A 56,194-nucleotide genomic window follows, 5' to 3' on the forward strand; every position below is an offset into this window, starting at 1 on the left:
CGGTGCCCGAGGTAGAGGGCGACCACGACGACCGCCAGCACACCGGACGCCCCGAATTCCTCGGCGACCTGATAGGCGACGAACGGGATGAGCAGCGACAGGGTGTTCTCCAGCAGCGGCGCGTCCCGCAGCCGGCAGCGCAGCCAGTGCAGCGGGATCATCAGCACCACGCCGACCCCGATCCCGCCCAGCGCCGCGACCGCGAACTCGCGGATGCCGTCGGTCCAGGTCGCGCCCACGCCGACGGCGGCCGCCACGGCCACCTTGTACGCGGTGATCGCGGTGGCGTCGTTGACCAGCGACTCGCCCTGGAGGATCGTCGTGATCCGGTTCGGCAGGCCGAGTCTGCGGGCGATGGCGGTGGCGGCCACGGCGTCGGGCGGCGCGACCACCGCGCCCAGGACGAGCGCCGCCGTCAGCGGCAGGTCGGGGATGATCAGGTACGCGACGTACCCGACGACGACCGTCGCGAAGAGCACGTAGCCGACCGACAGCAGCGCCACCGGCCGCAGGTTGGCCCGCAGGTCGAGATAGGAGCTTTCCAGCGCCGCGGTGTGCAGCAGCGGGGGCAGCAGCAGCGGCAGCACGATGTGCGGGTCGAGTGTGTAGTCCGGTACGCCGGGGATGTACGCCGCCGCCAGCCCGGTGGCGACGAGCAGCAGCGGCCCCGGTACGGGTGTGCGCCGGGCCGCCCCGGCGACCGCGGCGCTCCCCGCGACCAGCAGCAGAAGTGGCATCACGTCCATCGTCTTCGCCCGTCCTGTCCCGTCCTGCCGGGCCCGGCCCGCGCCGTCCCGACTACTGCGGCGGCCGCCCGTGCCACGCCCGCTCCTGCGATCTAACCTGGCAATCATGAGCGAGTGCCCGCATGTTCCCGAACTGCCGCGCCCCGAGCCCGCCGCGCTGAGCGACACCTGCCCCGAGTGCCGGGCCGTCGGCAGCCACCCCGTACAGCTGCGCCTGTGCCTGGTGTGCGGGCATGTCGGCTGCTGCGACTCGTCGCCGTACCGGCACGCGACGGGCCATTTCGAGGCGACCGGCCACGCGGTGATGCGCTCGTACGAGCCGGGCGAGAGCTGGCGGTGGTGCTTCGTCGACGAGAGCATCGTCTGAAGAACCGGCGCTCCCGCCGGCCGGCCGACAGTGGCCGTTCGTCCCCTTCGCACCTTCCGGGTGGCCGGGCGGCCGGGATTTCCGGGCCCCGGGGCCGGATGTCAGTGCCGCCCGCTAGCCTTCAGGCATGATCCGCACCGCGACGGTCGACGACGTACCCGTCCTCCACACGATGATCCGCGAGCTGGCCGCGTACGAGCGCGCCGAGGAGTCCGCGAAGGCCACCGAGGCGCAGCTGCGCGAGGGCCTCTTCGGCGAGCATCCGGCGGCGTTCGCGCTCATAGCCGAGGACGCGGACGGCCCCGTCGGCTTCGCCCTGTGGTTCCGCAACTTCTCCACGTGGACGGGCACGCACGGTGTCTATCTGGAGGATCTCTTCGTCCGCCCGGAGGCCCGCGGCGGCGGCCACGGCAAGGCGCTCCTGGGAGCCCTCGCGGAGATCTGCGTGCGGCGCGGCTACGAGCGTTTCGAGTGGTCAGTCCTGGATTGGAACGAACCGTCCATCGGTTTTTACCGGTCGATCGGCGCGGAACCCATGGACGAATGGACCGTCTTCCGGCTCACTGGAGATGCACTGCACAACCTTGCGGGCGTCTCGAACGTCAACGCTGCGTAATCGACTTCGATTTGGCAGTGCAGACCCCTAGCCACTGTCCGTACCCGTAGGCTTACAATGAGTGACAGTCGTAGGACTGCGGGACGCTGCGAGACCAACCGTCGTGCCGGAAGCCGGCGCTGCCACTTCCGGGCGACACCGCCCCGCGGATCGCGATAGCGTCGCAGGCGAACCATGTGCCGCGCCGGATCGTTCTCCTCTTGTCACGAGAGGGGCCGCGACCGGCGCGAATATCAGCTCAACCAGCTTGTGTCACCTTGGAGGTGAGGGTGTCCCAGATCGCAGGCGAGCCCGGGACCCAGGACTTCGTGGAAGTCCGGCTGCCCGCTGCGGGTGCCTACCTGTCGGTGCTGCGTACGGCCACGGCCGGACTCGCAGCCCGCTTGGACTTCACCCTCGACGAGATCGAGGATCTGCGCATCGCCGTGGACGAGGCGTGCGCGATTCTTCTGCAACAGGCCGTGCCGGGCAGTGTACTGAGCTGCGTCTTCCGCCTGATCGACGACGCGCTGCAGGTGACCGTGTCGGCCCCGACGACCGACGGCCGCGCCCCCGAGCGCGACACCTTCGCCTGGACGGTGCTCTCCGCGCTGGCCGGCAAGGTCGACTCCGTTGTCGCGGAGGACCGTACGGTCACGATCAGCCTGTACAAGGAGCGCGGCGCCGGTCCCGGACCGTCATGACCGAACAGGGGGCCCCGTGAAGGATCTTGAAAGCGGCACGCGGATGGCGCCCGGTGTGGCCATCCCCGAGCAGCATCATGCCCGGCCGCAACCGGTGGGCGCGGATGACCACGGCGGCCGGTTGGACGCGGCGGAGCAGGCAGAGCGGGCGGACCACATGGACCAGAGCGAGAACCAGCGGAACGAGCGCGATCCGCACACCCCGCACCACCCTCACGACCCCCATGACCGCAGCGGCGCGCGGGCGATGTTCTACGAGCTCCGCAAGCTGCCCGACGGCTCGGCGGAGCGCGCCGAGCTGCGCAACACGCTCGTGCGGATGCACCTGCCGCTCGTCGAGCACCTGGCCCGGCGCTTCCGCAACCGCGGCGAGCCGCTGGACGACCTGACCCAGGTCGCCACCATCGGTCTGATCAAGTCGGTGGACCGCTTCGACCCGGACCGGGGCGTGGAGTTCTCCACGTACGCCACGCCCACGGTCGTCGGCGAGATCAAGCGGCACTTCCGCGACAAGGGCTGGGCGGTCCGGGTGCCGCGCCGCCTCCAGGAGCTGCGGCTGTCGCTGACCACCGCGACCGCCGAACTCTCGCAGCGCCACGGCCGCTCCCCCACGGTCCACGAGCTGGCCGAGCACCTCGCGATCTCCGAGGAAGAGGTCCTGGAGGGCCTGGAGTCGGCGAACGCGTACAGCACGCTGTCCCTGGACGTCCCGGACACGGACGACGAGTCACCGGCCGTCGCCGACACCCTGGGCGCCGAGGACGAGGCGCTGGAGGGCGTGGAGTACCGCGAATCGCTCAAGCCGCTGCTGGAGGACCTGCCGCCGCGGGAGAAGAAGATCCTGCTGCTGCGCTTCTTCGGCAACATGACCCAGTCGCAGATCGCCCAGGAGGTCGGCATCTCCCAGATGCACGTCTCCCGCCTGCTGGCCCGCACCCTGGCCCAGCTCCGCGACAAGCTCCTGGTGGAGGAGTAGGCCCGAAGCGCCTCCACCGCCGGCCACCGCCCCGGCCTCGCCACCCGAGCCCGGGGCGCCGCACTGCCCCGGTCCCCGAACCGCCGCACGCGCTCCCGCAACGCGCCGGCCAGCCGGCCGCCCCCCTCGCGCCGGACCGCCGTACACACACCCGCCACGCACCGGCCGCACGCGCTCCCGCCGCCTGCCGACCGCTGCTCGTACATCCGCCACGCGCCAAGCTGCCGTACGTACACCCGCCGCGCACGTACACCCGCCGCGCGTCAATCTGCCGCTCGCACACCCGCCGCGCGCCGACCGGGCCGCTCGCACACCCGCTGCGCGCCGGATCGCGGCACGCGAGCCCGTCGCGGAATGCGGAATTCCGCACCGGACGCTCCTCCGCCGTAGCGCCGTACGCAAGCCCTCCGGCGAACGGGCCGTACGTCATGCCTGCGCCGGACCGCCCACACCGCTCCGGACTCCCCGCCGCCTCCGGCAGGGCCCCGTCCGTTTTCCCGCGCCACCGACGGCGTACGCGGCATCCGCCGGGCGCCGGCCCCACGACCGGCCGTCCCGGGCCGGTCGTACCGCTCCGCGGGACGACCGGCCGGCCCTCAGTCCCTGGGCCCGATCCCCAGCGCCTCGGTGGCCGTCGGATTCACCAGCAGGGCGAGCACCGCGATGGCGACCACCGCCAGGCCGATACCGGCCGCGATCAGCGCGCCGCCGCCGTTGACCAGCGTCCAGGCCACCGGGAACGCCACGATCTGGGTGATCAGTGAGGGCCCGCGGCTCCAGCGGCGCCGCAGCCACAGCCCCCGCGCCGCGACCAGCGGCAGCACCGCCAGCGCGAGCACGGTCAGGCCGCCCATCTCCGCCTGCCGGGGGCTGTCGGGCGAGCCGGCCAGCCCCTCGACGAGCATGTAGACGCCGAGCGCGGCCAGTGCGGCGCCTTCGACGGCGGTGAGCACCGCGGCGGCGGAGAGCCGCGCCGGACGCGGCCCGACGGGTCCGGCGGCGGCCTTGCCGGCCTGTCCGGAGCCCGCCTCCTTGCCCGTCCTGCCCGACCTGGTGCTGCTGCCCTTCGCGGACGTGGCGCCCTTCGCGGTCTCGCCGCGCGCGCCGGTCTTCGCGCCCTTGGCCCGTACGTTCTCCTCGTCCGGCTTGCCGCCGCGCGTCGCCGCTGCCGTCCGGGAGGGCTTGGCCGCGGGCCGCTTCTGCTTACTGCTCACCCCAGCAGGGTAGCCCCGGGGCCCACCCGCCACGGCGGCCAGGGAGTGGGTCGGGTACCGGCAGGTAGGTACCCTGCTCCACATGCGCGCACTTCTCGTGGTCAATCCCGCAGCTACCACCACCAGTGCGCGTACGCGTGAAGTCCTCACCCACGCGCTGGCCAGCGATCTGAAGCTGGAGGTCGCCGAGACCCGCTACCGGGGACACGCCCGCGACCTGGCCCGGCAGGCCGCCGAGGGCGGCCAGATCGAGCTGGTCGTCGCGCTCGGCGGCGACGGCACGGTGAACGAGGTCGTCAACGGCCTGCTGACGCACGGCCCCGACCCCGACTCCCACCCGCGCCTCGCCGTCGTCCCCGGCGGCTCCACCAACGTCTTCGCCCGCGCGCTCGGCCTGCCCAACGACGTGGTCGAGGCAACCGGTGCTCTTCTGGACGCGCTGCGTGACGGCAGCGAGCGCACGGTCGGCCTGGGCCTGGCCGCGGGCACCCCGGGTACGGAGGACGAGGGGGTGCCGGCCCGCTGGTTCACGTTCTGCGCGGGCTTCGGCTTCGACGCGGGGGTGGTCGGCCGCGTCGAACAGCAGCGGGAGCGCGGCAAGCGTTCGACGCACTCCCTCTACATGCGGCAGGTGCTGCGGCAGTACGTGGGCGAGTCGAACCGCCGGCACGGGACGATCACCCTGGAGCGCCCGGGCGAGGACCCCGTGGAGCAGCTGGTCATGTCGATAATCTGCAACACCGCTCCCTGGACCTACCTGGGCAATCGTCCGGTCTACCCGGCCCCGTCGGCGTCCTTCGACACGGCGCTGGACGTCTTCGCCCTGTCCAAACTGTCCGCATCTGCGGTGACCCGCTACGCGACCCAGCTCCTGGCGTCAACGCCGGAACGCGGCCCCCGCGGCAAGCACGTGGTCTCGCTGCATGACTTGACGGACTTCACCTTGCATTCCCAGGCGCCGCTGCCCTTTCAGATGGACGGAGACCACCTGGGGCTGCGTACGAGCGTGACGTTCACAGGCGTTCGCCGTGCACTGCGTGTGATTGTGTGAGCAGTAGGGCCTAAAGTCCTTTCAGTCGAACGTTTAGGCTGACTTCCACCCCCTAGAAGTACGGCTGTGACCTAGGCGACACCAAGGAATCAAAAAAAAGTTTCCGGAAGGGGTTGTATCCGTCGCCGAGGTTTGCGAGTCTCTTCATGGCGATCGGGACGGCCGTTTCTACCGGCCCCCTTGAGAGCCCGAATCCTCCTCCTCATTCTTCAGGACCGCACCAGTTCACAGCTGGGGTTCGGCCCTTCCCTTGTGGAGGGATTCGTGAAAGCGTTCACATTCACAAGCAACGATCCCGTCACACGAGGAGATGGAGCAGCCATGGACTGGCGTCACCGCGCCGTTTGCCGCGAGGAAGACCCCGAGCTCTTCTTCCCCATCGGCAACACCGGTCCTGCGCTGCTGCAGATCGAGGAAGCCAAGGCCGTCTGCCGCCGCTGCCCCGTCATGGAGCAGTGCCTGCAGTGGGCGCTGGAGTCCGGCCAGGACTCCGGCGTCTGGGGTGGTCTCAGCGAAGACGAGCGCCGCGCCATGAAGCGCCGTGCAGCTCGCAACCGGGCGCGCAACGCCAGCGCCTGACCGCCAGACGCCCCCGTGGCCCCCGAGCCGCAGCGCGCAGTACCCCCGCACGCTCCCCCAGCACCCTGAGTGCCTGGGAGCCCCCCACGCAACGTGAGCTTTGAGCCCCGGACCAGATGGGTCCGGGGCTTACTGCTGTCCGGGGCCCGCCCGCCCCGCACTCCGGATGCGTCAACTCCCCCTGCATAAAGGTCCGTACCAGCACTCCGTGCACGGCCCCGGCAACTCACCCCGCCCGACCGTTGTCCATTCGCCGCCCTCGCCGTCACTCTTCCGTTACGTCGATCTGCTGTACGGCCATTCGGCGAACCAGGCACTCCGCGCCGACTTCACCCGGGTTTCCCGCCAGGTTCGCGCCGGGCGTCAAGCCGGGTTTCCCATCGGATTCCCGAATTCCGCGCGCCTGCCGCTCACTTGATGACCGACCGCTTCATCAGTGCTTCTCCGCTCGTACGGGAATGTCGAGAATCACCTGAGTACCCCGGTCGGGTCCGGGCACCATGTCGAACTTTCCGCCCAACTCGCCCTCCACGAGCGTACGTACGATCTGCAGCCCGAGATTCCCGGCCCGGTGCGGATCGAACCCTTCCGGCAGACCCCGGCCGTTGTCCTGGACCGTGACCAGCAGGCGGGGCTCCGTACGGCTGCCGCCGCGTACCGCGCCGACCTCGACGGCGCCCTGATCCCCTGGCACGAAGGCGTGTTCGAGGGCGTTCTGCAGGACCTCCGTGAGGACCATGGACAGCGGGGTGGCGACTTCGGCGTCGAGTATCCCGAAGCGGCCGGTACGGCGGGTGGTCACCGCGCCCGGCGCGATCTCCGCGACCATCGCCAGCACCCGGTCGGCGATCTCGTCGAACTCCACCCGCTCGTCCAGGTTCTGGGACAGCGTCTCGTGCACGATCGCGATCGAACCGACCCTGCGTACGGCCTCGTTGAGCGCCTCGCGCCCCTGTTCGGAGTCCATCCGGCGGGACTGGAGGCGCAGCAGGGCGGCCACGGTCTGCAAGTTGTTCTTCACCCGGTGGTGGATCTCCCGGATGGTGGCGTCCTTGGTGATCAGTTCACGTTCGCGGCGCCGGAGTTCGGTGACGTCGCGCAGCAGGACCAGCGAACCGATGTGCGTTCCCTTGGGCTTGAGCGGGATGGCGCGCAGCTGGATCACCCCGTCCTCGCCCTCGACCTCGAACTCCCGCGGCGCCCAGCCGCTGGCCAGCTTGACCAGCGCCTCGTCGACGGGGCCGCGTGCGGGCGCCAGTTCGGCGGTGGCCTGGCCGAGGTGGTGGCCCACGAGGTCGGCGGCGAGGCCGAGGCGGTGGTAGGCGGACAGCGCGTTCGGGCTGGCGTACTGGACGACGCCGTCCGCGTCGAGCCTGATCAGCCCGTCGCCGGCGCGCGGCGAGGCGTCCATGTCGACCTGCTGACCGGGGAAGGGAAAGGATCCTGCGGCGATCATCTGGGCGAGGTCCGAGGCGCTCTGGAGATAGGTGAGCTCCAGCCGGCTCGGCGTCCGTACGGTCAGCAGGTTCGTGTTACGGGCGATCACGCCCAGCACCCGCCCCTCCCGGCGCACCGGGATCGACTCGACGCGGACCGGCACCTCCTCGCGCCACTCGGGGTCGCCCTCCCGTACGATCCGTCCCTCGTCCAGGGCGGAGTCGAGCATGGGGCGGCGGCCGCGCGGAACGAGGTGGCCGACCATGTCGTCCTGGTAGGAGGTCGGTCCGGTGTTGGGCCGCATCTGGGCGACGGACACGTACCGCGTGCCGTCGAGGGTGGGGACCCACAGCACCAGATCGGCGAAGGACAGGTCGGAGAGCAACTGCCACTCCGAGACCAGCAGGTGCAGCCACTCCAGGTCGGAGTCGCTGAGGGCGGTGTGCTGGCGTACGAGATCGTTCATGGAGGGCACGCCTGGGAGCCTACCGGCGTACGGTGGAGGTGTTGTCCTGCAAGGGCATGGACAGATCTGAATGGTCTAGTCCACAATGAGTTGGTACCGCACCCCATGGGGGAAGGCCCCCGGCCCCGCGGTACCGGCGCCAAGACTTCCAGAACCTCCGCAAACCTCCGCTCTCCCCGCACAGGAGAGTGGAAAGAGGCCCGAGCGCTCTCTGCCCTGACTGCGCGACGGCCTCCAATCGACCGGCCTCTGGGCGGGCGCGCGTTCCTACCGCACGTGGGGCGCCTCCTGCCGCCGGGCCGGCCGATGAAGCTCCGGGCTGCGGTGCCGGACAGGTTGAGGGTCCTGTCCCGGCGCCGCGGCCCGCGGGTGTTTTCGGGGCCGGCCGCCACTCGCCGCCCCTCCCCTTACTCCCCCCGCTCACCTCCTTCGCCCGCCGCCCCGTCGTCGCTGCGGCCGGAGGGCCAGGCGGCCATCGCCAGTTCGGCGACCCGCTCCAGGGTCGTACGGTCCGCGCCGTCCCTCGCCTGCTGGGACATGCCCTGGAGGACCGTGACGCCATAGGTCGCGAGCGCGTGCGCGTCGGTGTCGGCGGGCAGCTCTCCGGCCGCGATGTCGGCCCGTATCCGCTCTTCGATCAGCTCCACGTTGCGGGCGCGGCGCTCCCGGAGGCCGCGCATGACGTCCTCGGACTGCACCGTGCAGTTGGTGGCCGCCGTGATGACCATGCAGCCGCGCGGATAGCCCGGCAGGGTGTGGAAGGCCGCCGCCTCGCGCAGGGTCCGCGCCACGGCCCGGCGCGCGGTCGGCTCCTCGGCGAGGGCGCGGCCGGAGAAGGCGCCGAAGTCCCGGACGTACGCCTCGACCGCCTCCTCGAAGAGCGTCCGCTTGTCACCGAACGCCGCGTACAGGCTCGGCGCCTTGATGCCCATGACCTCGGTGAGGTCGGCGATGGAGACCGCTTCGTAGCCGTGCTCCCAGAAGGCCCGCATCGCCTGCTCCAGGGCCGTCTCGCGGTCGAAGGACCGGGGCCGCCCGCGTTGTGCACGCTGTTTCGTCGCCATTCCGCAATTCTATAGCGCCCGCTACGGAAAGCCTGCTACGGTTTTTCTGTAGCAACCGATACAGAAAGGGGGGCGCGGTCATGGGCGTGCTCACGGGCAGGACGGCGCTGGTCACGGGCGGAAGCAGGGGCATCGGGCGGGCGATCGCCGAGCGGCTGGGGCGGGACGGCGCGCTGGTCGCGGTGCATTACGGACGCGACGAGGCCGCCGCGAAGGAGACGGTGGCGGCGATCGAGGACGCGGGCGGCCAGGCGTTCGCCGTGCAGGCCGAGCTGGGAGTGCCGGGTGACGCGGCGGCATTGTGGTCCGCGTTCGACGCGCAGGCGGACGGCCTGGACATCCTCGTCAACAACGCCGGGACGGACGGCCTGCGCGAACCGCTGGCGGGGGTGACCGAGGAGGCGTTCGACCGCGTCTTCGCGATCAACACCAAGGCTCCCTTCTTCATCACCCAGTTGGGCCTGGAGCGCCTGCGCGACGGCGGCCGCGTCATCAACGTGTCGACGGTCCTCACCCGCGGCGTCGCCGCCCCGGAGCTGATCTCCTACTCGATGACCAAGGGCGCGATCGACGTCTTCACCTCGACACTCGCCAAGGACCTGGGACCACGCGGCATCACGGTCAACGCGGTCGCCCCCGGCGTGGTCGACACCGATATGAACGCGGGCTGGCTGCGCGGCAATCCCGAAGCGTGGCAGGCGTCGTCGGAGATATCCCCGCTGGGCCGGGTCGGCGAGCCCCGCGACATCAGCGACATCGTCGCCTTCCTCGCCTCGGACGACAGCCGCTGGGTCACGGGCCAGTGGATCGAGGCGGCTGGGGGTGCGTTGCTCTGATCGGTGGGGGGGCGGGGCCGGAGGTGCGGGTGCGGGTGCGGGCCTGCGCGTGGGCAGTGACTCCGGTGCGGATCGGAGGGGAGAAGCGGCGCAGGGTCGGCGGGGTCCGGGAGATCAGCGGGGTCCCGGTGGGGCGACCAGCGGGGTCCGGGTGGGAGCGAAGGTGCCGGCGGGATCAACGGGTGTAGTAGGGGCAGAGGTGCCGGCGGGATCAACGGGGGCAGCAGGGGCAGAGATGCCGGCGGGATGAAAGGGGCCTGCAGGGGCAGTGGGGTCGGCAGGGGCAGTGGGGTCAGTGGGTTTCGGTGACCTTGGCCAGGGAGCGAGGGGCGTCGGGGTCCTGGCCGCGGGCGAGGGTGACCTCGTAGGCGAGCATCTGGAGAGGGAGGATCTCCAGGATCGGCTGGAGCTCCTCGGCCACGCCGTCGGTCGGCAGCGCGAAGCCGGCCGCGGCTCGGTCGACCTCGGCGCGGCTGCCGATGACCACCAGGTCGGCGCCCCGGTCGGACAGCCGTTCCAGTACGGGCCGTAGCGCCTCGCCGCCCTTGCCGTCGGTGACGATCGCGATGACCGGGGAGATGTTGTCGACCATGGCGAGCGGACCGTGCAGGAGGTCCGCGCCGGAGTAGGAGAGAGCCGGGATGTAGCTGGTCTCCATCAGTTTCAGGGCGGCTTCCTTGGCCGTCGGATAGCCGTAACCACGGGAGGTGAGCACCATGCGCTCCGCGAAGCGGTAGCGGGCGGCGAGGGCCCTGACCTCGTCCTGGCGGGCGAGCACGGACTCGGCGAGGTCCGGCAGCGCCTTCGCGTCCAGGTCACCCGCGGCTCGCGGGCCGGAGAGGCCCCAGCTGTCGCGGAGGGCCTCGACGAAGAGGTGCAGCGCGAGCAGTTCGGCGGTGTAGGTCTTCGTGGCGGGCAGGGCGCGTTCCGGGCCGGCCAGCACGTCGATGTGGAACTCGCTGACACCGGCGAGCGCCGAGCCGGCGTTGTTGGTCACCGCGAGGGTGATCGCGCCACCCTCGCGGGCGGCCTTGGTGGACGCGACGAGATCGGGTGATCCGCCGGACTGGCTGACCGTGACGACCAGGCAGTCCGTGAGGTCGGGCCGCGCGCCGTAGGCGGTGGTCGTGGACATGGAGGTGAGGCCGCAGGGCTTGCCGAGCCGTACTTCGAACAGGTACTTGGCGTACAGCGCCGCGTTGTCCGACGTACCGCGCGCGGTGAACAGGACGAACCGTGGCCGGCGGGCGGCGACCTGCTCGGCGACCGTACGGATGCGGGGCGCCCCCTCGCCGAGGAGGCGGCGCAGGACGTCGGGTTGCTCGGCCATCTCGGCGGCCATGAAGCGGCCGGGCCGCTCGTCGGACGTGTCGCTCACCGTGCGGTTCACCGTGCCGGACATTCTGAACGCCTCCCGACGACTGACCGTGCCCGTGTTCCGATCTCGCGGCGCCCGACGGGACGCCTCCCTGCGGTGGTCACGCGATCCTCACGCGACCGCCGGGTGACGGGTCGCGTACCGCTCACGTACCCATCGCACCCTGTTCGAGTGCTCATCACGCACCCCGTTCGCGCGGCCATCAGGCGCGCCGTTCGCGTACCCATCGCGCGCCCCGCCGAGCCACGGGCACGCGGCGGTCGCCCGGCACGCCCACACCACCAGCGACGCCACCACCCACGGCACCCACGGCACCCACGGCACCCACGGCACCCACGCCCGAACGACCACGACCGAACGGCCACGACCGAAGACCACCCCGACGCTCCGCGACCTCCGAGCCTCGGCCCCGGGCATCGGCCCCCGGCCGTCCCCTCCGGCCCCACCCAGTCGACCACGCGTCCCCCGGCCCCCGCCACCGCGCACTCCCGGCCACCCTGTCCCCCGACCTTCACGCGCCCGCCTCCGGCATCGACCCTCCCGCCACCCGTCCTCGACACCACCCGTCCTCGACATCACCCACTCTCGACACCGCCCGCTCTCGACACCCCCGGCCCCACCTCGCGACCGCCTCGCCCGGCCCCCGGCCCCACCTCTCGACCACCCCCGCCGACCCCCCCGTACGCCGACCCGCCCACCCCCGCGTTCGCTCTCTGTTCAGTTGGGGAGCGTCTGATGTCACCGGGGCGGTGGGGTGGGCTCTGGTAGATTGGTCTATACCACACGAGTCCATTCTCCAGATCGGCAGGCAAAGCGTGGAAGTTGTCATCGTCCCGGACGCCAAGGCAGGCGGCGAGCTGATCGCGGAGGCCATCGCCGAGCTGGTGCGTCGCAAGCCCGAGGCGCTGTTGGGTGTGGCCACTGGATCGACTCCGCTGCCCGTCTACGAAGCGCTGGCGGGCACGGTCCGCGACGGCGGCGTGGATGTCTCGCGTGCCCGTATCTGCCAGCTCGACGAGTACGTCGGGCTGCCCGCCGGGCACCCCGAGTCGTACCGCTCCGTGGTGCTCCGCGAGGTCGTCGAGCCGCTGGGGCTCGGTGCGGACGCCTTCATGGGGCCCGACGGCACCGCCGAGGACGTGCAGGGGGCCTGCGAGGCGTACGACCGTGCGCTGAGCGAGGCCGGCGGCGTGGACCTCCAGCTGCTGGGCATCGGCACCGACGGGCACATCGGTTTCAACGAACCGTGCTCCTCGCTCGCGTCCCGTACCCGGATCAAGACGCTGACGCAGCAGACTCGCGAGGACAACGCCCGGTTCTTCGACAGCCTGGAGGAGGTGCCGCACCACGTCATCACCCAGGGCATCGGCACCATCCTGGAGGCCCGTCACCTGGTACTGCTCGCCACCGGCGAGGGCAAGGCGGAGGCCGTCGCGCAGACCGTCGAGGGTCCGGTCTCGGCGCTGGTGCCGGCCTCCGCCCTCCAGCTGCACCCGCACGCCACGGTCGTGGTCGACGAGGCCGCCGCGTCCAAGCTCAAGCTGGCCGACTACTTCCGCGCCACGTACGCGGCCAAGCCGGAGTGGCAGGGACTGTGAGGTAGCAGGGACTGTGAGGTAGCAGGGGCTGTGAGGTAGCAGGGACTGTGCGGTGGCGGGGACTGTGACAGGCAGGCCCCGCCCGTAACCCGTAAGAGGCACAGTCCGTACACACGACCCGGCCGGGGCGCCACCGTGAAGGCGCCCCGGCCGGGTCGAGTCGTTCGCCGGTCGTGTTCCCCCGCCGGGCCGCGGCTCCCCTTCCGCGGCCCGGCAGGGGGTCACCCACCCGCGATGACCTCCGCGGCGGCGCGGCCGCAGACGCGTGCCGCGCCGTGGGTGGCGATGTGCAGGGCCCCGCGCGGGGCGGCCTGCGGGAGGCCCATCTCGACGACCACCGTGTCCGGGCGGGCGTCGAGCAGTGCGTCCAGGGCAGCCGTCATCCAGGCGTGCCGGTGGGCGTCGCGCACGACGGCGACGATCCGCCGCTCCCCCGCCGCCCGCAGCACCTCCGCGACCTGCGCGGCCTGCGCGGACCTCCCGGCCCCACCGGTGCCCTCGGCCTCTCCCGTGCCCCCGGGCCGGTCGGCGTCCCCGGCCTCCCCGGTGCTCCCGTACGTACCGGTCTCGGTGCCGGGCAGCAGGCGGGCCAGTTCGGCGGCGACGCCCCAGGGGGTCTCGTCGCCGACGGCGATGTTGGCGACGGGGGTGAAGGCCGCGACGTAGGCGGGCGTGGTGAGCGGTTCGTACGGGCCGTTGCGGGTGACGCGCAGCGCGCGGCGGGCCGCGACGAGACCGGCCTCGGGTGCGGGCGCGACCCCTCGCTCCCCAGGGAGGGTCCCCTGTGCCGCGCCCGCACTCCGGGTCCACCGCGCCAGTGCGCGTACCCGTGCCGCCGCGTCGGCGAGCCGCTTCTCCGACAGCTCTCCGTCGCGTACTGCCTGCACCAGCGCGTCGCGCAGCCGCAGCACGGTGGCTTCGTCGGCCAGTCCCCCGCCGACGCAGATGGCGTCGGCGCCGGCGGCGATGGCCAGGACGCTGCCGTGTTCGATGCCGTACGTCCCGGCGATGGCCCGCATCTCCATGCCGTCGGTGACGATCAGCCCGTCGAAGCCGAGGCCGCCTTCGGAGACGGGGGCGCGCAGCAGGCCGGTGAGCACGTTGCGGCTCAGGGTGGCGGGCAGCGTGCCGTCCAGGGCCGGGAGCAGGATGTGCGCACTCATCACGGCCTTGGTGCCGGCCGCGATCGCGGCGCGGAAGGGCACCAGCTCGCGTTCCTGGAGGGTGCGCAGTTCGGCGGCGATGCGCGGCAGGTCGTGGTGGGAGTCGACGGCGGTGTCGCCGTGGCCCGGGAAGTGCTTGGCGCAGGCGGCGACGCCGGCGGACTGGAGTCCTTCGACGTACGCGGCGGTGTGCCGGGCGACCAGGAGGGGGTCGGCGCCGAAGGACCGGACGCCGATGACCGGGTTGGACGGGTTGGAGTTGACGTCGGCGGACGGCGCCCAGTTGAGGTTGACGCCGCACTCGGCCAGGCGGCGGCCGAGTTCGCGGGCCACGTCGTGGGTGAGCCGCGGGTCGTCGACCGCGCCGAGGGCGAGGTTGCCGGGGAAGGAGGAGCCGCCGCGTACTTCGAGGCGGGTGACGTCGCCGCCCTCCTCGTCGATGGCGACCAGGACGTCCTCGCGCTCGGCCCGCAGCTCGGCGGTGAGCGCGGCGAGCTGGTCGGGCGAGGCGATGTTGCGGCCGAACAGGCCCACGGACGCGAGTCCCTCGCCGAGCCGGCGCAGCAGCCAGTCGGGCGCCGAGGTGCCGGTGAAGCCGGGCTGGAGGACGGTGAGCGCGTCGCGGGTGAGGGTGTCTGCCGGGTGCACGAGTGTCGTCATGGCGCGCGTCATCCCTTCACTGCGCCGGCGGTCAGACCGCTGACCGCCTTGCGTTGCAGGAACAGGAACAGGACGAGGATCGGGAGCGCGAAGATCGAGGCGGCGGCCATCGTGGCGCCCCAGTCGTCGCCGAACTGGCTCTGGAACTGCGAGAGCCACAGCGGCAGTGTGCCCTTGTCCGGCTCCTTGTTGAGCACCAGCACCATCGGGAATTCGTTCCACGCGGTGATGAAGCCGAACAGCGAGGTGGCCATCAGGCCGGGCGCCAGCAGCGGGAAGATGACCTTGACGAAGGCCTGCCGGCGGGTGCAGCCGTCGACCATCGCGGATTCTTCCAGCTCCTTGGGCACGGCGGCGACGTAGCCGCGCAGCGTCAGGAGGGTGAAGGGCAGCACCATGAGCATGTAGAAGAAGGTCAGCGGCACCAGGCTGTTGAGCATGTCGGCGTCGCGCACGATCATGTAGACCGAGATGACCAGGACCTCCCAGGGCGCCATCTGGGCGACCATGAAGGTCAGGATGATGCCTTTGCGGCCCTTGAAGCGCATCCGGGCGATGGCGAAGGACCCGCACAGGGCGATCAGCAGCGAGAGGCCGACCGCCAGCACGGTGACGGTGACCGAGTTGCCGACCAGCGTCCAGAAGTTCGGCGCGTTCACGGCGGTCGAGAAGTGTTCGAACGTGCCGTGCAGCGGGAACCACACCGGGTCCTCGGTGATGATGTCCTTGTTCGGCTTGAAGGCCGTGGTGAACATCCAGTACACGGGGAAGACGAAACCGATGGCGAGCACGATCGCCGTCGCGTTGGGCCAGATGCGGCCGAGCAGTGCGCGGTTCACAGCTCGTCCTCCTCTTGCTTCAGGGTCAGACGCAGGTAGTACGCGGTCATGGCGAGCAGTACGACGATCGTCAGCAGCGAGATGGCCGCACCCATGCCGAAGTGGAGGTTGCCGACGCCCTCGGTGAAGGCGTAGATCGGCAGGGTCTCGGTGAGCCGGTCCGGGCCGCCCTCGTTGATGGCGAAGATCTGCGGGAACGCCTTGAAGACCCAGATGATCTCCAGGAACGTGGTCGCCAGGAAGAACGGCTTGAGGAACGGGAAGGTGACGTTGGTGAAGACCTTCCAGGTGCCGGCGCCGTCCATCCGGGCCGCCTCGTACAGCTCCTTGGGGATGGTCGTGGTCGCGGCGTAGAGGTTCAGGGCCACGAACGGCAGCGACTGCCAGACGATCAGCACGGTGATCACGAAGAAGGTGGACAGCTGGCTGCCGACCCAGTCGTAGTGGGCCATCGAGTGCCAGCCCAGCTTGTCCAGCACCCAGTTGACGATGCCGTAGCGGGCGTCGAACAGCCACTGGAAGACGGTGGTGGCGGCGATGACGGGCATCGCCCAGGTCAGCACCAGCGCGACGGACAGCACGAAGCGCATCTTCTTGCCGAGCCGGGCCAGCAGCAGGCCGATCAGCACGCCGAGCACCATGATCAGCGTGACGTTGACGGCGGTGAAGACGATCGTGCGGACGGTGACCCGCCAGAACTGCTCGCCGCCCAGGATGTCCGCGTAGTTGCCGAATCCGCGCCACTCGGTGAGGTGCTGGATCAGCTGCTTCATGTTCAGGTTCTGGAACGAGATGATCAGGTTCCGCACCATGGGCCAGCCCAGGAAGACCGCCGTGGCGGCCAGGGCCGGGATCAGCAGCAGGTAGGGGGCGCTTCTGGCGGCCCGGCCGGAGCCGCGGCCGCGCCGGGGCGGCGGGGCGCCGCCCTTGCCGATCCGCGGCGCGGAGTCCCGTACCGCGTCCTCGATCTGCACTGACATGTCCCGCTTCTCCCCATCACCTGGTCGTGCTCACGCTGGTCGGTTCCGTACGGGGGCCGGGACGGCCGGCTCCCGTACGGAACCCGTACGGTGGCGGTCCCCGCGGCTGGCGCCGCCGCGGGGACCGCGTTCAGTGCTGCCGCTCGCTCACTGCTTCTGCGACAGGCGCTTGTTGATCTCGTTCTCGACGTCCTTGGCGGCGTCCGCGGGGGCCTTGCCGTTCAGCACCGCGGTCATGTAGCTCTTGATCGGGTTCGGGGTGTTCTCGACCTGGGCCCACTCGGGGATCAGCGGCGTGGTGCCGCTGGACTTGGCGGCGCCGGGCGCGGCGGCCTCGGCGGCCGGGTTGCCCTTGGCCGCGGACGCGAGGTCCGGGGACTTCGGGCTCCAGCCGACCTCCTTGACCATCTGTCCGTCGTTCTTCTTGGACAGCGCGACCTTCAGGAACTCCTTGGCCAGCTCCTGGTTCTGGCCGCCGCCGGCCACGGCGAAGTTGGAGCCGCCGAGGAAGACGCCCTCGGGCTTGTCGGCGGTCTCACCCGGGATGGGGAAGAAGCCGATGTCGTCCTTGATGGCCGGGTTGGCCTTGACGGCGGTGGGGGCCTCGTAGCCCATGGCGATGATGGCGCCGGTCTTGCCCTTGGAGAAGATCTCGGCCTGCTGCGGGGTGGCCTCGTCCTTGTTCTTGGGGGCGGTGCTGAAGGCCTGGTACTGCTTGTAGATGTCCATGGCCTTGGAGACCTTGGGGTCGCCGAGGTTGGAGACCCACTTGCTGCCCTGCTTCTTCACCAGGTCGGCGCCGGTGCCGAGGGTCAGTCCGTCGAAGAAGTACCAGTTCTGGCCGGGGAGGTAGAGCGGCTCGGCCTCGGTCTTCTGCTTGATGGTGTCGAACGCCTTGAAGAGCTCGGTGCGGGTCTTGGGCAGTTCCTTGATGCCCGCCGCGGCCCAGATCTTCTTGTTGTACATCACCACGCGGTTGCCCGCGTACCAGGGGAGGGCGTACTGCTTGCCGTCGGCCATGGCCGCCTTGTTGAAGGAGTCGTTCCAGTCGGAGCCGATCTCCTTCTTCAGGTCGCCCAGGTCCGCGAGCGCGCCGGCCTTGGCGTACGCGGCGGTCTGGGTGTTGCCGATCTCGACGACGTCGGGCGGGCTGTCCTCGGACAGGGCGGTGGTCAGCTTCTGCTGGATGCCGTTCCACTGCTGCACACGGAACTCGACGGTGGCGCCGGTCTTCTTCTTGAAGTCCTCGGAGACCTGCTTGGTCCACTGCGTCGGGTTGGAGCCGTCCATCACCCAGACGATCAGCTTCTTGCCCTTGAAGCCGTCGGCTCCCGCCTTCCCGCTGTCGCTGGACCCACAGGCAGCGACACTCACCAACATTCCCGCGACTGCCGTCGCCGCTATGAGCCCACGCTTCATTGCGCTCTCCCCTAAAGGCCGGGTGTGGTCTTTAATGGTTTAGACCAGTGCCCGCAGCTTGGCCTAGACCTTTTGGGGTGTCAAGGGTGTATAAGAGTCGCTGTCGGGTCCGTTACCGGACCGACATCTGGGGCCTGTAGCCGCAGTAGCGGCGTCCGTCCGCAGGGCAGACGCTACGTTGGCGTCAGGCCCCGCGAGCGGGCACGGACCAGCAAAGGAGCATCGGGACCCCACCCGTGCCACGATGAGCCGCTACGTACGGAGGAGCCGGTGACGGCAGCGCGACAGGAGTCGGAGAGGCGGGTCATGGAGACCGACGGGGGCAGCGCGGACAACGGCGGCGGCGCACGCACCGCCCGCGTACCCAAGTACTACCGCCTCAAGCGCCACTTGCTGGAGATCACCGAGACCCTTCCGCCGGGCACGCCCGTCCCGCCGGAGCGGACCCTCGCGGCGGAGTTCGACACATCCCGTACGACAGTACGCCAGGCCCTCCAGGAACTGGTCGTCGAAGGACGGCTGGAACGCATCCAGGGCAAGGGCACGTTCGTCGCCAAACCCAAGGTCTCCCAGGCCCTGCAACTGACGTCCTACACCGAGGACATGCGGGCCCAGGGCCTGGAGCCCGCCTCGCAGCTGCTGGACATCGGCTATGTCACGGCCGACGACCGGCTGGCCGGGCTGCTGGACATAGCGGCCGGCGGCCGGGTGCTGCGCATCGAACGGCTGCGGCTGGCCAGCGGGGAGCCGATGGCCATCGAGACCACGCACCTTTCGGCCAAGAGGTTCCCCGCCCTGCGCCGCAACCTCGTCAAATACACCTCGCTCTACACGGCACTGTCCGAGGTGTACGACGTCCGCCCGGCCGAGGCCGAGGAGACCATCGAGACATCGCTGGCCACACCGCGTGAGGCCGGACTGCTCGGTACGGACGTGGGCCTGCCGATGCTGATGCTCTCCCGGCACTCCCTCGACGCCGAGGGCGCGCCGGTGGAGTGGGTGCGCTCGGTCTACCGCGGCGACCGCTACAAGTTCGTGGCCCGGCTGCAGCGACCGGCGGACTGAGCGACCCGGGGGCGGGGCGGGCCCGGCAGGCCCGTTCCGCCGCCGGCCCCGCCCCGCCGCGCGTCCGCGGTATGGCGCGATCGCCCCCGCTGCCTCTACGGTCCTTGCGTCGTCGCGTCGACGGGAGGACGTACCGGTGCGCCCAGCAGGCCAGCCACGAACCGCCCCCAGCCCCCGCAAGATCGCCGTGTGGACGGCCGTGGCGCTGGTCGGCGCCGCCGGCTGGACGCTGCTCGCGCTCTCCCGCGGCGAGCAGGTCTCGGCGGCCTGGATGGTCGCCGCCGCCCTCGGCTCGTACGCCATCGGCTACCGCTTCTACGCGCGCTTCATCGCCACCCGCGTACTGCGCTTCGACAAGACCCGGGCCACCCCGGCCGAGCGGCTCAACGACGGCGTCGACTTCCACCCCACCGACCGCCGGGTGCTGCTCGGCCACCACTTCGCGGCCATCGCGGGCGCCGGACCGCTCGTCGGACCGGTGCTCGCCGCCCAGATGGGCTATCTGCCCGGCACCATCTGGATCATCGTCGGGGTCGTCTTCGCGGGCGCCGTGCAGGACATGGTCGTGCTGTTCTTCTCCACCCGGCGCGACGGCCGGTCGCTGGGGCAGATGGCGCGCGAGGAGATCGGCGTGTTCGGCGGGGCCGCGGCGCTGCTCGCCGCCTTCGCCATCATGATCATTCTGCTGGGCGTGCTGGCGCTGATCATCGTCAACGCGCTGGCGCAGTCCCCCTGGGGCACCTTCTCCATCGGCATGACCATCCCCATCGCCCTGCTGATGGGCTTCTACCTGCGGGTGCTGCGCCCCGGCCGGGTCACCGAGGTCTCCCTGATCGGCGTCGCGCTGCTGCTGCTCGCGCTGGTCGCGGGCCGCTGGGTGGCCGACTCGTCCTGGGCCGACACGTTCACGCTGGAGCCGAAGACGCTGGTCGTCTGGCTGGTGGCGTACGGGTTCATCGCCTCCGTACTGCCGGTCTGGACGCTGCTGGCGCCCCGTGACTACCTCTCCACCTTCATGAAGATCGGCACGATCGGGCTGCTCGCGGTCGGTGTGCTGATCACGCTGCCCAACCTGAAGATGGACGCGGTCACGGACTTCGCCGGGCGCGGCGACGGCCCGGTCTTCGCCGGCTCGCTCTTCCCGTTCGTCTTCATCACCATCGCCTGCGGCGCCCTCTCCGGCTTCCACGCCCTGATCTCCTCCGGCACCACGCCCAAGATGGTGCAGAAGGAGACGCAGATCCGCATGATCGGCTACGGCTCGATGCTCATGGAGTCGTTCGTCGCGGTGATGGCGCTGGTCGCGGCGTCGATCATCGACCCGGGGCTGTACTTCGCGATGAACGCGCCGGCCGGCGTCATCGGCGACACCGTCCAGTCGGCCTCGCAGGCCGTCGCGCACCTCGGATACAGCATCTCCCCCGACCAGTTGGCGGCCGCGGCCAAGGCCGTCGAGGAGCACACGCTGCTGTCCCGTACGGGCGGCGCGCCCACCCTCGCCGTCGGGGTCGCGGACATCTTCTCGCAGGTCTTCGGCGGCGCCGGGATGAAGGCGTTCTGGTACCACTTCGCCATCATGTTCGAGGCGTTGTTCATCCTCACCGCGCTCGACGCCGGCACCCGGGTCGGCCGCTTCATGCTCCAGGACATGCTGGGAAACGTCTACAAGCCGTTCCGCAGGGTGAGTTGGAAGCCCGGCCTGCTGCTGTGCAGTGCGGCCGTGGTCGCGCTGTGGGGCTACTTCCTGTGGGTCGGCGTGCACGAGCCGCTCGGCGGCATCAACCAGCTCTTCCCGGTCTTCGGCATCGCCAACCAGCTGCTGGCGGCGGTGGCGCTGACCGTCTGCACGACGCTGCTGGTCAAGTCCGGGCGCGTCAAGTGGGCCTGGATCACGGGCGTACCGCTCGCCTGGGACGCCACCGTCACCCTCACCGCGAGCTGGCAGAAGGTCTTCTCCGGTGACCCCAAGGTCGGTTTCTTCACTCAGCGTTCGGTCTACCAGGACGCCATCGAAGCCGGGAAGGTGCTGCCGCCCGCCAAGAACATGGGCGACATGCACACGGTGGTCACCAACTCCACGGTGGACGGCGTGCTGTCGGCGGTCCTCGCGCTGCTGATCGTGGTGGTGATCGCGGACGCGGCCCGGGTGTGCGTACGCCATCTGCGCGACCCCGCCGCGACCCGGCTCAGCGAGGCCCCGTACGTGAAGTCGGCGATCGTCGCGCCCGCCGGGCTGGTGGCCTCCGAGGAGGAGAAGGCGGAGCTGGCCACGGCGCAGCGGAGCGGGCCGTGAGCGGGGTGCGGCGGGCGCTGGGCCGTATCCGCTGGTACGTACGGGAATTGACCGGCGAGAGCGCGTACGAGCACTACGTCGCACATGTCCGGCAGCACGCGCCCGACGCGCCGGTGCCCGGCCGCCGCGAGTTCGAGCGGCGGCGGGCCGCGGCGCGCGAGGACGATCCCCGCTCGGGCTTCCGCTGCTGCTGAGAGAGCCCGCGTTCACGAGTGGGGCAACGCACACCGTTGCCGTACCGATATGCGGACAGGTAGTGACGCGTGCAACTTCCCTGGCTTAGATTTCCTGCCCATTACACCCGTGATCACCAAGGGACCGCCAGGGAACGGAGCCACGGCCATGCCAGAGCCGTCCGAATCAGCCGGAACACCAGCGGGCAGAGCCGCCCCGGTCGTCACGCCCACCCGCGTGATCGCCGGGCTGTGCCTGGTCGCGCCCTTCGTGGCGATGCTGTGGGTGAGCTCGTACGCCAAGGTGGAGCCGACGCTCATCGGCATCCCGTTCTTCTACTGGTACCAGATGCTGTGGGTGCTGATCTCGACGGCGCTCACCATGATCGCGTACAAGCTGGTCCAGCGTGAGCAGCGGCTGCGCAAGGGGGGTGTGTCGCGGTGAAGGACGGCGTGAACGGCGTCGCGCTCGCCGTCTTCATCTTCTTCTTCGTGGCCGTGACGGTCATGGGTTTCCTGGCGGCGCGCTGGCGCAAGGCCGAACAGTCCGACAACCTCGACGAGTGGGGCCTGGGCGGGCGCAGCTTCGGCACCTGGGTGACCTGGTTCCTGCTCGGCGGCGACCTGTACACCGCGTACACCTTCGTCGCCGTGCCCGCGGCGATCTACGCGGCGGGCGCCGCCGGGTTCTTCGCGGTGCCGTACACGATCCTCGTCTACCCGCTGATCTTCACCTTCCTGCCGCGCCTGTGGTCGGTCTCGCACAAGCACGGATACGTGACCACCTCCGACTTCGTGCGCGGCCGGTTCGGGTCCAAGGGCCTGTCGCTGGCCGTGGCGCTCACCGGCATCCTCGCCACGATGCCCTACATCGCGCTGCAACTCGTCGGCATCCAGGCCGTGCTGGACGTGATGGGCGTCGGCGGCGGCGAGAACACCCACTGGTTCGTCAAGGACCTGCCGCTGCTGATCGCCTTCGGCGTGCTGGCGGCGTACACCTACTCCTCCGGGCTGCGGGCGCCCGCGCTGATCGCGTTCGTCAAGGACGGCCTGATCTACCTGGTCATCGCCGTCGCGATCATCTACATCCCGATCAAGCTGGGCGGGTTCGACCACATCTTCGCGGTCGCCAAGGACACCTTCGCGCAGCCGAACCCCGCCACCGGCAAACCGCGCGGCGAGCTGGCCAGCGGGCCGAACGCACAGTGGGCGTACGCGACACTCGCCCTCGGCTCGGCGCTCGCGCTGTTCATGTACCCGCACTCGATCACCGCGACGCTGTCCTCCCGCAGCCGTAACGTGATCCGCCGCAACACCACCATCCTGCCGCTGTACTCCCTGATGCTGGGGCTGCTCGCGCTGCTCGGCTTCATGGCGGTGGCGGCCGGGATCAAGGTGCAGAACGGGCAGCTGGCGATCCCGCAGCTGTTCGAGGACATGTTCCCGGACTGGTTCACGGGCGTGGCCTTCGCCGCGATCGGCATCGGCGCGCTGGTGCCGGCGGCCATCATGTCCATCGCCGCCGCGAACCTGTTCACCCGCAACATCTACAAGGACTTCCTCAGGCCCGGCGCCACGCCCGCACAGGAGCACAAGGTCGCCAAGCTGGTGTCGCTGCTGGTGAAGGTCGGCGCGCTGGTCTTCGTCCTGACGATGGACAAGACCGTCGCCATCAACTTCCAGCTGCTGGGGGGCATCTGGATTCTGCAGACGATGCCGGCCCTGGTCGGCGGCCTGTTCACCCGCTGGTTCCACCGGTGGGCGCTGCTGGCCGGCTGGGCGGTCGGCATGGTCTACGGCACGCTCGCGGCGTACGGGGTGGCCAGCCCCACGCAGAAGCACTTCGGCGGCTCCAGCGCACAGATCCCCGGCATCGGCGAGATCGGCTACCTCGGCCTGACCGCGTTCGTCCTGAACGTCCTGGTCACGGTGGTCCTCACCGTGGTGCTGCGCGCGACGAAGGCCCCGGACGGCGTCGACGAGACCTCGCCGGAGGACTACACGGCCGACGCGGGCGACAAGGGCGTCCAGGTCGACCTGCCGCCGGCGACGGCGGGGGTGCCGGCGGGGCACTGAAACGTCGGGCGGAGTGTGTGAGAGGGCTGCCGTACCTCTGGGGTAGGGCAGCCCTCTCACACGCAAGTACGGCGGGTCAGTCGGCCGTTCCCGCGGGTACCACCCACTCGGCGGCCTGGCCTGTGACTTCGGCGATCAGATCGAAGTCGCCGTCGTAGTGCAGGACGGTGAGACCGTGACGCTCCGCCGTGGCAGCAATGAGCAGGTCGGGGACGGAGACGGCACGGTGCTCGTTGCGGTGCGCCAAAGCGTTCTGGACCTCGATCGCACGCACGATGATGTCGTCGTTCGTCGCGAACCACTCGAACGCCTGGCGCCGGTCCTGGAGCATGTCGTGCTCCGCGCCATTGCGTGCGCTGTAGAGCATCTCCAGATCGGTCACGCCCGTTGTGCCGATGAGCCCCCGGATGATCAGCGGCTCCAGTGCTGCACAAAGAAATGGGTGATCGATCCATGCCTTCGCGCGCCCTACGGCCCCACCCTCCGTACGAACACGTCCGAGGCACCGTTCGTGTCGCCCGGCACCAGGTTCGCCGCGTCGGAGTCGAAGGACACGGTCAGGCCCGTGGCGTCGGTGGAGGCGTTGGAGGACCAGGCCTGGGCCGGGGAGCCGTCGGGGGCGACGCTGACCCGTTCGACGGTGCCGGTCCGCATGTCGCGTACGAAGACGTTCTGCGCGTTGCCGGTGTCGCCGGGCACCAGGTCCGGGACGGAGGACTGGAAGTACAGGCGGCGGTTGTCGGCGGACAGCACGCCGAGGCCGGAGGAGCCGGACTGCGGCTGCTTGCCGTCGTAGGTGTACGTCACCTGCTCCGTCGTGCCCTTGACCAGGTCCCGTACGAACAGGTCCGCGCGGCCTGCCGGATGGCCGGGCACCACGTCCGCGTACTGGCTGGAGAAGACCGCGTAGCGGCCGTCGGGGCTGAGCGAGGCGTTCCAGGCGCCCACCGTCTCGCCGGCCGAGCTGAGGCTCGCCACGCTCGTACGGCCGGTGTCCAGGTCGTGCAGGAAGAACGGGTAGCTGTGCGGCCTGCGCAGGTCGGCCTGGTCGCGGGCGGTCCGGGCCGCGGCCGGGGGCAGGTTCTGCGCCTTGGAGATGAAGCCGACCTTGCGGCCGTCGTAGCTGATCACCGGGGAGGCGGACGGGCCGGTGGCCTGCTCGCCGGTGGCGGAGACGCTCACCCGCGTGACCGCGCCGGTCCTGCGGTTGCGTACGAAGATGTCCTGGGCGCCGTTGGTGTCGCCGGGCACCAGGTCCTCGCGGCTGGAGGCGAAGGCCACCGAACGGCCGTCGGCGCTGATCACCGGCATCTGCGCGCCCTGCCGGCCCTGCGGGGGCCGGCCGTCGACGGTGACGCTCTCGGTCCGCCCGGTCCGGCGGTCGTGGACGAAGATGTCGGTGTCGGCGTTGGTGTCGCCCGGCACCAGGTTCGCCGCGTTCGACTCGAAGGCGACGAAGCGGCCGTCGGCGCTGATGGTGGGCGTCAGGGACCAGGAGTCGGCCTGGGCGCCGTCGCTCGCCACGCTGACCCGCTCGACGGCGCCCGTGCGCAGGTCCTTCACGAAGATGTCGGTCTGCCCGTTGGTGTCGCCGGGCACCAGATTGGTCGCGTCGGAGTCGAAGGTGACGAAGCGGCCGTCGGCGCTGAGCGCCGAGCCGGACGAGCCGCCGTTGCCCTGGGTGCCGTCGGCGGCGACGCTGGCCCGCTCGGTGCCGCGCGGCGGCGCGGACCGGGCGTCGGCCGTGGCGGCGGGCAGCAGCGCGGCGAGCGCGCACACGCCCGTCACGGCGGCGAGTCTTCGTACGGTGCGGGTGGTCCTCATGGTTTCCCCTCCTGGTCGGTACGCCGGTACGCCGGTGCCGGGCACGCCGGTTCCGCCGGGCGTGCCCGCGCCGGTACGTCAGTTCTGCGGACGGCGGACGAAGACGTCGCCCGTCCCGTTCGTGTCCCCGGGCACCAGCCCGTCGTCGCGCGAGTCGAAGGCCGCGAGCCGCCCGGTGGCGTCGGGTGCCGCGATGTTCGTCCAGGACGCCGACTGGCCGCCGTCGGCACCGACGTTGATCCGCTCGACGCGCCCGGTCCGCAGGTCCCGGACGAAGCCGTCCACCTCGCCGTTGGTGTCGCCGGGCACCAGGTTGGTGGCGGCGGAGGTGAAGAAGAGCCGCCGGTTGTCCGCGCTGAGCCGCCCGTCGGAGGACCAGCCGTTGCCCTGGGCGCCGTCGTGCGCGCGGGACAGCAGCCGGGTGGTGCCCTGTTCCAGGTCGCGGGCGAAGACGTCGTACGTGCCGTTGGTGTCGCCCGGCACCACGTCGGCGGCCAGGGCGGAGAAGACCGCGTACCGGCCGTCGGGGCTGAGCCGGGGGAACGGCGACACGCCGACCACGGCGTCCGTGGAGCTCAGGCTCGCCGCCCGGGTCCGCCCGGTGTCCAGGTCGTGGACGTACATGGGGTCCTGCGGCGGCGGGCGGCGGAAGCCGGGGCCGGCGGGGGTGAGATTCGTCGCCTTCGAGGTGAACGCCACCCGGCGGCCGTCGGCGCTGATCGACGGGAAGGCGGACGGGCCGTTCGACTGGGTGCCGTCGCCCGCCACGCTGACCCGTCGCACCGTTCCCGCCCGCACATCGTGGACGAAGATGTCCAGGCGCTCGTTGGTGTCACCGGGCACCAGATCCGCACGGTAGGAGCCGAAGACGAGGCGGCTGCCGTCGCCGCTGAGGGCGAAGTTCTGGACCCCGTATCCGTACGGGGACTTCCCGGCGCCCGCGGTGGGGCTGGTGGTGCGCCCGGTCGTGCGGTCGTGGACGAAGACGTCGCCCTCGCCGTTGGTGTCGCCGGGGACCAGGTTCGTGGCACTGGAGTAGAAGGCCACATACCGTCCGTCGGCGCTGATCTCGGGCGATCCGGAGAGGGCGTTGCCGGGGGTGCCGTCACCGGCGACGCTGACCAGGTCGACCCTTCCCGTCCGTAAATCCTTGACGTACACGTCCTGGGAGCCGTTGGTGTCGGTCGGGCCGAGATTGGTGGCTTCCGAGGTGAATGCCACGAACCGCCCGTTCGCACTGAGCTTCGGATCGCCGGAAAAACCGTTTCCCTGCGTACCGTCGGCGGCCACGCTGACCCGCTGCGTGGCCGCGGGCCCGTCGGCCGCCGCCGTCGCGGGCAGCACCCCCGCCGCCGCGCAGGCCCCCGCCACCAGCCCCACGACTCGCCCGGCGCCACGCGCCGAACTCCTTCTTCGCATGTCTCCCCCCTCGCTCTTCCCCCACCCGCCCCGCCGACCGACGGAGCAGACATGGAGCCAATACGCTTCAGGGGTCCCGGTCAACGCATCAGGGACATTCCGCGCCACCAATACGCCCCGTGCATCAGCCTCCGTCCAGACCGCCCGGAACGGCCCGGGAACGGCTGCGGGAGCACCCCGGGAACACCCCCGGAACGGCCCGGAAACGGCCTCGGAGCCGCCTCGTGGCACCCTCGCGGCAGGCCCGGAAAGCCTGGGGCCGCGGCCCCGCAACGGCCGCCGAATACCACGGCTTCGGACAACCCGGCCCCAACGCGACACAAGATATGGGGGTGGGTGCACGAGCCAGCACAAGATGTATGCTCGTCCTCGCTGTCGTCGCAGGGGAATCCGGTGCGAATCCGGAACTGTCCCGCAACGGTGTACGAAGTGCGCATATCCGCACCCGTGAGTCCGAAGACCTGCCCACAGTACGCCCGCGCCAGGACCGGCGCGGTCGTCGATACGTCCGGGTCTCGCGGGTTGGACCGGTGGACGCTGCGCGGTGTGCCCGCGCGCCCCTTGCCGTGCCGGGGGTGCCGCACGCCCGCACGCGGCCGTCGCCCCTCCCCCAGGCCCCCGCCGAGTGAGGGAGAGCAGCACGGTGACCATCGCGCCAACGGAGCCCGCAGCAGCCCAGCAGGTCGTTCAGCCCGCGAAGGACACGCAGCCCCAGCAGGGCGCCACCGGCCGCGACGCGGACGGCCCCGGCGCCGCGCTGCTGCGCACGCTGACCGACCTCACCGCCGACCTCCCCGCCACCGACCCGGGCAAGATCGCCGCCGCCGCGCTGCGCGGCCGCCACCCCGGCTCGGACGAGGCGGAGCTGCGCTCGCTGGCCATGGAGGCAGCGGCCGGCCTGATCGGCGACGAGCCGCAGTACTCCAAGCTGGCCGCCCGCCTGCTGACCCGCGCCATCGCGGAGGAGGCGGCCACGGAGGGGGCGGTCGCCTTCTCCGCCTCCGTCGCCACCGGCCACCGCGAGGGCCTGATCGCCGACAGCACGGCGGAGTTCGTCCGGACCCACGCGGCCCGCCTGGACGCGCTGGTCGACCAGGCCCTGGCGGACGGCGCGGACGACCGGTTCGGCTACTTCGGCCTGCGCACCCTGCACTCCCGCTACCTGCTGCGCCACCCGATCTCCCGCCAGGTGATCGAGACCCCGCAGCACTTCCTGCTGCGCGTCGCCTGCGGCCTGGCCGAGGACCACAGCGACCGGGCCGTGGCCGACGTCGCCGAGCTGTACCGGCTGACCAGCTCGCTGTCGTACCTGCCCTCCTCGCCCACCCTGTTCAACTCCGGCACCCGGCACCCGCAGATGTCCTCCTGCTATCTGCTGGACTCCCCGCTGGACGAGCTGGACTCGATCTACGACCGCTACCACCAGGTGGCGCGCCTGTCGAAGCACGCCGGCGGCATCGGCCTGTCGTACTCCCGGGTCCGCGCCCGCGGCTCGCTGATCCGCGGCACCAACGGCCACTCCAACGGCATCGTGCCGTTCCTGCGCACCCTGGACGCCTCGGTCGCGGCCGTGAACCAGGGCGGCCGGCGCAAGGGCGCCGCCTGCGTCTACCTGGAGACCTGGCACGCGGACCTGGAGGAGTTCCTGGAGCTGCGCGACAACACGGGCGAGGAGGCCCGGCGCACCCACAACCTGAACATCGCGCACTGGATTCCCGACGAGTTCATGCGCCGCGTCGAGGCCGACGCCGACTGGTCGCTGTTCTCCCCCAGCGACGCCCCCGAGCTGGTGGACCTGTACGGCGACGAGTTCGACGCCGCGTACCGCAAGGCGGAGGCCGAGGGCCGCGCCGTCAAGCAGGTCCCGGCCCGGGTCCTGTACTCGCGGATGATGCGCACCCTCGCGCAGACCGGCAACGGCTGGATGACGTTCAAGGACGCCGCCAACCGCACCGCCAACCAGACCGCCGAGCCCGGCAAGGTCGTGCACTCCTCGAACCTGTGCACCGAGATCCTGGAGGTCACCGACGACGGCGAGACGGCCGTCTGCAACCTCGGCTCGGTCAACCTCGCCGCCCACCTGGGCGAGAACGGCGAGATGGACTGGGAGCGGCTGGACGCCACGGTCCGTACGGCGGTGACCTTCCTCGACCGCGTGGTGGACATCAACTTCTACCCGACCGAGCAGGCCGGCGCCTCCAACTCCCGCTGGCGCCCGGTGGGCCTGGGCCTGATGGGCCTGCAGGACGTCTTCTTCCGGCTGCGGCTGGGCTTCGACTCGCCCGAGGCGCGGGAGCTGTCCACCCGCATCTCCGAGCGGATCATGCTCGCGGCGTACGAGGCGTCCGCCGACCTCGCCGAGCGGCACGGCCCGCACCCGGCCTGGTCCGCGACCCGTACGGCCCGGGGCGTGCTGCACCCCGACCACTACCCGAACGCCGAGCCGCGCTGGGCGGACCGCTGGACGGCGCTGCGCGCCCGTATCGCGACGACCGGGATGCGCAACTCGCTGCTGCTGGCCATCGCGCCGACCGCCACCATCGCCTCCATCGCGGGCGTGTACGAGTGCATCGAGCCGCAGGTCTCGAACCTGTTCAAGCGCGAGACGCTGTCGGGCGAGTTCCTCCAGGTCAACGCGTACCTGATCGAGGAGCTGAAGGAGCTGGGCCTGTGGGACGCCCGCACCCGTGACGCACTGCGCGAGGCCAACGGCTCGGTGCAGGAGCTGGACTGGATTCCCGCCGGGACGCGCGAGCTGTACCGCACGGCCTGGGAGATCCCGCAGCGCGCGCTGATCGACATGGCGGCGGACCGTACGCCCTACCTCGACCAGAGCCAGTCGCTGAACCTGTTCATGGCGTCCCCGACCATCGGCAAGCTCAGCTCGATGTACGCGTACGCCTGGAAGCGCGGCATCAAGACCACGTACTACCTCCGTTCGCGGCCGGCGACCCGTATCGCCCAGTCCGCGCGCGGCACGGGCGGAAGCGCGCAGCCCGCTCCCGTCCCCGCTCAGACGGCCGACCCCGAGGCCGTCGCCTGCTCCCTGGAAAACCCCGAGTCCTGCGAGGCGTGCCAGTAACCATGACGACCGCACCCGAAAAGGCCGCAGCGGCCACCCACACCGCCACCACCGGCAGCAAGAACCTTCTCGACCCGGGCTTCGAGCTGACCCTGCGCCCGATGCGCTACCCGGACTTCTACGACCGCTACCGGGACGCGATCAAGAACACCTGGACCGTGGAGGAGGTCGACCTCCACTCCGACGTGGCCGACCTCGCCAAGCTGTCGCCCGGCGAGCAGCACATGATCGGCCGGCTCGTCGCGTTCTTCGCGACCGGCGACTCGATCGTGGCGAACAACCTGGTCCTGACGCTCTACAAGCACATCAACTCCCCCGAGGCGCGGCTCTACCTGAGCCGGCAGCTGTTCGAGGAGGCCGTGCACGTCCAGTTCTATCTGACGCTGCTGGACACCTACCTGCCCGACCCGGACGACCGCGCCGCCGCGTTCGCCGCCGTGGAGAACATCCCCTCCATCCGTGAGAAGGCGGAGTTCTGCTTCAAGTGGATGGACTCGGTCGAGTCCATCGACCGCCTGGAGTCGAAGGCGGACCGCCGCCGCTTCCTGCTCAACCTCATCTGCTTCGCGGCCTGCATCGAGGGCCTGTTCTTCTACGGCGCCTTCGCGTACGTGTACTGGTTCCGTTCGCGGGGCCTGCTGCACGGCCTGGCGACCGGCACCAACTGGGTCTTCCGCGACGAGACCATGCACATGGAGTTCGCGTTCTCGGTCGTCGACACGGTGCGCGAGGAGGAGCCGGACCTCTTCGACGACGAGCTGGAGAGCCAGGTCACCGACATGCTGAAGGAGGCCGTCGAGGCGGAGCTGCAGTTCGGCCGGGACCTGTGCGGCGACGGGCTGCCGGGCATGAACACCGAGTCGATGCGCGAGTACCTCCAGTGCGTCGCGGACCAGCGCCTGCAGCGCCTGGGCTTCGCGCCGGTGTACGGCTCGGAGAACCCGTTCTCCTTCATGGAGCTGCAGAACGTCCAGGAGCTGACCAACTTCTTCGAGCGGCGCGCCTCGGCCTACCAGGTCGCGGTCGAGGGCTCGGTCTCCTTCGACGACGAGTTCTGATCCGTCTGCGATCCGTCGTGTCGGGGCCGGTCCGCGGGTGCGGACCGGCCCCGTCCGTTTCTTTATGTCCGACGAATCCGGACCCGATTTGATGAGTCGATGACAACGCGCGGGCGACGGCAACCCCGCCCGGGCCCGCCGGCTCTCCCCTTGCATGAAGGGCAGCGAGCAGCAGCCGAAGAAACGGTTCATCGACTATCCCCGCAGCGGCCGCGGCGGCTGGCGCCGCTGGCTGCCGTCCTGGAGACAGCAGCTCGGCGTCACCGCCGTCGGCGCGGCCGGCCTCACCGGAGCCTTCGCCTTCGTGTACGCACACGTCGACATCCCGGACGAGAACGCCGCCTCCCGCCAGGAAGCCACCGTCTACTACTGGGCGGACGGCAGCCAGATGGTGAGCGAGGGCGCCGTCAACCGCCAGAACGTCACCCTCGCGCAGGTGCCCGACTCCGTCGAACACGCCGTCATCGCCGCCGAGAACGAGAGTTTCTACTCCGATTCCGGGGTCTCGCTCTCCGGAATCGCCCGGGCCGCGGTGAACATGGCCAAGGGGCAGGAGGCCCAGGGCGGTTCCACCATCACCCAGCAGTTCGTGAAGAACACGTACCTCTCGCAGGACCAGACGCTCAAGCGCAAGGTGAAGGAGTTCTTCATCGCGCTGAAGCTGGACAACCGCAAGTCCAAGTCGGAGATCCTCCAGGGATATCTCAACACCAGTTATTTCGGGCGGCATTCGTTCGGCATCCAGGCCGCCGCGAACGCCTATTACGGCGTACCGGCCAAGAGCCTCGACCCCAGCCAGGGCGCGGCACTGGCAGCGCTGCTCAAAGGCGCCGAGCAGTACGATCCGGCGCTGAGCGAAGGCAACCACCGGCGTGCGGTGCAGCGTTGGAAGTGGATTCTGGACCGTGAGGTGGCGACCGGGCTGATGAGCCGGGAGGAGCGCGCCCACTACACGACCTTTCCGGAGCCGCGCAAACCCGTCACCCCGACCAGCCAGAAGGGACAGACCGGCTATCTCGTCGACGTCGCGAAGAAATATCTCCGAAGCCGTACGGACCTGACCGACCGCGAACTGGCCCACGGCGGCTACCGCGTTTACACCACGTTCGAGAAGGACAAGGTGGCCCGGCTGACGAAAGCGGTGGAGGACGAGCGGCGCCGCAGCATCGACGCGAAGAAGCGCGCCGCCGACGCGTACGTCGAATTCGGCGCCGCGTCCGTGCGGGCCCGGGACGGCGCGGTCGTCGCGCTCTACGGCGGCCCGGACGCGACGCAGCACTTCGCGAACAACGCGGACACCGCCGGCGTACCGGCCGGCTCGGCCTTCAAGCCGTTCGTACTGGCCGCCGCCCTGCGCTCCTCCGCCCTGTCGGAGCCCGGCGTCGCGACCAGGGGTACGGCCGAGCCCGATCGCCCGTACCCGCCCGGGGCGTCACAGGGCGGGGTGCCCCCGTCGAACCTGTACGAAGGTTTGGTGAACTCCGCCCACGCGCCGTTCGTCGCCGTGGGCCGGCGCCTGGGGCTGGAGCCGATCCGGGACCTGGCGATCGAGTCGGGCCTGCGCAAGGAGAGCATGGCTCCCCTGGAGCCCACGTTCCCGCTCGGCACCTCCACGCCCAGCGCGATCCGGCTGGCCGGCGCGTACTCGCTGTTCGGCAACGACGGCAACCGGACCGAGCCGTACTCGGTCACCAAGGTGGTGCACGACGGTGAGCCGCTGCCGGGCCTCACGCCACCGGCACCGCGCCGCGTACTGGCCCAGGAGGCGGCCCACGGCGTCCTCGGGGCGCTGCGGGCCTTCGCCTGGAAGTCGCTGCCCCAGGAGATCATCGCGAAGCTGCCGCGCGGCGTCGCCGCGGGCGGCACCGGCCCGGACGACCGGATGCGGTCGGCGTGGTTCATCGGCAACGACGGCGCGCCCGGCGGCGGGCTGACCTCCGCCGTCACCGTCTTCCGCGCCAAGCCGGGGGCGCCGCGGCTGCTGCCCATGGAGGGCGTGGGCGGCGACCCCGGGTTCGGCAACGGCCTGCCGCCCCGGATCTGGGGCGCGTACGCCACCGGCACGGCGAAGTGAGCGGGTGCCGGGCCGGGCCGCGGCTTCAGTCGTTGGCGACGACGGGGTAGCGCGGCTCGCGCTCGGCCATCTGCTTCAGCGCGTCCTTGCGGTCGCGCTTGGAGAGCCGGTCGATGTACAGGTAGCCGTACAGGTGGTCGGTCTCGTGCTGGAGGCAGCGGGCGAAGTAGCCGGTGCCCTCGACCACGATCGGGTTGCCCTCGGCGTCCCGGCCGCGGACGATCGCGTAGTCGGGGCGGGCCAGCTCGGCGTAGGCGCCGGGCACCGACAGGCAGCCCTCGTTGGAGTCGTCCAGCACCCGGCGCTCGACCGGCAGGTCGTCCAGGACCGGGTTGCAGACGGCGCCGACGTGCCGTACGCCCTCGTCGTCCATGCAGTCGTAGACGAAGACCTTCAGGTCCACGCCGATCTGGTTGGCGGCCAGGCCCACGCCCTCGGCCGTGCGCTGGCTGGCGAACATGTCGTCGATGAGCTGGGCGAGCTTCTCGTCGAACTCGGTGACGTCCTTGCACTCCTTGTGCAGCACCGGGTTGCCGACGACGGTGATCGGACGGGACGTGCCGCGCTCGCGGTGCGCCTCCTCCCGCTCCGCCGCGCCGGTGACGTCGTCGGTGAAGCCCTCCGCCGCCCGCTCCTCGTTGTGGTCAAAAACAGGCTGTTGCGCCATGTCCGCCGTACGCCTTCCTGGAAACCCGAAATATTCGCTCTCCAGCCTACGCGGGGGCACCCCTCGGGCTCTCGGAGACCGCGTTGCGCCCCCATGGGCACCCGGCGCGTACCGGACACCGCGCGCCGCGGTCCGGCCAGCGGGCGCGGTCCTCAGCAGACCTCTTCGAGGTCCCGCCACTCGCGGGTGTCCGGGCTGTCCGCCACCCAGCCGTCCAGCAGGCCGCGCACCAGCCCGGCGGGGGCCGCGATGCCGCACTCGCGCTCCGGCACCCACAGCGAGCCGGAGCCCGCCGTGCGGTGGCCCAGCGGGCCCGGGTGGCCGGGCTCGCTGTGGTCGTGCGGGTCCAGGTGCTCGCCCTCGCCCTCGTCGCTGGGCATCCGGCTCTCCGAGCACGTACGGCACAGCAGGCGCACGGACGACGACCAGTCCTCGGCGGCGAAGCCCGCGTCGGCGGCCAGCCGCTCCAGGGCGTCCCGGTCGGCCTCCGTGGCGGCCTCCAGGAGCACGACCCAGGTGGGGACCGGGGAGGGCGCCCACAGCTCGATCTCGTCGAACACCGGGAAGGACGGGCCGGCGGCGGTCGTGCGCTCACCGTTCGGCACGCCGTCGTGCAGCACCACCTCGCCCCAGCGCCGCCCGGAGGACGGCAGCGGGATGGACAGCACCTCGATACGGGCCGGGTCCAGCCGGCGGCCCCAGACGACCTCGGCCTCGCCCTCCGGCGACAGCCGTACGGCGGCGCTGCCCAGCTCCATGCCGACCGGTTCCGCCGACGGCGAACCCTCGCCGGGGACCTTCAGGCCGTACGCCTGCCAGGCCCGCCGGGCCAGCGGCCAGTCCTGCAGGGCGGTGGCCGCGATGCCCACGTTCCACCAGTCGGGGGCCCCGGACTCGCGGTCCAGGAGGGCGACGGCGCGCAGTCCGGCGGCGCGCGCCTGCTCCCAGTCGTGCCGGAACTTGTGCAGCAGCGCGAGGTTGAACCAGGACTCCGACAGCCACGGCTCCATGTCGGCCGCCCGCGTCAGCAGCGCGCCCGCGTCCTCGTAACGGCCGTCACCGATCAGCGTGAAAGCGCGGTCGGTCGCCTGCCGCCACGAGGCGGAGGGCCGGTGCCGTACCTTGCCGAAGATCTTCACGATTCCCGCCTGCTGGTTGCTTCCTGGATGCCGCCCCGGACGGAGGCCGGGGGCCGTTCGAGGGCCCACTCGACAACCTGCCACAGATTGCCGCCGGGCTCAGCCCGGTTGCCGCGCCGCACGCGACCCGCCGCCGTCCCCCTCACCGGCTCCTTGCCTTTCGCCGACCCCCTGAATCCCCGTTCGTGGGGGTTCCTTCGCATCCAACCATGCCCATCTCCGAGGCCGCTCATTACCCATCGGTTCCATGACCTTGCGCAGGCCTTTGGGTGGATCTGGGCACGGGCGCCGGGGCCGGGCACACCGGGCCCGGGTGGCTCGTCCGGGGGACCGCCGTACGGCGTCGCGTCGCCCTTGCGCGACGGCCGGACCGGTGCGGAACCAGCGAGCCGTCGCACGGAACCACATCGCCAACCCGGCCACCTCATAGGCCGGATGGGCTCCCGGGGGATGGCGGACACCACCGGAACGGACAGCGAGACGGACAGCAACGGCGAGGCACCGTAAGGGAGTTGGAGCCTCTCACCGAACCGGCCCGGCGGAAACGAAGGCACGCCGGGGCACGGAAGGGCTCATCGACGGATCGGGCGGGGCGACCGGCCCCGCCTCTCACCCCTTGGGGTGATACGGCGCCCCACTCGGGGTGATATGGCGCCTTATATCAGGGTGATACGGCGCCTTATTCGGCTCGCGCGGTCTCTCCACGCGCGTCGAGCGTGGTGTCCGGGCCGGGCCCGGGCGCCTGCTCGGGGGCCTTGGCGGCCGCGGCGGCGCGGGCCGCCGCCTGCTCCTGCTTCGCCTGTTCGAGGACGCTCTGCTCGGGCACCGCCTCGCCCGCGCGGATCAGGTCGATCCGGCCCATGACCTTGGACCGCAGGTCGACCGGTACGTCGTCATGGCCGCAGCAGCGCTTGACGAGCTTCTTGACGGCCTGCTCCAGCCCGTACTTCTCCAGGCAGGGCGAGCATTCGTCGAAGTGCTCCTGGAACTTCTCGCACTCACCGGCCGGCATCTCACGGTCGAGATACTCGTACAGATGGTCGAGGACCTCTGAGCAGTCCTTCTCGTGCGGGTCTCCGCAGCTCATGATCCCGAGCCTTTCCGATCGTGCGGCTGCGACGCCTGCGCGGTCGCGGCGCCTGCCCCGGCGGGGACCAGCCCACGCTCGCGGGCGTAATCCTCCAACATGCCACGCAGTTGGCGCCGGCCGCGGTGCAGACGGGACATCACCGTGCCGATGGGTGTACCCATGATGTCGGCGATCTCCTTGTACGCAAAGCCCTCGACGTCCGCGAGATAGACCGCGATACGGAATTCCTCCGGAATGGCCTGAAGGGCCGCCTTCACGTCGGAGTCGGGCAGGTGGTCCAGCGCCTGGGACTCGGCGGAACGCAGGCCCGTGGACATGTGCGACTCGGCGCGCGCCAGCTGCCAGTCCTCGATCTCCTCGGCGGCACTGCGCTGGGGCTCGCGCTGCTTCTTGCGGTAGGAGTTGATGAAGGTGTTCGTGAGGATGCGGTACAGCCACGCCTTGAGGTTCGTTCCCTCACGGAACTGGTGGAAGGACGCATACGCCTTCGCATACGTCTCCTGAACCAGGTCCTCCGCATCGGCCGGGTTGCGCGTCATGCGCAGCGCGGCCGAATACATCTGGTCCAGGAAGGTGAGCGCGTCCCGCTCGAAGCGCGCGTTGCGCTCGGCGTCCGTCTCCCGCTTCCCGTTGCCAGCGTGTTCCTCTGCCGTGCCGTCGGTCCCTGCGTCGGTACCGGTGACCGGACCCACCTCCTCCAACACCGTGACGGATCCGGTCGCGGACCCGCTCGATTCGGAGAATAGACGACGATCCGGTACCGCCGCCGCTCCAGCCAGGGTGGCCTGGGCGCTCCGCAGCTGTGACCACTGCAGGTCAGCGGCCTGCGGGCGGGCTGGGCAAGCGATTCCCATGCGGCGGGCTCCCATTCTTCGAAGATTCCTTCAGCGTTCCTACAACCCGCACAACAGCCGCGCCCCGCACGTCATTCCCGCACCGCCGGGACCGGACGTGATCATGGTCACGGCGGGCCGCGGACGGACCGGGGCGGCCGATCGGAGCTTGACAAAATCGCTTGCCGGTTCGGCAATGAAGAGATGGACGACAAGGCGTACGAACGGGTGCTGACGGGCGTGGGGCCGCGGCTGCGGCGGCTGCGGCAGGACAGGGGGGTGACGCTCACCGCGCTCTCGGAGACGACGGGCATCTCGGTGAGCACCCTGTCCCGCCTCGAATCGGGCGGCCGCAAGGCGACGCTCGAACTGCTGCTGCCGCTCGCCCAGGCCCATCAGGTGCCGCTGGACGAGCTGGTCGGCGCGCCGGAGGTGGGCGATCCGCGGGTGCGCGCGGTGCCGCAGCGCAGGAATCACATGACGTTCGTGCCGCTGACCCGGCAGCCCGGCGGACTCCAGGCGTACAAGATGGTCATCGAACCGGTGCCGGGGCCGCCCGAACAGCGCACCCACGAGGGCTACGAGTGGCTGTACGTGCTCTCCGGGCGGCTGCGGCTGCTGCTCGCGGACCGGGACGTGACGCTGCGGTCCGGCGAGGCCGCGGAGTTCGACACCCGGCTGCCGCACTGGTTCGGCCCGGCGGGCAGCGAACCGGTGGAGCTCCTGAGCCTCTTCGGACGGCAGGGCGAGCGGATGCACGTACGCGCCCGGCCGCGCGACAAGGGGGACGGCGACTGAGGGGCGTGCGGCGGGGGTGCGGGCCGGGGCGTGGGCGGGCGCGTACGGGCGAGGTCGCGAGTAGGCACGTACGGGCGAGGCGGACGGAGGGACGAGGCAGGCGGGCGGGAGCGGCCGGTCAGGCGAAGAGGCCGGTCAGCCACTCCCCCACCGCGTCCGTGATCACGGCCATCGCCGCCGGCTCGTCGAGATCCGCCTTCTTCGGTACGGCGAAACCGTGGTCCCCGTACGGCACCTCGACGACGCGGGTCCCCGCCGGGAACTCCGACGGCCGCCCGAACGGGTCCCGGCCGCCCTGCACCACCAGCGTCGGCAGCCCGGCCTCGGTCAGCTCGTCCACCCGCGATTTCTCCGGCTTGCCCGGCGGGTGCAGCGGGAAGCTCAGCGCCAGTACGCCGTGCGCGCCCAGGCCGCGCGCCGTGCGGCAGGCGACCCGCGCCCCCGCGCTGCGTCCGCCCGCGACGACCGGCAGCCCCGGCTTCTCCAGCGCCGGCCACAGCGCGGTCCAGGCGGCGTCCAGGGTCTTGGGAGCCGGTGCCAGTTTCTTGCCGGCGACCCGCCACGGCTGCTCGACGAGCGCGACGCTGTAGCCGCGCGCGGGCAGCTCCGCCGCCAGCGCGCGCAGGTCCCGCGCCTCGATGCCGCCGCCCGCGCCGTGGCTCACGGCGAGGACGGCCCGCGCGTCCTTCGCCCGGTGCCAGGTGATGCGCGCCTCACCCACAGGGGTCTCAACTGTTTCGCTCACACCCTCATCCTGCCGTCCCGCCTTCCCGGAGCGGCCCCGGGGCGCGCGCCCCCGCGTCCGGGCCTCAGAACAGCGTGCCCGCCTCCGGCGCCGCCAGTTCCTTGACCAGCTCCGGGCCGTTGTTGCGGACGTTGCTCACCTCGGACGGGACGGGGTACGCGCGCATCAGCCCGGCGGGCGGCGGCGCGAGCAGCGGCAGCAGGTCGTCCACGTCCGTACGGGCCGGGTCCAGCCAGGCGTCCCACTTGTCGGGCGTCATCACCAGCGGCATCCGCGGGTGGATGTCGGCGAGTGTCCGCGGCCCCTCGCCGCCGTCCGCGTTCGCCAGCGGGGTGGTCTCGGCCTCGGTGGTGACGATGGTGCAGGTCGCCCACCAGGCCTGCGGGTGGTCGTCGGGCAGGGTGCGGTCGCGCCAGAACTCGTACAGCCCGGCCAGCGCCATGATCTGGCCGTCCGCCGGGGTGACGAAGTACGGCTGCTTGCGGGGGCGCTTCTTCCTCCCCTGCTCCTCCAGCTGCCGTTCGGCCGCCGCCGTGACCCACTCGTAGTAGCCGTCGCCGGGCAGCAGGCAGCGGCGGGCCGCGAACGGCCGCCGGAACGACGGCTTCTCGTGCACCGTCTCCGCCCGAGCGTTGATCATCTTCACTCCGACATCGGGCGATTTCGCCCAGGACGGGACCAGTCCCCAGGTCAGTCTGCGCAACTGGCGAACCGGACGGCGGTCTTCCGCGTCTTTCAAGGGACGTTCGAGCACCGCGTGGACGTGCTTCGTCGGGGCGATGTTCCAGTCGGGCGCCAGAGTCTCCTCCGGTTCCCACTTCTCGACCTCGAAGAGCCCCGCCAGATCCTCGGGGCTGCGACTCGCTGCATACCGTCCGCACATGTATGCCACAGTGCCACGCCGGACCAAGGGGAGAGATGGACACCGGTCATATCACCGACGTATGGGACAGGGTTTTCGGCATCCAGCCCGACCCGCCGCCCTGGCTCGTCATCGTCACCGCGGTGCTCGCCCTCGGCGCCATCGCCCCGTACCGCGCCTGGCGGCTGTCCCGCAACGCCATCACCATCGCCCACGAGGGCGGGCACGGGCTCGTCGCCCTGCTCAGCGGGCGCCGGCTGTCCGGCATCCGGCTGCACTCGGACACCTCTGGCCTGACCGTCTCGCGCGGCAAGCCGACCGGCCTCGGCATGATCCTCACCGCCGCCGCCGGATACATCACCCCGTCCCTGCTGGGACTCCTCGGCGCCTGGCTGCTGGCGTCCGGGCACATCACCGCGCTGCTGTGGGGCGCCACCGTGCTGCTCGCGGCGATGCTGCTGATGATCCGCAACGCGTACGGCGTGCTGACCGTGGTGCTGGCGGGCGCCGCCTTCTTCCTCATCTCCTGGCTGACCACCCCCGACGTACAGGCGGCGTTCGCGTACGCGGTCGTGTGGTTCCTGCTGCTGGGCGGGGTGCGGCCGCCCTTCGAGCTTCAGGGCAAGCGGCGCCGGGGCCGGGCCGGGGACTCCGACCCCGACCAGCTGGCCCGGCTCACCCGCGTACCGGCGGCCGTCTGGCTGGGACTCTTCCACCTCGTGACGCTGTGCTCGCTGGCCGGCGGCGGACGCTGGCTGCTGGACCTCTGAGCCGGTACGGGCCCGCGCCGGGTGTCCGTTTCGTATCGGTACGACCGCGCACCGACGTCCGTCCCGGGCCCGTACCGGCTGCGCGCCGGCCCCCTCCGGGCACGCCCCGGAGCGTGACGCCGGGAGCGCGGCCCCGGACAGTGACCCTCCCTGCACTATCAGTGCCGTGTTTCCTGCAGGTTGCGCCACTTTTGATCAAGATCTGCACCCCGGCCCAGCCATTAAAGTGAGGGACATGACCGAGAGCCCCGTGCATCCCGCCCTCTGGCCCGCCCCCGTCGCTGCCGGAGCGGTCGACGCCACCGTCACCGTGCCCGGCTCCAAATCGGTCACCAATCGTGGCCTCGTCCTCGCCGCCCTGTCCTCCGAACCCGGCTGGCTGCGCCGTCCGCTGCGCTCCCGCGACACCCTGCTGATGGCCGAGGCGCTGCGCACGATGGGCGTCGGCATCGAGGAGACCGCCCCCTCCAACGCCGCCTCGGCGGCCGGCGCGGACGGCGGCGGAGGCGAGGCGTGGCGGGTGATCCCGGCCGGACTGCTCGGCCCGGCCACCGTCGACGTCGGCAACGCCGGTACGGTCATGCGCTTCCTGCCCCCGGTCGCGGCCCTCGCCGACGGCCCCATCCGCTTCGACGGCGACCCCCGCTCCTACGAGCGCCCGCTCGACGGCGTCATCAACGCGCTGCGCTCGCTCGGCGCCCGTATCGACGACGACGGGCGGGGCGCGCTGCCCATGACGGTCCACGGCGGGGGCGCCCTGGAGGGCGGGGCCGTACGGATCGACGCCTCGTCCTCGTCCCAGTTCGTGAGCGCGCTGCTGCTGTCCGCGCCGCGCTTCAACCAGGGCGTCGAGGTCCGGCACGTCGGCTCGGCGCTGCCCTCGATGCCGCACATCCGGATGACCGTCGACATGCTGCGCAGCGTCGGCGCGCAGGTGGACACCCCCGAGGCGGGCGGCGAGCCGAACGTCTGGCGGGTCACCCCCGGCGCCCTGCTGGGCCGCGATCTGATCGTCGAGCCGGACCTGTCGAACGCGCAGCCGTTCCTGGCGGCGGCCCTGGTCACCGGCGGCCGGGTCACCATTCCGGACTGGCCCGAGCGCACCACCCAGCCCGGTGACGCGCTGCGCGAGATCTTCACCGCCATGGGCGGTTCCTGCGAGCTGACCGAGCGCGGCCTGACCTTCACCGGCACCGGCCGCATCCACGGCATCGACGTCGACCTGAGCGAGGTCGGCGAGCTGACCCCGGGCATCGCCGCGGTCGCGGCCCTCGCGGACTCCCCCTCCACCCTGCGCGGCGTCGCCCACCTGCGCCTCCACGAGACCGACCGGCTGGCGGCGCTCACCAAGGAGATCAACGAGCTGGGCGGCGACGTCACGGAGACCGAGGACGGCCTGCACATCCGGCCGCGCGCGCTGCACGGCGGCATCTTCCACACGTACGAGGACCACCGGCTGGCCACCGCCGCCGCGATCATCGGCCTGGCCGTCCCGGGCGTCCAGGTCGAGAACGTGGCGACGACCGCCAAGACGCTCCCCGACTTCCCCGCCCTGTGGGCCGGCATGCTGGGCGAGGCCGCGACCCCCGCCCGGAGAGGCTGAGGCTCCTTCGACCATGCGCCGCTACGGCAAGAACCCCGACGAGGACGACATCCGGGTCCGTCCCAACCGCAAGGGCAATCGCCCCCGTACGAACATCCGGCCCAAGCACGAGGACGCCAGCGAGGGCCTGGTCCTGACCGTCGACCGCGGCCGGATCACCTGCCTCATCGAGGACCGTACGGTCATCGCGATGAAGGCCCGCGAACTGGGCCGCAAGTCCGCCGTCGTCGGCGACCGGGTCGCGGTCGTCGGCGACCTGACCGGCGCCAAGGACACCCTCGCGCGGATCGTCCGGGTCGAGCCGCGCACCTCGACCCTGCGCCGTACGGCGGACGACGACGACCCGTTCGAGCGGGTGGTCGTCGCCAACGCCGACCAGCTCGCGATCGTCACCGCCCTCGCCGACCCGGAACCGCGGCCGCGCCTGATCGACCGCTGCCTGGTCGCCGCGTACGACGCGGGCCTGGACCCGCTGCTGGTCCTGACCAAGTCCGATCTGGCGTCCGCCGGCCCGCTCCTGGAGTCGTACGGCACGCTCGGCGTCCCCTATGTCGTCACCAACCGCGACGAACTCACCGACGGCACCGCCGCCGACCGGGTACGCGAACGGCTGCACGGGCACATGACCGCCTTCGTCGGGCACTCCGGCGTCGGCAAGACCACGCTCGTCAACGCGCTGGTGCCGGACCGCAAACGGGCCACCGGCCACGTCAACGCGGTCACCGGCCGCGGCCGGCACACCACGACCTCCGCCCTGGCCCTGCCGCTGCCCGACGACTCGGGCTGGGTCATCGACACCCCGGGCGTCCGCTCCTTCGGCCTGCACCACGTCGACCCGGCCCGGGTCGTCCTGGCCTTCCCCGACCTGGTCCCCGGCACCGCCGACTGCCCGCGCGCGTGCAGCCACGACGAGCCGGACTGCGCCCTGGACCAGTGGGTCGCCGACGGCCACGCGGACCCGGCACGGCTGTACTCCCTACGCCGTCTGCTGGCCACCCGGGAGCGACGCGAAGGGGACTGATCGCTCAAGTTTGCTGCCGCCCGCCCGAGGTAAATGCATAATCACACCAAGGCTGGCGAAGCGGTCACGGACCGTACGGAGGCAATGGACATGGCGTGGCTGCTCGTCGTGGTGGCAGGGCTCCTGGAGACGGGGTTCGCGGTCTGCCTCAAGCTCTCGCACGGCTTCACCCGGCTCTGGCCCACCGTCGCCTTCGCCTGCTTCGCCCTCGGCAGCTTCGGTCTGCTGACGCTCTCCCTGAAGAAGCTGGACGTGGGTCCGGCCTACGCGGTGTGGACCGGCATCGGCGCCGCCGGTACCGCCATCTACGGCATGGTCTTCCTCGGCGACCTCACCTCCGTACTCAAGATCGTCTCCATCTCCTTCGTCGTCATCGGCGTCATCGGCCTCCAGCTTTCGGGCTCGGCGCACTGACGGAGCGGCAGCGGTGCGGCCGGGGCCGCGCCGGACGGCCCGGGGCGGTCAGGCGCGGTGCACGGCGTGGGCGAAGGCCCGGTGGAGCTGGCGGGTCAGGTCCTCCGGTTCGGCGGGGGCCACGACGTACGAGAGGGTGAGGCGGGCCGCCGTCGCGCAGGCGGTGCCCAGCTCGGGAAGGTCCTCCTTGGGCCAGTCGGCCTCCAGCGCGGCCACCGCGCAGTCGCAGAAGCGGATCACCAGATCGGTCGGCCCCGGTGGCGGCCCGTCGGAGCGCGGGCCGGTATGCGCGCCCCCGGCACCGGTGTGCGCCCCTCGCTGCCCCGGCACGCCGCCCGCCGGTGTCGGCAGGCGCTCGCTCCAGCAGCCCGTCAGCGCCGCCCGTACCAGCGGATTGGTCCGCGCGGCCCGTACGGTCCAGGCTGCCGCCGCCACGACCCGGGCCTCCACGTCACCGCCCGCCGCCCGCGGTCCGGGGCCGGGTTCCGCCAGGGCCCGGGTCACCCCGGCGATATAGCCCTCTGTCTCCCGCCGCACCAGGGCCCTGGCCAGGCCTTCTTTGCTGCCGAACTCGTTGTAGAGAGTCTGCCGGGACACCCCGGCCTCGGCCGCGACATCGACCATCCGGACGCCCGCCCACGGCCTGGCCGCGAGCGCCGCGTAGGCGGCGTCCAGCAAGGATTCACGCGCTGTAGGCATCGTCGCCTCCCAGGCCGCCGGCCCAGATGGCCGGTGTGCCGCACAGAATTGACTTGCCGCCAGGGGCTGTCAAGGGTCCGTACGCGCCGGGCAACCGTGGTCATGTGGCTCGTGCCGGATACCAATCGATACTGTTCGCTCATGCCCGACTATCACGATGACCTTCGCCTCGGCCACGTCCTGGCGGACGCCGCCGACGCCGCGACCATGGAGCGGTTCAAGGCACTCGACCTCAAGGTCGAGACCAAACCGGACATGACCCCGGTGAGCGAGGCCGACACGGCGGCCGAGGAACTGATCCGTGGTCATCTGCAGCGCGCCCGCCCGCGCGACGCCGTCCTGGGCGAGGAGTTCGGCAGCGAGGGCTCGGGCCCGCGCCGCTGGATCATCGACCCCATCGACGGCACCAAGAACTATGTGCGGGGGGTGCCGGTCTGGGCCACGCTCATCGCCCTGATGGAGCGCGGCGAGGGCGGTGACCGCCCGGTGGTCGGCGTCGTCTCGGCGCCCGCGATCAACCGGCGCTGGTGGGCGGCGGAGGGCCTCGGCGCGTACACGGGCCGCAGCCTGACCTCCGCCAGCCGGCTCCAGACCTCGCGGGTGGGCCGCATCCAGGACGCGTCGTTCGCCTACTCCTCCCTGACCGGCTGGGAGGAGCAGGGCCGGCTGCCCGGCTTCCTCGAACTGTCCCGGGACTGCTGGCGCACCCGCGGCTACGGTGACTTCTGGCCGTACATGATGGTCGCCGAGGGCTCGGTGGACATCTGCGCGGAGCCGGAGCTGTCGCTGTGGGACATGGCGGCCTGCGCCGTCGTCGTACAGGAGGCGGGCGGCCGGTTCACCGGCCTGGACGGCGTGCCGGGCCCGCACAGCGGGAACGCCGCGGCCTCCAACGGCCTGCTGCACGAGGAGCTGCTCAACTACCTCGGTGACGGGCGGCGCTGAGGCACCGCCCGGTTCGTACTCGTACACGAACCGGCACTCGGAGGCGCGGGAACGGCAATCATCCGCTCCGCGCCCCTTGTTGCACCCCCGGGACGCATGTGAACATGAGAACACCGGAGCTTGTGAACTTGTGAATCGATTCGCAAGGAGCACGCGCAAGCGACAAGGAGGTGGCTCCATTCCATGCCCATGTACGTGCGCAACGCCATGAGCACGGTGGTCCTCACCATCGGGCCCGCCCACACGCTGCGCCAGGCAGCCCATCTGATGGCCGCACGCCGGGTAGGCGCGGCCGTCGTCCTCGACACCGACACCAGCGGGCTCGGCATCCTCACCGAGCGCGACATCCTGAACTCCCTCGGCGCGGGAGAGGACCCGGACCAGGAGACCGCGCAGGCCCACACCACTTCGGACGTGGTCTTCGCGGCGCCCGGGTGGACGCTCGACGAGGCCGCCGCCGCCATGGTGCACGGCGGCTTCCGTCACCTCATCGTGCTCGACGACCTGGAGCCGGTGGGCATCGTCTCGGTCCGCGACATCATCCGGTGCCGCGCCGCGGCCCCGGAGCGGCGCGAGGAGCGGGTCAGCCCCGTACCTGCGTGACGGCCGGCGTCCGGGAGTGACGGCGCCCGGGGCGCCGGGGCACACCCCCGTGGCCACCGGCGCGCACGCACGCGAAGAGGCCGGAGCCCACTGGCGTCCGGCCTCTTCGGTGTTACGGCAAGGGAGGGGTCAGCCGCGCAGGGCCTGGACCGCGGCCTCCAGCCGCTTGCCGTAGTCGGGGTCCGCCTTGCGGAAGTTCTCGATCGCGCGCTGGGCGATGTCGTCGCGCGAGACCTTGGAGATGAAGCCCGCCAGGTTGTCGATCAGGCGCTCCTTCTCCTCTTCCGTCATCAGGCGGTACAGGTTGCCGGCCTGCACGAAGTCGTTGTCCTCGGCGTGCGAGGGCGCCTCGCTCTGGCCGGTCTGCCCGCTCACCGCGACCGGCTGCCACAGCGGGCGGTCGGTCTGCACCGGGCCGCCGAAGCTGTTCGGCTCGTAGTTCTTCGCGCCGCCGTGGCGGCCGTCGTAGAGGTAGCCGTCGCGGCTGTGCGAGCGGGACTCGGTGGCGTGCGGGCGGTTGACCGGCAGGTGGTCGGCGTTGATGCCGACGCGGTAGCGGTGGGCGTCGGCGTACGCGAACAGGCGGCCCTGGAGCATCTTGTCGGGCGAGGGGCCGATGCCCGGCACGAAGTGGTGCGGGGAGAAGATCGACTGCTCGACCTCGGCGAAGACGTTCTCCGGGTTGCGGTTGAGCTCCAGCTTGCCGATCTCGATCGGCGGGTAGTCCGCGTGCGGCCAGACCTTGGTCAGGTCGAACGGGTTGAAGCGGTACGTCGCGGCGTCGGCGGCCGGCATGATCTGCACCTGGACGGTCCAGCTCGGGAAGTCGCCGCGCTCGATCGCCTCGCGCAGGTCGCGCTGGTGGCTGTCCGCGTCCGCACCGGCGAGCCCGGCGGCCTCGGCCGCGGTGAGGTTCTTGATGCCCTGGTCGGTCTTGAAGTGGTACTTGACCCAGAAGACCTCGCCGGCCTCGTTGTTCCACTGGTAGGTGTGCGAGCCGAAGCCGTCCATGTGGCGGTAGGACGCCGGGATGCCGCGGTCGCCGAACAGCCAGGTCACCTGGTGGGTGGACTCGGGCGACAGGCCCCAGAAGTCCCAGACGTTGTCCGCCTCCTGCGAGCCGGTGTACGGGTCGCGCTTCTGGGTGTGGATGAAGTCGGGGAACTTGATGGCGTCCTTGATGAAGAACACCGGGGTGTTGTTGCCGACGAGGTCGTAGTTGCCCTCTTCGGTGTAGAACTTCAGGGCGAAGCCGCGCGGGTCGCGGACCGCGTCGGCGGAGCCGAGGTTGCCGGCGACCGTGGAGAACCGCAGGAAGGTCTCGGTCTGCTTGCCGACCTCGGAGAGGAAGCCCGCGCGGGTGTAGCGCGACAGGTCGGCGGTGACCGTGAACGTGCCGTACGCGCCGGCGCCGCGGGCGTGCACCACGCGCTCCGGGATGCGCTCGCGGTTGAAGTGCGCGAGCTTCTCGATCAGGAGCTGGTCCTGGATGAGTCCGGGGCCGCCGACGCCGGCCGTCTCGCTGTTCTGGTTGTCCGCGACCGGAGCCCCGGCCTCCGTGGTCAGCGGTCCGGTGCTGCTCTGTACCGACACGTGCGCCTCCTGAGTCATGAACCTGCCCTTGGCTTGCGCCGCAACCGATCCTACATTGGACAATGTCTAAGTCAAGAAGAACCCGAAACTCGTACCGAATCCGGTGATGGACGAGCACTGCTACTCTGGGCCTTATCTGACTGATAGGTGATTGGCATGAGTGACCTGCTGGAACGACTCCGGGACCGCGGCTGGCGGCTGACCGCGCAGCGACGCGTCGTCGCGGAGGTCCTCAACGGGGACCACGTCCACTACACCGCTGACGAGGTGCACGCGAAGGCGACCGAGCGGCTGCCGGAGATCTCGCGCGCGACCGTCTACAACACGCTGGGCGAGCTGGTCTCGCTCGGTGAGGTGCTGGAGGTCAGCACGGACGGCCGCGCCAAGCGGTACGACCCGAACGCCCACCACGACCACCAGCACCTGGTGTGCTCGCGGTGCGGGACGATAAGGGACGTGCACCTGGACAGCGACCCGCTCGCCGCCCTGCCGGTGCCGGAACGCTTCGGCTTCCAGGTCTCCGAGGTGTCGGTGACGTACCGGGGCATCTGCCCGAACTGTCACTCCCACAGCTGACCACCGGCACCGGCCGCACGAAGAGCCCGCCCCGACCGGCGCGGGCTCTTCGGCGTGCGCGCACTCCTTGATCGCGTACGCATACGACGAAGGCCCGGAACCTCATGGTTCCGGGCCTTCGTCTTTCAGTAGCGGGGACAGGATTTGAACCTGCGACCTCTGGGTTATGAGCCCAGCGAGCTACCGAGCTGCTCCACCCCGCGCCGTTGTGCGTCTACTCTAACCTCACGCCGCCGACCAGCGCAAATCACTTTCCGTTGCCCTGGGGCCAGCGGCATCGGCCCGACTTCCGCAGGGTCTCCGCGGGGCCGCCGCCAGGCTTCCCCCCTGGCCCCGTCCGGCCTCCCCTTGGCCTCTGCCCGGCGTCCGGCCGTCCGCCGGACCTTGGCGTGCGAGGCGCCCCGCGTCGCCCCGCACGCCACGCCCTACGCGCTCAGCTCCTCCTGGAGCGCCTCGCGCAGCCGCGCCGCGCGCTCCGCCACCTCCGGCGGTCCCAGCTCGACCGCCCGCCGGCACCACTGGTGGCCCTCGGCGAGGGCGCCGCGCCGGGCGGCGAGCAGGGCCAGGCGCAGGGCGGCGCGCCCGTGCCCGTCCTCGGCCGCGCGGGTCCACCAGAGCGCGGCCTCGGGCAGGCTGCCCTCGCGCGCCAGGAGCAGGCCGAGGTTGAAGGCGCCGTTGCGGCTGCCCGCCTCGGCCGCCGCGCGGTACCAGCGCGCGGCCTCGACCACATCGCCCCGCGCCGCCGCGAACATGCCAACCCGGACCTGGGCGCGGCGGTGCCCCTGCCGGGCGGCGTGCTCGTACCAGCGGGTGCACTCGTCGTCCTGCCGCCGCTCGACCGCGCCGCCGTCGCGGCGGTCCAGCAGGTCGGCGAGGCGGAACGCCGCCTCGGCGCTGCCGCCCTTCGCCGCGCGGCGCAGGTTCCGCTCGGCGGCCTCCGTGTCACCGTCGCGCAGTTGGACGATGGCGACCTGGAGCGCGGCCTCCGTGTGCCCGGCCGCCGCGGCGCGCTCGTACCACTCGCGCGCCATCCGCTCCGCGCCGCGCTCCGCGTACAGGATGCCGAGGTTGAACGCGGCGTCCACGCTGCCCGCCTCGGCGGCCTTGGAGAACCACGGCTCGGCGCCGGCCGAGTCGCCGCGCTGGAGCAGCATGATGGCGAGCGCGTTGGCCGCCTCGCGGTGCCCCGCGTAGGCGGCGCGGCGGTACCACTGCTCGCCGCGGCCCTCGCGGCCCTGCTCGGCGCAGAGCAGGCCGATGTTGTACGCGCCGTTGACGTCGCCCGCGTCCAGCGCGGCGCGGTACCAGCGCTCGGCGGTCTGCGTCTCCCCGCGGTCGGCGTGCAGCGCGCCCAGCGCGTTGGCGGCGTTGCCGTCACCGTCCTGGGCGGCGCGGCGCCACCACTCGGCCGCGCTCTCCTCGTCGCCCGCGTCGCGCAGCAGGAAGCCCAGGGCGCAGGCGGCCCGCGCCTCGCCGCCCTTGGCGGCGGTCAGGTACCAGCGGCCGGCCTCCTGGGTGTCGCCGCGCTCCTCCAGGAGCGTGCCGAGGTGCAGGGCGGCGCGGCGGTGCCCGCGGGCCGCGGCCTGGCGGTACCACTGCTCGGCCTCGGCCTCCCCGGTGGCGTCGCCGCCGCCCACGGACTTCGCGCGGTCGTCCAGCAGGCGGGCGAGGCGGTACGCGGCTTCGCGGTGCCCGCGCTCGGCGGCGGCCCGGAACCAGCGCTCGGCGCCCACGTCGCCGCGGTGCTCCAGAAGGTCGGCGAGGGCGTACGCGCCCAGGCAGTGGCCCGACTCGGCGGACTGGCGCAGCCAGTACTCGGCGGCGGGCTCGTCGCCGCGCTCGCGGTAGAAGCGGCCGAGCGCGTGGGCCGCCGCCGCGGACCCGGCCACGGCCGCGACGCGCCACCAGCCGGCCGCCTCGTCGGCGTAACCGCGCTGGTGCAGCAGGACGCCCAGGTTGTTGGCGGCCGCGCGGTCGCCCGCCGCGGTGGCGGAGCGCAGGTACGGTTCGGCGCTGTCCAGGTCGCCGCGGCGCAGCAGCAGCGCGCCCAGCACGCTCATGGCGCCGGTGTCGCCGGCGTCGGCGGCCCGGCGGTGGCCGGCTTCGGTCACGGCTTCGGACGCCTCGGCGGCGGCGTCGGCCTCGATCACGTCCAGCGGCATGTCGGCATCACGCTGGTCCGGAAGTACGGTGTCCCGTCCGTCCGGTGTCCCGGATTCGCGCCCGTCGTCGGGCGCGTGCACAAACCGGCCTGTCTCCAACAACCTTGCCTTGTCCCCCATGAGGGCCATCGTCGCACCACCCGCAACCCGCGTACACCTGGTATACCGCAGCCAGTGAGGTCACTACAGCGTTTTGTCGACTTCCCGATACAGAGACATGCCAAACTCCGTTCCACCCACTTCCGTTCACCTCTGGAAAAGGCGCGCCCGTCCGGGCGTGTCGCCCCCACACATGACGAAGGCCCGGAACCTCATGGTTCCGGGCCTTCGTCTTTCAGTAGCGGGGACAGGATTTGAACCTGCGACCTCTGGGTTATGAGCCCAGCGAGCTACCGAGCTGCTCCACCCCGCGCCGTTGTGTATCCAAGGTACCACGGCACGGAGGTGGCGGTGCCCGGCCCGCGAGGGGCCGGGCCGCGGGGTCAGCTGCCGCCGGTGCCGCCGTTCTTGCCGGCGTCACCCTTCTGCGCGGACTTCTTCTCCGCCTCGGCCGCCCGGTCCAGGGCCGCCTTCAGCTTCTTCTGCGCCTCGCCGTAACCGGCCCAGTCGCCTTCCTTGCGGGACTTCTCGCCCTCCTCGTACGCCTTCACGGCGTCGTCGAGGGCCTGCTGGACCGTCTGGTCGGCCGGCGGCTGCTTGCCCGTGTCGCCGTCGCCCGAGGGCGGCTGCTCCGTACCGGAGCCCGGCGGCTTCTTGCCGAAGACGACGTCGAGCGCCTCGGCCAGGTTGTTGCCCAGGACGGGGTCGTTCTCGCCGTAGCTGACCAGCACCTTCTTCAGCAGCGGGTAGTTGGTGCCCGCGCCGCGCAGGTAGACCGGTTCGACGTACAGCAGACCGCCGTTCATCGGGACCGTGAGGAGGTTGCCGTACTCGATCTCGGAGTCGCCGAGTTTCTTCAGGATGTTCAGCTCGTTGGCGATCTTCGGATCGGAGTTGAACTTCGACTGGACCTGCTGCGGACCCGGCACCGGTGTCTGCGACGGCAGTTTCAGCACTCTGATCTTGCCGTAGTCACCGCTGGTGGCATTGGCGTCCACCGCCATGAACGCGCCCAGGTTGTCCCGCTTGTTGGGCGTGAACGTCGTGGTCAGCGCGAAGGTCTGGGCCTTCTGGTCGGGCATCTTCAGGCTCTGGTAGTACGGCGGCACCGAGTTGCCCGACTTGTTCGTCGGGTCGTTCGGGACCTGCCAGCGCTCGCTGCCCGTGTAGAAGGTGTTCGGGTCGGTGACGTGATACGTCGTCAGCAGCTGACGCTGCACCTTGAAGAGATCCTGCGGGTAGCGCATGTGCTCCATCAGGTCCTTGCTGATGGAACTCTTCTTCTCGACCGTCCCGGGGAACGACTTCATCCAGGTCTTCAGGACCGGGTCCTTGGTGTCCCACTGATAGAGCTTGACCGAACCGTCATAGGCGTCGACCGTGGCCTTGACCGAGTTGCGGATGTAGTTGACCTGGTTCTGCTGGGCGACGACCGCCCGCTGACCGTCGGTGAGCGAGTCGGCGGTGGTGTCACCGAGTGTGGTGCGCGAGGCGTACGGATAGCCGTTGCTCGTCGTGTAGGCGTCGACGATCCACTGGATGCGCCCGCCGACGACCGCGGGGTAGGCGTCGCCGTCGATGGTCAGCCAGGGGGCGACCGCCTCCACGCGCTCCTTGGGCGTGCGGTTGTACAGAATCCGCGAACCCTCGCCGATGGCACCCGAGTAGAGGATCTGCGGCTCGCCGAACGCGACCGCGTAGGCGGCGCGGTTGATCGGATTGGCGAGGTTCACTCCGCTCTTGCCCGTATAGCTGTAGCTCTTCTCGCCGCTCTTGTCAGAGGAGTAGTCCAGCTCCTTCTGCGGCCCGCCCACGATCGAGTACTGCGTGGTCTTCTCGCCGTAGTACACGCGCTGCTCGTACGGGCCGAACTGGCCCTTCGAGGGCAGCTCGCTCTCGGTGTAGGCGGGCTCACCGCCCTCGGCGAACGTGGTGCCCTTGGCGGCCACCGCGCCGTACCCGTGGGTGTACTTGAAGTGGTCGTTGATCCAGTTCCGCTCGGAGACGCCGTTGAGGTTCAGCTCGCGCAGACCGATGACGGTGTCCTGGTCCTTGCCGTCCTTGTCCTTGTAGCGGTCGACGTCGAGAGTGGACGGGAACTGGTAGTAGCTGCGGACCTGCTGGCGCTGCTGGAAGGCCGGTGAGACCACGTTCGGGTCGAGCAGACGCACGCTGGCGGTGGTGTCGGCGGCGTCCCGCAGCTTCTGCCGGTCCGTGTCGTCCTTCGGCTTGTAGTTGCCGTCATAGCCCTGCACGTCGACACCGTTGATGTCGTATGCGTCGCGGGTCGCCTTGATGTTCTGCTTGATGTACGGCGCTTCCTTGGCCTGCTCGTTCGGCTGGACCTGGAACTTCTGCACGATGGCCGGGTACAGGCCGCCGATGAGGACCGCCGAGAGCACCATCAGGCCGAAGCCGATGACCGGCAGCTGCCAGGTGCGCCGCCACAGCGTCGCGAAGAAGAGCACCGCGCAGATCGCCGCGATGAAGAAGAGGATCGTCTTCGCGGGCAGATAGGCGTTGGCGTCCACATAGCGCAGGCCCGTCCAGCCGTCGGCGGACTTCAGCCCGCTGGACTTGACCGCCAGGCCGTACCGGTCGAGCCAGTACGCGATCGCCTTGAGCGACACGAAGATGCCCAGCACCACCGACAGGTGGCCGGTGGCGGCGGCCGTCGCGCGCGAGCCGGGGCTCGTGACGCGCAGTCCGCCGTACAGGTAGTGCGTCAGGGCCGCGGCGATCAGGCACAGCACCGCGCAGGCGAAGCCGAAGCTGAGCAGGAAGCGGTACCAGGGCAGGTCGAAGGCGTAGAACGAGACGTCCTTGCCGAACTGCGGGTCCTTCTGGCCGAACGGAACCCCGTTCACCCACTGGAGCCACGTACGCCACTGGCCGGAGGCCGACGCGCCGGCGATCAGGCCCACCACCGCGGTGACCGCGATCAGCGCCCACTTCTTGTACGGCGCGATGCCCATCCGATAGCGGTCCAGGCTCTGCTGCTCCATGGACATCGCGCTCAGCGGCGGCCGCAGGCGGTGCGCCAGCCAGATGTTGACACCGACCGCGGCGGCCATCAGGACACCGAAGGCGAAGAACAGTCCGATCTTGGTCCACAGGGTCGTGGTGAAGACCGAGGAGTACTTGACCGACCGGAACCAGAGCCAGTCGGTCCAGAACCCGGAGAACATGACGAAGAGCATGGCCAGGACGGCCAGCACCCCCAGTGTCATGAACAGGGTCCGGACCCGCCGGGACGGTCGGCCGACTCTGATCCGTGGCCCTGTCGGGCCTCCGCCGCGGTCCGGCATCTGGAAAGCCAAGGTGCGCACCTCGAAGTTCGCTGTCGTGTTGAGCAGGCCCGGCGATAGTAGGACCCACTGTTGCAACTTACTAAGGCTTTACTCGGTTCCCGATTTCCGGGGTCCACAAGGCACGATATTGAGCATGAACAACCTTCCCGTCGACGGCACCCCCCTTGCCGCCAGCCCGCTGACCCGTGCCGTGCTCGAAATCGACGAGTACGCCGCCGGACTCGGCTGGGACCAGCCCGCCCGCCTCTTCGCCCTCGTGGACACCGCCCGACTCCGCGACGAGGAACCCTCGCTCGCCGAGCAGCTCGGCATCGACGACTCCACCACCGCCTCGCTGACCCCGGTCGAGCAGGACGAGATCCCCGCCGGCGCGCCGCTGGACGAGTTCCTCGCCACCATCGGCTGGCCGGACGCGGTGGCCGGCTGCGCGATGACCGTGGAGCGGCTGATGCTGCCGCCGTCCGCCGAGGACTCCGTGCCGGAGGGCATGGACGAGGCCCGGCTCGCGAAGTGGGTTGCCGAGCACCCGGACCGCCAGGAGGTACGGATGACGGTGGCGGTGCTGCGGGACGGGACGCGCGAGTCGGCGCTGCGGCTGCGCGAGAAGGACTCCACGTCCGAGGTGCTGACCGGCTCGGAGCTGGTGCCGGGGCTGGCGGACGCGCTGGCCGCCACCTTCGAGAACTGACGCGGCGGCCCGCCCGGGGCCGGGGCCCGCTGCCCCGGCCCGCCGTGCGGCGAGGCCCGTACAGGCGTTGCGGGGCCCGGCCTCCGTACAGGCGGTGCGGGTGCCCGGTCCCGGACAGGCGGTGCGGGGAGGCGCCCGGCCCCCGTACGGCCGTCTACTTGTTCGCGGGGCAGCTGGGCAGGCTGTCCGTGTCGCCCTTGCGGATCTTCTCCAGGGACTTCAGCGCGTCCTGGATGGTGTCCACCTTGACCAGGCGCAGGCCCTCCGGGTGGTCGTCGACGACGGTCGAGCAGTTGTCCTTGGGCGTGAGGAAGTACTCCGCGCCCTTGTTGCGCGCGCCGACGACCTTCATCGCGATACCGCCGATCGGGCCGACCTTGCCGTCCGCGTCGATCGTGCCCGTACCGGCGATGAACTTCCCGCCGGTCAGGTCCTCGGGCGTGAGCTTGTCGATGATCCCGAGGGCGAACATCAGGCCGGCGCTGGGGCCGCTGACGTCGGCCAGCTTGATGTCGACATTGAACGGGAAGGTGTAGTCGATACCGGCCTGGATGCCGACTATCGGCCGGCCGTCCTTCGCCTTCGCGGTCGGAACGGCTACGTCCTTGGTGGGGCCCTCGGGCCGCTTGCCCTTCTTCTGGGCCGCGGCCGCGTCCTTGGCCGGGATGACCGTGAAGACGGCCTGCTCGCCCGGCTTGTGCTTGGTGACCAGCTTGGCGACGTCCGTATTGGCCTTGATCTCCGTACCGTCCACGGCCTTGATCACGTCACCGGCGTGCAGCTTGCCGTCCGCGGGGGCGTCCTTGACGACGGACGCCACGACCGTCTGGGAGCCGACCGGGATCTTCAGCTGCTTGAACGCCGCGACCTTGGCGCTCTCCAGGGACTGGTTGAACTCCTCGGCGTTCTGCTGATCGGACTGCTCCGCCGTCTGGCCCTCCGGGTAGAGGGTCTTGTGCGGCACCACGATGCTGTCGTGCTTCAGCCAGCCGACGACCGCTTCGACGAGGTTCATCCGGTATTCGGCGCCGGTGACGCGGACCGTGACCATGTTCAGATTGCCGGAGGTCGGGTACGTCTTGTGGCCGGACACCTGGAGCACCGGCTCGCCCTTGTGCTCACCCAGCGTGTTGGTCGTGGGCCCCGGATACATCTCCGAATACGGAACGGGGATCACCATCCCGGCGCAGATCAGCGCAATCAGCATCACGAGAGAGGCGAGCAGCGTCGCGGTGCGGCGTGGCATGGAACGACAGTACGGGACGCCTCCGACACCCGGTCCCCGGGGCCGTCCGTCCGGGGGCGGGCCCGGCCGGGCGGGTGCGGCGGGCAGCCGGAGCCACGGTGGCCGCTTGCGACCGCGCACGCCCGCCACGACCGCGGCTCATTCCGCCATGTTCATGCCGCGTCGGAACCGGAATGCGCATTCTCGGGCTTCTCCATCGCCTCCCGGAAGCGCGCGTAACCCGCCAGTTCCGCGACATCCCCGGTCCGGCGGTTGCGCGAGGCCCAACTGCTCCACACGACGGCGGCGATGGCGGCGAGAACCGGAACCAGCAACCAGAGGAGCGCTCCCATAGCGGCCTCCCGACCCCTTGTAACAACCGCAACGACGAATAAGCAGATTAACCATCTGCCAGGTCAACGCTCACGCCAGGGGGCGGGTTACGCAACTGGAGCGCGCGTAAAGGCTTTCCCGAAAACCACCCGGAACGGGCACCACCGCCCGGAACCGGCCGTCAGCAGGCGCCGACCCACTCTTCCGTGCCGTCCGAAAAGCGCTGGTGCTTCCAGATGGGCACCTCGTGCTTGAGGTCGTCGATCAGCCGCCGGCAGGCCTCGAACGCCTCCGCACGGTGCGGGCAGGAGACCGCGACGACGACGGCCAGGTCACCGATGGTCAGCTCGCCCACCCGGTGCACCGCGGCCAGCGCGCGTACGGGGTAGTCGGCGGCCACCTTCTCGGCGACGCGGCGCAGTTCGGCCTCGGCGCTCGGGTGCGCCGAGTAGCCGAGGGCGTCGACGTCGGCGCCGCCGTCGTGGGAACGGACCGTACCGACGAACAGGGCCGTACCGCCGGCGGCCGGATCGCCGACGGCCGCGAAGACCTCGTCCAAGGACAGCGGGGTGTCACGGACCGCGAGGAGGCGGATCGCGTCCGCCGCACCCTGCTCGCCCGGGTGGTCATACGTGCCTGGCATGACTCCTATCGTGCCGTACGGCGGGGCGCCGCGGAGCATGGGCTTTCCACCGGTCCTGCGGGAGGGGGCATGGAGGCTTCTACAGGGGGCGGGGCGTGGGGGGCCGGCCAGGGGGCCGCGAAGGCCCGCGAGGCGGGCCGCAGGTTCCCGCGGAGGTGGGCCGCGGGGCCCGCGAGCTGCGGGGCAGCCGTACGGAGGCGCCCGCGGCCCTCCCCCGTCCTCAGATGCGGCGGCGGGCC

Annotated in this window: 50 protein-coding genes, 2 tRNA genes, 1 pseudogene and 1 riboswitch (2 of these 54 cut by a window edge); of the genes and pseudogenes, 25 read left to right on the top strand and 28 right to left on the bottom strand. The window is 71.0% G+C overall.

Annotated elements, in window-relative coordinates; all coding sequences use genetic code 11:
• Positions 1–746: the start of a Na+/H+ antiporter gene (locus ACFV57_RS06460; RefSeq protein ID WP_385226337.1), read on the bottom strand. Its footprint begins 859 nt before the window's first position; only the first 746 of its 1,605 coding nucleotides appear in the window; its start codon is at positions 744–746; its stop codon lies beyond the left edge, outside the window.
• Between the two features lie 106 nt (positions 747–852).
• On the opposite strand from ACFV57_RS06460, the gene ACFV57_RS06465 reads away from it, so the two are divergent.
• The 4 genes from ACFV57_RS06465 (at position 853) to ACFV57_RS06480 (ending at position 3,388) form a co-directional block, all read left to right on the top strand.
• The gene (locus ACFV57_RS06465; RefSeq protein ID WP_385226339.1) at positions 853–1,113 is read left to right on the top strand and encodes a UBP-type zinc finger domain-containing protein; all 261 of its coding nucleotides are present in this window, start codon (positions 853–855) and stop codon (positions 1,111–1,113) included.
• A gap of 127 nt (positions 1,114–1,240) precedes the next feature.
• Entirely contained in the window at positions 1,241–1,729 is a 489-nt protein-coding gene (locus ACFV57_RS06470) for a GNAT family N-acetyltransferase (RefSeq protein ID WP_385226341.1), read from the top strand.
• Between the two features lie 269 nt (positions 1,730–1,998).
• Positions 1,999–2,412, top strand: a complete 414-nt coding sequence (locus tag ACFV57_RS06475) for an anti-sigma regulatory factor (RefSeq protein ID WP_385226343.1) — start codon at positions 1,999–2,001, stop codon at positions 2,410–2,412.
• Positions 2,413–2,455: 43 nt separating this feature from the next.
• Positions 2,456–3,388, top strand: coding sequence for an RNA polymerase sigma factor SigF (locus ACFV57_RS06480; protein ID WP_385226507.1), 933 nt, complete (start codon positions 2,456–2,458; stop codon positions 3,386–3,388).
• A 596-nt stretch (positions 3,389–3,984) separates the two neighbouring features.
• On the opposite strand, the pseudogene ACFV57_RS06485 reads toward ACFV57_RS06480, so the two are convergent.
• Positions 3,985–4,392 (bottom strand): annotated as a pseudogene (locus ACFV57_RS06485) (hypothetical protein); the annotation flags it as partial.
• A gap of 292 nt (positions 4,393–4,684) precedes the next feature.
• Between ACFV57_RS06485 and ACFV57_RS06490 the strand changes: the two are divergent.
• Positions 4,685–5,653, top strand: a complete 969-nt coding sequence (locus ACFV57_RS06490; protein WP_385226345.1) for a diacylglycerol/lipid kinase family protein — start codon at positions 4,685–4,687, stop codon at positions 5,651–5,653.
• Positions 5,654–5,974: 321 nt separating this feature from the next.
• Positions 5,975–6,232, top strand: a complete 258-nt coding sequence (locus ACFV57_RS06495; RefSeq protein ID WP_003983230.1) for a WhiB family transcriptional regulator — start codon at positions 5,975–5,977, stop codon at positions 6,230–6,232.
• A gap of 433 nt (positions 6,233–6,665) precedes the next feature.
• Here ACFV57_RS06495 and ACFV57_RS06500 read toward each other — a convergent pair whose 3' ends face one another.
• Both ACFV57_RS06500 and ACFV57_RS06505 read right to left on the bottom strand, forming a co-directional pair.
• Positions 6,666–8,135 carry a sensor histidine kinase gene (locus tag ACFV57_RS06500; protein ID WP_385226509.1) on the bottom strand — a complete coding sequence of 490 codons (1,470 nt, stop codon included), beginning with the start codon at positions 8,133–8,135 and terminating at the stop codon, positions 6,666–6,668.
• 407 nt (positions 8,136–8,542) lie between these two features.
• A complete protein-coding gene (locus ACFV57_RS06505; RefSeq protein ID WP_385226347.1) occupies positions 8,543–9,199 on the bottom strand; it encodes a TetR/AcrR family transcriptional regulator in 657 nt (218 codons plus the stop codon).
• An 80-nt stretch (positions 9,200–9,279) separates the two neighbouring features.
• Between ACFV57_RS06505 and ACFV57_RS06510 the strand changes: the two genes are divergently transcribed.
• Positions 9,280–10,035, top strand: coding sequence for a glucose 1-dehydrogenase (locus ACFV57_RS06510; RefSeq protein WP_385226349.1), 756 nt, complete (start codon positions 9,280–9,282; stop codon positions 10,033–10,035).
• Between the two features lie 292 nt (positions 10,036–10,327).
• Here the strand turns inward: ACFV57_RS06510 and ACFV57_RS06515 are convergent, their stop codons facing one another.
• Complete coding sequence (locus ACFV57_RS06515) at positions 10,328–11,437, bottom strand: SIS domain-containing protein (RefSeq protein ID WP_385226351.1); 1,110 nt, start codon at positions 11,435–11,437, stop codon at positions 10,328–10,330.
• A 791-nt stretch (positions 11,438–12,228) separates the two neighbouring features.
• Between ACFV57_RS06515 and nagB the strand changes: the two genes are divergently transcribed.
• Complete coding sequence (gene nagB / locus ACFV57_RS06520) at positions 12,229–13,011, top strand: glucosamine-6-phosphate deaminase (protein ID WP_385226353.1); 783 nt, start codon at positions 12,229–12,231, stop codon at positions 13,009–13,011.
• A 221-nt stretch (positions 13,012–13,232) separates the two neighbouring features.
• Here nagB and ACFV57_RS06525 read toward each other — a convergent pair whose 3' ends face one another.
• From ACFV57_RS06525 to ACFV57_RS06540, 4 genes are all read right to left on the bottom strand, one after another.
• A complete protein-coding gene (locus ACFV57_RS06525; RefSeq protein ID WP_385226355.1) occupies positions 13,233–14,834 on the bottom strand; it encodes a glycoside hydrolase family 3 protein in 1,602 nt (533 codons plus the stop codon).
• Positions 14,835–14,842: 8 nt separating this feature from the next.
• On the bottom strand, positions 14,843–15,673 hold the full coding sequence (locus ACFV57_RS06530; protein WP_385226357.1) for a carbohydrate ABC transporter permease: 831 nt from the start codon (positions 15,671–15,673) through the stop codon (positions 14,843–14,845).
• On the bottom strand, positions 15,670–16,653 hold the full coding sequence (locus ACFV57_RS06535; RefSeq protein ID WP_385226359.1) for a carbohydrate ABC transporter permease: 984 nt from the start codon (positions 16,651–16,653) through the stop codon (positions 15,670–15,672). Before ACFV57_RS06535 ends, ACFV57_RS06530 begins: the two co-directional genes overlap by 4 nt.
• A gap of 147 nt (positions 16,654–16,800) precedes the next feature.
• Entirely contained in the window at positions 16,801–18,033 is a 1,233-nt protein-coding gene (locus ACFV57_RS06540) for an extracellular solute-binding protein (RefSeq protein ID WP_385226361.1), read from the bottom strand.
• A gap of 345 nt (positions 18,034–18,378) precedes the next feature.
• Between ACFV57_RS06540 and ACFV57_RS06545 the strand changes: the two genes are divergently transcribed.
• The 5 genes from ACFV57_RS06545 to mctP all read left to right on the top strand — a co-directional run bounded on the left by ACFV57_RS06545 (position 18,379) and on the right by mctP (position 23,679).
• The gene (locus tag ACFV57_RS06545; RefSeq protein ID WP_003983241.1) at positions 18,379–19,137 is read left to right on the top strand and encodes a GntR family transcriptional regulator; all 759 of its coding nucleotides are present in this window, start codon (positions 18,379–18,381) and stop codon (positions 19,135–19,137) included.
• Positions 19,138–19,273: 136 nt separating this feature from the next.
• Positions 19,274–21,430 carry a carbon starvation CstA family protein gene (locus tag ACFV57_RS06550; protein ID WP_385226363.1) on the top strand — a complete coding sequence of 719 codons (2,157 nt, stop codon included), beginning with the start codon at positions 19,274–19,276 and terminating at the stop codon, positions 21,428–21,430.
• Positions 21,427–21,624, top strand: coding sequence for a CstA-like transporter-associated (seleno)protein (locus tag ACFV57_RS06555; protein ID WP_385226365.1), 198 nt, complete (start codon positions 21,427–21,429; stop codon positions 21,622–21,624). The genes ACFV57_RS06550 and ACFV57_RS06555 overlap by 4 nt, the downstream gene beginning before the upstream one ends.
• A 148-nt stretch (positions 21,625–21,772) precedes the next feature.
• Complete coding sequence (locus tag ACFV57_RS06560; protein WP_385226367.1) at positions 21,773–22,048, top strand: DUF3311 domain-containing protein; 276 nt, start codon at positions 21,773–21,775, stop codon at positions 22,046–22,048.
• A complete protein-coding gene (gene mctP / locus ACFV57_RS06565) occupies positions 22,045–23,679 on the top strand; it encodes a monocarboxylate uptake permease MctP (protein WP_385226369.1) in 1,635 nt (544 codons plus the stop codon). The genes ACFV57_RS06560 and mctP overlap by 4 nt, the downstream gene beginning before the upstream one ends.
• Before the next feature lie 76 nt (positions 23,680–23,755).
• Here mctP and ACFV57_RS06570 read toward each other — a convergent pair whose 3' ends face one another.
• The 3 genes from ACFV57_RS06570 to ACFV57_RS06580 all read right to left on the bottom strand — a co-directional run bounded on the left by ACFV57_RS06570 (position 23,756) and on the right by ACFV57_RS06580 (position 26,922).
• Positions 23,756–24,130, bottom strand: a complete 375-nt coding sequence (locus tag ACFV57_RS06570; protein ID WP_385226512.1) for a PIN domain nuclease — start codon at positions 24,128–24,130, stop codon at positions 23,756–23,758.
• 17 nt (positions 24,131–24,147) lie between these two features.
• Positions 24,148–25,503 carry a TolB family protein gene (locus tag ACFV57_RS06575; RefSeq protein WP_385226371.1) on the bottom strand — a complete coding sequence of 452 codons (1,356 nt, stop codon included), beginning with the start codon at positions 25,501–25,503 and terminating at the stop codon, positions 24,148–24,150.
• A gap of 78 nt (positions 25,504–25,581) precedes the next feature.
• Positions 25,582–26,922, bottom strand: coding sequence for a TolB family protein (locus ACFV57_RS06580; protein WP_385226373.1), 1,341 nt, complete (start codon positions 26,920–26,922; stop codon positions 25,582–25,584).
• Positions 26,923–27,264: 342 nt separating this feature from the next.
• Positions 27,265–27,406: riboswitch (cobalamin riboswitch) on the top strand.
• A gap of 159 nt (positions 27,407–27,565) precedes the next feature.
• Here ACFV57_RS06580 and ACFV57_RS06585 point away from each other — a divergent pair.
• The 3 genes from ACFV57_RS06585 to ACFV57_RS06595 all read left to right on the top strand — a co-directional run bounded on the left by ACFV57_RS06585 (position 27,566) and on the right by ACFV57_RS06595 (position 33,136).
• Positions 27,566–30,004, top strand: coding sequence for a ribonucleoside-diphosphate reductase subunit alpha (locus tag ACFV57_RS06585; RefSeq protein ID WP_385226374.1), 2,439 nt, complete (start codon positions 27,566–27,568; stop codon positions 30,002–30,004).
• A gap of 2 nt (positions 30,005–30,006) precedes the next feature.
• A complete protein-coding gene (locus ACFV57_RS06590; protein WP_385226376.1) occupies positions 30,007–31,062 on the top strand; it encodes a ribonucleotide-diphosphate reductase subunit beta in 1,056 nt (351 codons plus the stop codon).
• 154 nt (positions 31,063–31,216) lie between these two features.
• On the top strand, positions 31,217–33,136 hold the full coding sequence (locus ACFV57_RS06595) for a transglycosylase domain-containing protein (RefSeq protein WP_385226378.1): 1,920 nt from the start codon (positions 31,217–31,219) through the stop codon (positions 33,134–33,136).
• Between the two features lie 25 nt (positions 33,137–33,161).
• Here ACFV57_RS06595 and def read toward each other — a convergent pair whose 3' ends face one another.
• The 4 genes from def to ACFV57_RS06615 form a co-directional block, all read right to left on the bottom strand.
• Complete coding sequence (gene def, locus ACFV57_RS06600; RefSeq protein ID WP_385226380.1) at positions 33,162–33,803, bottom strand: peptide deformylase; 642 nt, start codon at positions 33,801–33,803, stop codon at positions 33,162–33,164.
• Between the two features lie 152 nt (positions 33,804–33,955).
• The gene (locus ACFV57_RS06605; RefSeq protein ID WP_385226382.1) at positions 33,956–34,942 is read right to left on the bottom strand and encodes a tetratricopeptide repeat protein; all 987 of its coding nucleotides are present in this window, start codon (positions 34,940–34,942) and stop codon (positions 33,956–33,958) included.
• A gap of 679 nt (positions 34,943–35,621) precedes the next feature.
• Positions 35,622–36,029, bottom strand: coding sequence for a mycothiol system anti-sigma-R factor (rsrA, locus tag ACFV57_RS06610; protein ID WP_385226384.1), 408 nt, complete (start codon positions 36,027–36,029; stop codon positions 35,622–35,624).
• Positions 36,026–36,724: a sigma-70 family RNA polymerase sigma factor gene (locus tag ACFV57_RS06615; RefSeq protein WP_385226514.1), complete on the bottom strand. Its 699-nt coding sequence runs from the start codon at positions 36,722–36,724 to the stop codon at positions 36,026–36,028. The genes rsrA and ACFV57_RS06615 overlap by 4 nt, the downstream gene beginning before the upstream one ends.
• A gap of 345 nt (positions 36,725–37,069) precedes the next feature.
• Here ACFV57_RS06615 and ACFV57_RS06620 point away from each other — a divergent pair, with 345 nt between their 5' ends.
• Positions 37,070–37,663: a helix-turn-helix domain-containing protein gene (locus tag ACFV57_RS06620; protein ID WP_385226386.1), complete on the top strand. Its 594-nt coding sequence runs from the start codon at positions 37,070–37,072 to the stop codon at positions 37,661–37,663.
• 118 nt (positions 37,664–37,781) lie between these two features.
• On the opposite strand, the gene ACFV57_RS06625 is transcribed toward ACFV57_RS06620, so the two are convergent.
• Complete coding sequence (locus ACFV57_RS06625; RefSeq protein ID WP_385226388.1) at positions 37,782–38,408, bottom strand: alpha/beta family hydrolase; 627 nt, start codon at positions 38,406–38,408, stop codon at positions 37,782–37,784.
• 64 nt (positions 38,409–38,472) lie between these two features.
• A complete protein-coding gene (locus ACFV57_RS06630) occupies positions 38,473–39,291 on the bottom strand; it encodes an SOS response-associated peptidase (RefSeq protein ID WP_385226390.1) in 819 nt (272 codons plus the stop codon).
• Between the two features lie 35 nt (positions 39,292–39,326).
• Here ACFV57_RS06630 and ACFV57_RS06635 point away from each other — a divergent pair, with 35 nt between their 5' ends.
• The 4 genes from ACFV57_RS06635 to ACFV57_RS06650 all read left to right on the top strand — a co-directional run bounded on the left by ACFV57_RS06635 (position 39,327) and on the right by ACFV57_RS06650 (position 43,078).
• Positions 39,327–40,040 carry a M50 family metallopeptidase gene (locus ACFV57_RS06635; RefSeq protein WP_385226392.1) on the top strand — a complete coding sequence of 238 codons (714 nt, stop codon included), beginning with the start codon at positions 39,327–39,329 and terminating at the stop codon, positions 40,038–40,040.
• A 235-nt stretch (positions 40,041–40,275) separates the two neighbouring features.
• Positions 40,276–41,643: a 3-phosphoshikimate 1-carboxyvinyltransferase gene (gene aroA, locus ACFV57_RS06640; RefSeq protein ID WP_385226394.1), complete on the top strand. Its 1,368-nt coding sequence runs from the start codon at positions 40,276–40,278 to the stop codon at positions 41,641–41,643.
• Between the two features lie 13 nt (positions 41,644–41,656).
• The gene (rsgA, locus tag ACFV57_RS06645) at positions 41,657–42,664 is read left to right on the top strand and encodes a ribosome small subunit-dependent GTPase A (protein WP_385226396.1); all 1,008 of its coding nucleotides are present in this window, start codon (positions 41,657–41,659) and stop codon (positions 42,662–42,664) included.
• 90 nt (positions 42,665–42,754) lie between these two features.
• Positions 42,755–43,078, top strand: coding sequence for a DMT family transporter (locus ACFV57_RS06650; RefSeq protein ID WP_385226398.1), 324 nt, complete (start codon positions 42,755–42,757; stop codon positions 43,076–43,078).
• 48 nt (positions 43,079–43,126) lie between these two features.
• Here ACFV57_RS06650 and ACFV57_RS06655 read toward each other — a convergent pair whose 3' ends face one another.
• A complete protein-coding gene (locus tag ACFV57_RS06655; RefSeq protein WP_385226400.1) occupies positions 43,127–43,777 on the bottom strand; it encodes a TetR/AcrR family transcriptional regulator in 651 nt (216 codons plus the stop codon).
• A gap of 141 nt (positions 43,778–43,918) precedes the next feature.
• On the opposite strand from ACFV57_RS06655, the gene hisN reads away from it, so the two are divergent.
• Positions 43,919–44,722 carry a histidinol-phosphatase gene (gene hisN / locus ACFV57_RS06660; protein WP_385226402.1) on the top strand — a complete coding sequence of 268 codons (804 nt, stop codon included), beginning with the start codon at positions 43,919–43,921 and terminating at the stop codon, positions 44,720–44,722.
• A gap of 189 nt (positions 44,723–44,911) precedes the next feature.
• Positions 44,912–45,325, top strand: coding sequence for a cyclic nucleotide-binding/CBS domain-containing protein (locus ACFV57_RS06665; RefSeq protein ID WP_385226516.1), 414 nt, complete (start codon positions 44,912–44,914; stop codon positions 45,323–45,325).
• A gap of 129 nt (positions 45,326–45,454) precedes the next feature.
• On the opposite strand, the gene ACFV57_RS06670 is transcribed toward ACFV57_RS06665, so the two are convergent.
• A complete protein-coding gene (locus ACFV57_RS06670) occupies positions 45,455–46,936 on the bottom strand; it encodes a catalase (RefSeq protein ID WP_385226403.1) in 1,482 nt (493 codons plus the stop codon).
• Positions 46,937–47,074: 138 nt separating this feature from the next.
• On the opposite strand from ACFV57_RS06670, the gene ACFV57_RS06675 reads away from it, so the two are divergent.
• A complete protein-coding gene (locus ACFV57_RS06675) occupies positions 47,075–47,494 on the top strand; it encodes a Fur family transcriptional regulator (RefSeq protein WP_385226404.1) in 420 nt (139 codons plus the stop codon).
• A 129-nt stretch (positions 47,495–47,623) separates the two neighbouring features.
• Here the strand turns inward: ACFV57_RS06675 and ACFV57_RS06680 are convergent.
• The 4 genes from ACFV57_RS06680 to ACFV57_RS06695 all read right to left on the bottom strand — a co-directional run bounded on the left by ACFV57_RS06680 (position 47,624) and on the right by ACFV57_RS06695 (position 53,063).
• A tRNA-Met gene (locus ACFV57_RS06680) sits at positions 47,624–47,697 on the bottom strand.
• Between the two features lie 222 nt (positions 47,698–47,919).
• On the bottom strand, positions 47,920–49,785 hold the full coding sequence (locus ACFV57_RS06685; protein WP_385226405.1) for a tetratricopeptide repeat protein: 1,866 nt from the start codon (positions 49,783–49,785) through the stop codon (positions 47,920–47,922).
• Between the two features lie 209 nt (positions 49,786–49,994).
• Positions 49,995–50,068: transfer RNA gene (locus ACFV57_RS06690), tRNA-Met, on the bottom strand.
• Between the two features lie 70 nt (positions 50,069–50,138).
• A complete protein-coding gene (locus ACFV57_RS06695) occupies positions 50,139–53,063 on the bottom strand; it encodes a UPF0182 family protein (protein ID WP_385226518.1) in 2,925 nt (974 codons plus the stop codon).
• A gap of 136 nt (positions 53,064–53,199) precedes the next feature.
• On the opposite strand from ACFV57_RS06695, the gene ACFV57_RS06700 reads away from it, so the two are divergent.
• Positions 53,200–53,754, top strand: coding sequence for a PPA1309 family protein (locus ACFV57_RS06700; protein ID WP_385226407.1), 555 nt, complete (start codon positions 53,200–53,202; stop codon positions 53,752–53,754).
• 154 nt (positions 53,755–53,908) lie between these two features.
• On the opposite strand, the gene ACFV57_RS06705 is transcribed toward ACFV57_RS06700, so the two are convergent.
• The 4 genes from ACFV57_RS06705 to ACFV57_RS06720 all read right to left on the bottom strand — a co-directional run.
• Positions 53,909–55,000 carry a PDZ domain-containing protein gene (locus ACFV57_RS06705; RefSeq protein ID WP_385226409.1) on the bottom strand — a complete coding sequence of 364 codons (1,092 nt, stop codon included), beginning with the start codon at positions 54,998–55,000 and terminating at the stop codon, positions 53,909–53,911.
• A gap of 152 nt (positions 55,001–55,152) precedes the next feature.
• A complete protein-coding gene (locus ACFV57_RS06710; protein WP_385226411.1) occupies positions 55,153–55,332 on the bottom strand; it encodes a hypothetical protein in 180 nt (59 codons plus the stop codon).
• Positions 55,333–55,493: 161 nt separating this feature from the next.
• Positions 55,494–55,955 carry a molybdenum cofactor biosynthesis protein MoaE gene (locus tag ACFV57_RS06715; protein ID WP_385226412.1) on the bottom strand — a complete coding sequence of 154 codons (462 nt, stop codon included), beginning with the start codon at positions 55,953–55,955 and terminating at the stop codon, positions 55,494–55,496.
• A 220-nt stretch (positions 55,956–56,175) separates the two neighbouring features.
• On the bottom strand, positions 56,176–56,194 hold the end of the coding sequence (locus ACFV57_RS06720; protein WP_385226414.1) for an SDR family oxidoreductase. 1,133 nt of this gene lie beyond the right edge of the window; 19 of the gene's 1,152 nt are visible here — the last part of the coding sequence; the start codon falls outside the window, past its right edge — the gene reads right to left on this strand; the stop codon is at positions 56,176–56,178.

The sequence above is a fragment of the Streptomyces sp. NPDC059788 genome (assembly GCF_042732265.1).
Lineage (GTDB): Bacteria > Actinomycetota > Actinomycetes > Streptomycetales > Streptomycetaceae > Streptomyces.

Bases quoted from the DNA above. Each gene is read 5' to 3' on its own strand.
- ACFV57_RS06465 (WP_385226339.1), top strand. From the start codon at position 853: ATGAGCGAGTGCCCGCATGTTCCCGAACTGCCGCGCCCCGAGCCCGCC.
- ACFV57_RS06470 (WP_385226341.1), top strand. From the start codon at position 1,241: ATGATCCGCACCGCGACGGTCGACGACGTACCCGTCCTCCACACGATG.
- ACFV57_RS06480 (WP_385226507.1), top strand. From the start codon at position 2,456: ATGGCGCCCGGTGTGGCCATCCCCGAGCAGCATCATGCCCGGCCGCAA.
- ACFV57_RS06490 (WP_385226345.1), top strand. From the start codon at position 4,685: ATGCGCGCACTTCTCGTGGTCAATCCCGCAGCTACCACCACCAGTGCG.
- ACFV57_RS06495 (WP_003983230.1), top strand. From the start codon at position 5,975: ATGGACTGGCGTCACCGCGCCGTTTGCCGCGAGGAAGACCCCGAGCTC.
- ACFV57_RS06500 (WP_385226509.1), bottom strand. From the start codon at position 8,135: ATGAACGATCTCGTACGCCAGCACACCGCCCTCAGCGACTCCGACCTG.
- ACFV57_RS06505 (WP_385226347.1), bottom strand. From the start codon at position 9,199: ATGGCGACGAAACAGCGTGCACAACGCGGGCGGCCCCGGTCCTTCGAC.
- ACFV57_RS06510 (WP_385226349.1), top strand. From the start codon at position 9,280: ATGGGCGTGCTCACGGGCAGGACGGCGCTGGTCACGGGCGGAAGCAGG.
- ACFV57_RS06515 (WP_385226351.1), bottom strand. From the start codon at position 11,437: ATGTCCGGCACGGTGAACCGCACGGTGAGCGACACGTCCGACGAGCGG.
- ACFV57_RS06525 (WP_385226355.1), bottom strand. From the start codon at position 14,834: ATGACGACACTCGTGCACCCGGCAGACACCCTCACCCGCGACGCGCTC.
- ACFV57_RS06535 (WP_385226359.1), bottom strand. From the start codon at position 16,653: ATGTCAGTGCAGATCGAGGACGCGGTACGGGACTCCGCGCCGCGGATC.
- ACFV57_RS06540 (WP_385226361.1), bottom strand. From the start codon at position 18,033: ATGTTGGTGAGTGTCGCTGCCTGTGGGTCCAGCGACAGCGGGAAGGCG.
- ACFV57_RS06545 (WP_003983241.1), top strand. From the start codon at position 18,379: ATGGAGACCGACGGGGGCAGCGCGGACAACGGCGGCGGCGCACGCACC.
- ACFV57_RS06560 (WP_385226367.1), top strand. From the start codon at position 21,773: ATGCCAGAGCCGTCCGAATCAGCCGGAACACCAGCGGGCAGAGCCGCC.
- ACFV57_RS06575 (WP_385226371.1), bottom strand. From the start codon at position 25,503: ATGAGGACCACCCGCACCGTACGAAGACTCGCCGCCGTGACGGGCGTG.
- ACFV57_RS06580 (WP_385226373.1), bottom strand. From the start codon at position 26,922: ATGCGAAGAAGGAGTTCGGCGCGTGGCGCCGGGCGAGTCGTGGGGCTG.
- ACFV57_RS06590 (WP_385226376.1), top strand. From the start codon at position 30,007: ATGACGACCGCACCCGAAAAGGCCGCAGCGGCCACCCACACCGCCACC.
- ACFV57_RS06595 (WP_385226378.1), top strand. From the start codon at position 31,217: ATGAAGGGCAGCGAGCAGCAGCCGAAGAAACGGTTCATCGACTATCCC.
- def (WP_385226380.1), bottom strand. From the start codon at position 33,803: ATGGCGCAACAGCCTGTTTTTGACCACAACGAGGAGCGGGCGGCGGAG.
- rsrA (WP_385226384.1), bottom strand. From the start codon at position 36,029: ATGAGCTGCGGAGACCCGCACGAGAAGGACTGCTCAGAGGTCCTCGAC.
- ACFV57_RS06620 (WP_385226386.1), top strand. From the start codon at position 37,070: ATGGACGACAAGGCGTACGAACGGGTGCTGACGGGCGTGGGGCCGCGG.
- ACFV57_RS06630 (WP_385226390.1), bottom strand. From the start codon at position 39,291: ATGTGCGGACGGTATGCAGCGAGTCGCAGCCCCGAGGATCTGGCGGGG.
- ACFV57_RS06635 (WP_385226392.1), top strand. From the start codon at position 39,327: ATGGACACCGGTCATATCACCGACGTATGGGACAGGGTTTTCGGCATC.
- aroA (WP_385226394.1), top strand. From the start codon at position 40,276: ATGACCGAGAGCCCCGTGCATCCCGCCCTCTGGCCCGCCCCCGTCGCT.
- rsgA (WP_385226396.1), top strand. From the start codon at position 41,657: ATGCGCCGCTACGGCAAGAACCCCGACGAGGACGACATCCGGGTCCGT.
- ACFV57_RS06650 (WP_385226398.1), top strand. From the start codon at position 42,755: ATGGCGTGGCTGCTCGTCGTGGTGGCAGGGCTCCTGGAGACGGGGTTC.
- ACFV57_RS06655 (WP_385226400.1), bottom strand. From the start codon at position 43,777: ATGCCTACAGCGCGTGAATCCTTGCTGGACGCCGCCTACGCGGCGCTC.
- hisN (WP_385226402.1), top strand. From the start codon at position 43,919: ATGCCCGACTATCACGATGACCTTCGCCTCGGCCACGTCCTGGCGGAC.
- ACFV57_RS06665 (WP_385226516.1), top strand. From the start codon at position 44,912: ATGTACGTGCGCAACGCCATGAGCACGGTGGTCCTCACCATCGGGCCC.
- ACFV57_RS06670 (WP_385226403.1), bottom strand. From the start codon at position 46,936: ATGACTCAGGAGGCGCACGTGTCGGTACAGAGCAGCACCGGACCGCTG.
- ACFV57_RS06675 (WP_385226404.1), top strand. From the start codon at position 47,075: ATGAGTGACCTGCTGGAACGACTCCGGGACCGCGGCTGGCGGCTGACC.
- ACFV57_RS06685 (WP_385226405.1), bottom strand. From the start codon at position 49,785: ATGGCCCTCATGGGGGACAAGGCAAGGTTGTTGGAGACAGGCCGGTTT.
- ACFV57_RS06695 (WP_385226518.1), bottom strand. From the start codon at position 53,063: ATGCCGGACCGCGGCGGAGGCCCGACAGGGCCACGGATCAGAGTCGGC.
- ACFV57_RS06700 (WP_385226407.1), top strand. From the start codon at position 53,200: ATGAACAACCTTCCCGTCGACGGCACCCCCCTTGCCGCCAGCCCGCTG.
- ACFV57_RS06705 (WP_385226409.1), bottom strand. From the start codon at position 55,000: ATGCCACGCCGCACCGCGACGCTGCTCGCCTCTCTCGTGATGCTGATT.
- ACFV57_RS06710 (WP_385226411.1), bottom strand. From the start codon at position 55,332: ATGGGAGCGCTCCTCTGGTTGCTGGTTCCGGTTCTCGCCGCCATCGCC.
- ACFV57_RS06715 (WP_385226412.1), bottom strand. From the start codon at position 55,955: ATGCCAGGCACGTATGACCACCCGGGCGAGCAGGGTGCGGCGGACGCG.